Below are 57,671 nucleotides of genomic sequence, written 5' to 3'. Positions count from 1 at the left end.
AAATCGTTCATTAGTTCTTCAATCGTTAGGGATGTAATACGAAATGGCGGAAATTACTCCATTTTAGTTCCCGACACCGTAAAGGTCAAATAATTCGTTATCCCCTGTTATTATTAATGAGGAGATTGCTTTACACAGACGAGTATTTTTTTATTTCTGTAGTCTTTTTCTTTCTTTTTTTATAATTCCAGAAGCACTTGATACTGTCAAAATAGTATATCACAACTAGTATTGCCCTATTCACAACAAAGCTTTAGGTGTAATGAATAATACCTATACATTCGTAAGAAATTACATCATTATGATAAAGGGAACACAGACTAATTGCAATAATTATTTAATAAAACAGCTACCCAATGCAACTGTTTTTTTGAATAATAATTTAGAGGTCGTACATGTTTCCGACAAATTCGTCGATGATTACGACTTGGTATTCGACACTATTATAGGTAAGCCTATAGAACTGATATTCAAAACAATAACCCAAGATTGCATCAAGAGCTTAAAAAGTAATCTTAAGGGAGAAAAAAGTCAAACACATTGCGAATTTTTCGTCACCAAGAACAAGGAGGAAAAAAGATTTAAATGGAAAAACGTTCCTTGGTATGATCAACAAGAAAACATTATCGGGGTAATAATACAAACAGAGGATATTACCAAAAGGGTTCTTAACAAATTGAAATTGGAAAAATTGGAATCTGTTTTAAACGGTAAATCAGAAATCGCCAAAATCGGAACATGGGAATATGATATTGAAAAAAACAGTCTGCATTGGTGCAATACGACCAAAAGCATCCATGAAGTTCCTATGGATTTTGTTCCTGTTATTGAAGATGCCATAGATTTTTACAAGATCGGTTTTAGCAGAAACACTATTTCCATGGCGGTCAACAACACTTTGAAAAATGGGACCCCTTGGAGTGAAAAACTACAGATAGTTACAGCTAAAGGTAAAGAACTCTGGGTTACAGCATCAGGAAAACCCGTATACAACAATGATAAAATCGTAGGTATCATAGGAACTTTCCAAGACATCAATGACAGCGTACTGTCACAAATAAAAATAAAGGAAAGTGAACATCTATTAAAAACATTGATCGATAACCTTCCGATCAATGTTTACATAAAAGACATAGAATCGCGAAAAGTTCTGGTGAACAAGGCCGAATGTGATTTTGCCGGTGTTTCCAATCCTGAAGAAATCCTAGGAAAAAACGATTTTCAACTTTATAATAGAAAAACGGCTCAAGAATTTAGGGATGAAGACCTAGAGGTCATAAAAACAGGAAAACCCATTTTAGGAAAGGAAACCATATGTAAGGCCAAAGATGGATCCACTACATCAATCTTGGTATACAAACTCCCTTTAGTCAATTCCAAAAATGAAATTGAGGGTATTATAGGAATGTCCTTAGACATTACCGAAACGAGAAAAGCACAACAAAAGCTAGAGGAAAAAGAACGTAATTTTAAAAGTATATTCAACTCTTCATACCAATTTACAGGTATTTTGGATTTAGATGGCACTCTTATCGAACTCAATGACACTGCTTTGAAATTTGCCGCCGAGAGGTTCGAGGACGTAATCGGCAAAAAATTCTGGGACCAATCTTGGTGGCCCAAGGAAACTGCCACACAAAAACTACTTAAGCAAACCATTAAAACCGCATTAAAAGGAGAAACCATAAGGGAAGAAATAAAAATTTACGACCCAAACAAAAAATTGATTCCCATAGATTTTTCCTTAAAACCCATTTACAACGATAAAAACAAAGTGGTTTCATTATTGGCAGAAGGCCGTATGATAGCTGAAATGGTAGCCGCTAGGGAAAAAATAAAAGAGAGTGAACTTAAGTTCAGGACATTATACGAATTGTCTCCAGTGAGTTTTGTCCTATACGATTTCAATACAGGCAAAATCATAGATTTCAACACCTCCTTTAAAAACACATTTGGGTACAATGAAGAAAGCCTATCTAAATTAAAATTCTGGGATCTTTTCAAGGAAAGGAACGACAACCACAGAAAACAAGCCCACGAAGAATTAAATTCAAAAGGCACCTTTGGGCCTTTTGGCGAAAAATTGAACCATAGAAAAGGAGCTGAACTTACGGTAATCATCAATAAGTCAATGATCGTCAACAAAAAAGGTGAAAAACTTGTTTGGACAATAATTCAGGACATCACAGAAACCGAAGAAAAAGAGAGGCAAATCAGGGAAGAACGTAAACTCCTTAAAACAGTTGTGGATAACTTACCCTTGAATGTTTATATCAAGGATAGGCAATCAAGGAAAATCCTTGTCAATAAAGCGGAATGTGATTATATGAACGTTGAAAATGCGGATGAGATTCTTGGTAAAAACGACTTTGAACTATATGACGAAGAAACGGCCCAATTGTCCCGTAATGAGGATTTACAGGTTTTCAAAACCCTGAAACCCATCCTAGGAGCTGAGAAAATAAATAAATGTAGGAATGGAGAAAACACGACCTTTCTAACCTCAAAAATACCACTAAAGGGAGAAAACGGTAAGGCTTACGGATTGGTGGGCATTAGCCTAGATATTTCCGAGTTAAAACAGAAAGAAGAAGAACTCAGAAGCCTGATCAACGTTACCTCTTTACAAAACAAAAAACTGATTAACTTTGCCCACATCGTGTCCCATAACCTAAGGTCCCATTCGGCTAATTTTTCGATGCTTTTAGAATTCATGATCAACGAAAACAATGAAGAAGAGAAGAGAACCTTGACAAAAATGCTGGTAGAAGCGTCAGATAATTTACTGGAAACCTTGGATAACCTTAATGAGGTGCTTGCCATTAATTCAAATGTAAATTTGAAAAAGTCCTCATTGAATCTAAATCATAATTTAAACAAGATAAAGCAGAACCTTGCGGTATTCCTCAAGGACAAGAATGTAAAAATCATCAACAATATCCCAGACCACACCAACATACAGGCCATACCGGCTTACGCAGAAAGTATCCTCATGAATTTCATTACTAATGCCGTGAAATACAAATCCCCCGATCGCGACCCCGTAATCAAGTTAGGGGTAACGCAAAAAAGTGGCTATACTATTTTAAGTATCGAGGATAATGGCATGGGCATTGATTTGAAAAAATACGGTGAAAAATTATTCGGATTGTACAAAACATTCCATGATAATCCAGATGCGAAAGGAATTGGGCTATATATGTCCAAAAACCAGATTGAGGCCATGAACGGGAAGATTACCGTAACCAGTAAAGTTGGCATAGGATCCACTTTTAATATTTATTTTAATGAAAAAAATTAATTCGATATACATAGTGGATGATGATCCCATTACCGTTTTCGGAATACGGAAAATGCTGGATACCTCAATCGAGTTCAATTCATCCAGTACATATGTCAATGGTCAATTGGCCATTGATGCCATTAAGCACACTTTAATATCCGATGAAAGAACACCTGAAGTTATTTTCTTGGATATTAACATGCCAATTATGGACGGTTGGCAGTTTTTGGAGGAATTTATAGAACTACCCATAAAAGAAAAGATAATCATCAATATCGTTACCTCTTCAATAGACCCGGCAGATATTGAAAACTGGGAATTTTATAGAAAGAAAACCCATCATATTATCCGGTTTAACAATAAACCGATCACTAAGGCGAAAATCATAGAAATAACGCAGCCAGTCGAATAACGGACTAATAACCTATTCCCCGAACAACATCTTAATATTAGTATAGGAGTTCATAAGTGCCTTTTTTATTTTCTTTGGCCCTTTCCATTTCACTTTATGGATCCCTTCGCTCTCCTGCCCCACTAGTTCACCTTCATAAGAGGTTTTCATGGCAAACCAATGAACTTCCTTTAACTTGTACTTTCCGTTACGCTTAAAGATATGGTAAGTGGTTCTCAGAAAATTTTCGATTTTTAGTTTCTTTACCCCTGTTTCTTCCATTACCTCCCTAATGGCACATTCCTCAATGGTTTCCCCCTTATCCAATTTACCCTTTGGCAAATCCCATTTGTCGTTCCTATAGATAAAGAGCACTTTGCCCTTATCATTGGTCACTACACCACCTGCAGCAACTTCTTTGGGAATGGTCTTACAGAATTTTTTTAGTATCTCTTCATGGTTTGGGTGATAAATATATGCTTGGCTCAATTTTTTCTTGGCTAACGCATCTATCGCTTCCTTGACAGCATCACTATTCAATAAAAAATATTTACTATTTGCAATATCCGACAATTCATTTGTCAAAATCAGGGGTAGTTCTTTAACAAAAACTTTATACATTTGCGAAATGGTTTTAGATAAAAACACGGCAAAAAAAACTGCAGAGCTCCTACTGCAAATTAATGCAATTAAGTTGAAACCCGAAAATCCTTTTACATGGGCTTCGGGATGGAAATCTCCGATTTATTGCGACAACAGGATTATATTGTCATACCCGACCATTAGAAATTATATACGGGAAGAAATGGCCAAACAGGTTGAAACCCTTTACGGCAAGCCCGATGTGATTGCAGGCGTGGCCACAGGAGCTATCGGCATTGGTGCCTTGGTAGCGGATTATTTGGGGCTACCTTTCGTATATGTGCGTCCGGAACCAAAATCCCATGGACGCCAAAACCAAATTGAAGGTTTACTGGAACATGGCCAGAGTGTGGTTATCATTGAAGATTTAATAAGCACGGGCAAAAGCAGCTTAAATGCGGCTAATGCATTGAAAGAGGCCGGTGCCAATATCAAAGGTATGTTGGCCATATTTACCTATGGCTTTGATGTAGCCGCAACAAATTTCAAGGAAAAAGAACTGGAACTTCATACACTTTCGGACTATGCCCATTTAACAGAACAGGCATCAGAGACAGGATATATAAAAGAAGATCAGTTGAACACCCTTATGGAATGGCGTAAAGCACCATCCCAATGGAAAAACCAATAATACAATTGCCATGCATATAGAAACTCCCAAAAATACAATAGATAAAAGTGCAAAAGAAGTTTACGAATTTCTTACCGACCTTAAGAATTTCGAAAAACTTATGCCAGAAAACATTGATAAATTCGAGGTAATCAATGAGGACAGGTTTCTTTTTGCATTAAAAGGAATGCCACAGATAGTTCTTGAACGTCAAGAACAGAACCCACACGACAAGATCGTATTGGGAGCAGCCAGCGACAAACTACCCTTTACATTAACGGCCGATATCAACGAGCTGAACGAAACTACATGTGAAGTAGTCTTGAGTTTTAGCGGCGAATTCAATGCTATGATGGCCATGATGATCAAAAAGCCGATAACGAATTTCATGGGTACGTTGTCAGATAACCTTGTGACCATTTAACCATTTAATACAACAGGCTGATTTCTTTCATGTTAAATTCCTTTAGGACACCATCCTCTAGGGTAACCATTAATTTACCTATATCGGAAACCCCGGTTATAAACCCCATGAACATATTGCCCTCTACATCTTTAAAAGTGGAAGGTTTGTCTTTTCTGAACAGAAGAGTTTCATAATTTTGTTTCATAAATTCGGCACCCTTTACCCCGAACTCTAAAAAAGTATTTTTCAATTCGTCCTGAATCAAGAACAGTAGTTCATCCAGATCATAAATCTTTCCGGTCAACAATGAAAGTGACGAAACATTGGGCAAGTCTTTGAACGTTTTTTGGTTCACGTTCAACCCAATACCGATGACCGAGGAAAGCATTCGACTTCCCGATAAAATATTTTCAATCAAAATTCCACAAATTTTAGAACGCCCTGACAGAATGTCGTTTGGCCATTTCACCTTTAAATTAGGTATCCCCAACTTTGACAGCGCATTATAAATCGCCAAGGAAATACAAATATTCAACTCAAAAGGGTTAGCCATACGCACGGAAGTCAAATCTTTTAAAATACTGAATGTCAAGTTTTTAAAAGGTTCGGATACCCAAACCGTTCCCATTTGTCCCCTACCAAGGGTTTGGGCTTCGGTAACCACAATGGTAAAATCTTCCAAGGAAGTTTTGCTCATTAAATCCTTTAAGTATAAGTTTGTTGAGTGCGTGGCATCAAGTTTGATTATCTTCATATTCTACCTTAGAAAAGCTTATAACATCTATTGTTAAAATTTTTAAGGATAAAAGAACAAAAAAATAATAACTTTGTAGAAATTAAAATTTTTGAATGCAAAAAAGGAAAGCTAGTGCAGATGAGTTAATTGCATTAATTTTACAGGGAATCGAAGAAGTAAAAGGACAGAATATATCTTTACTTGACCTAAGGGAAATTGAAAACACCGTATGCGACTACTTTATTATTTGCGATGGTACTTCGAACACTCACGTGAACGCCATTGTAGGATCAATCCAAAAAACAGTTAGTAAAGCCATTAAGGACAAACCTTGGCACGTTGAAGGTGAAGACAATGGCGAATGGGTTTTAATGGATTATGTTAATGTAGTAGTACACGTCTTCCAAAAACATATTAGAGAATACTACGATATAGAAGGACTTTGGGGCGACGCAAAGTTCACCACAGTAGAAAGTAGTATTAATCAGTAAAAAAAAATAATGGCAAAAGACAATAATACAACACCCAAAAAACCGAAATTCAGTTCATGGTGGATCTATGGACTAATTGCGATATTCCTTATTGGGTTTCAATTTATAGGTAGCGGCAATTTAAACAATACCAAAAAAACGACCACTTCTGAACTTCAGGAGTACCTTAGAAATGGGGATATCAGTAAAATACTGATAATCACCAATACAAACCAGGCCAAGGTTTTCCTAACGGATGAAGCCCTGAAGAAAGAGGTACACAAAGATGTGGCCGAGAAACCTTTATTACCCACTACAGGAGCCGTACCCCAATACATATTGGATTATGGGGACCTACAGATATTCCAGAATGAAATTACCGAAATTAAAAAAGAGGCTAATCTGGACACCATTGTAGAGTTCGATAAAGAATCTAACTTAATTGGTGACCTATTGTTGGGCATACTTCCTTTTGTGTTGATCATAGGAATTTGGATCTACCTTATGCGTCGTATGTCAGGCGGTGGAGGCGGCGGTGCCGGAGGTCAGATATTCAATATCGGAAAATCCAAGGCCAAATTGTTCGATGAAAAAACGGACACCCGTACTTCATTTAAAGATGTCGCAGGTTTGGAAGGCGCCAAAGAAGAAGTAGAGGAAATCGTGGAATTCTTAAGAAACCCGGATAAATATACATCCCTTGGGGGCAAAATTCCGAAAGGAGCCTTATTGGTAGGCCCTCCAGGAACAGGTAAGACCTTATTGGCCAAAGCCGTTGCCGGTGAAGCAAAAGTTCCGTTTTTCTCACTTTCAGGGTCTGACTTTGTAGAGATGTTCGTAGGTGTAGGTGCTTCTAGGGTGCGTGACCTTTTTAAACAGGCCAAAGATAAATCACCAGCAATAATCTTCATCGATGAAATCGATGCCATAGGTAGGGCAAGGGGAAAAAACAATTTCACAGGTTCAAATGACGAACGTGAAAATACCTTGAACCAGCTATTGACCGAAATGGATGGTTTCGGCACCAACACCAATGTTATCGTACTTGCTGCCACAAACCGTGCAGACGTACTTGATAAAGCTTTGATGAGGGCCGGTCGTTTTGACAGGCAGATTTACGTGGACCTACCCGATATTCGCGAAAGAAAAGAAATTTTCGAAGTGCATCTAAGACCAATCAAAACAGCGGAAACTTTGGATTTGGATTTCTTGGCAAGACAAACACCTGGATTCTCAGGTGCCGATATTGCCAATGTCTGTAATGAGGCCGCATTGATTGCAGCTCGTAAAGAGAAAAAAGCCGTTAACAAACAAGATTTCCTTGATGCCGTTGACCGTATTGTCGGAGGTCTTGAGAAAAAGAATAAAATAATAACAGCCGGCGAGAAAAAGACAATCGCTTACCATGAAGCTGGTCATGCCACAGTAAGTTGGATGTTGGAACATGCCGCACCTTTGGTCAAGGTAACTATTGTACCTAGGGGACAGTCCTTGGGTGCTGCTTGGTACCTGCCAGAAGAAAGGCTTATCGTTAGACCCGAACAAATGAAAGATGAAATGTGTGCCACCTTAGGAGGAAGGGCCGCAGAGAAAGTAATCTTCGATAAAATATCAACAGGGGCCTTGAGCGATTTGGAAAAAGTCACAAAACAAGCAAGGGCCATGGTAACCGTATATGGCTTAAACGACAAAATAGGAAACCTTACGTATTATGATTCCTCAGGTCAAAATGAATACGGATTCACCAAACCTTATAGTGAGGAAACCGCTCAAAAAATCGATACTGAAATTTCAGCGATCATCGAGGAACAATACACCAGAGCCATACAAGTCCTGACCGATAATAAGGACAAACTCATTGAACTGGCCGAGCGCCTTTTGGAAAAAGAGGTTATTTTCAAAGAAGATTTAGAAAAGATTTTCGGTAAAAGACCTTTTGATAAGCATTTCGATGGCAAAGGACAAGAAGTGACAAAGGAAGAAGCTGAAACAAAAGAAAAAGAAGCTAGTAGCGAAGAGGAAGAAAAAGAAACAGACAACAAGGAAAATAAATAAACCCGGTTTACAGCATTCTTTAAATATAAAAGAATGCTGTAAAACACTTTAATTACTTTAATGGGGCTATTTGACAAACTATTCGGAGGCGGCAAAAAAAAGGTTACCAAAGAAACCGTGGAAACACGCGGGGTTCATATGCCCGATTTAAACATTCCTGTTGATGAAAAATTTACCATCTATTTTAAAAAGAACGGTGGTAAATTCATTTATTGTGATTCTTTTCAAGAGATATCCGAAGCCCTGAACAATATTGTGCAAGAGAACAACTGGGACAACCATCCTTTCTTTGCCATGAACCCCATGCTTCAGGAAAGATTCGCCAAAGAGAACATTAAGTTCACGAACAACACCAACGAAAGTGAAGTCTTTTTTACCACTTGTGAGCACCTAATTGCGCAAAACGGTTCAATTCTGGTCTGCTCCAATCAATTAATGGAAAAGAAACTTCATGAGTTACCCGGTAATATCATTGTTTTCGCGACAACTAGTCAATTGGTCGAATCTATTGGGGAGGGACTCAAAAAAATAAAGAAAAAACACGGCCATAGTATTCCGGCCAATATAACCACCCTGAAACACTTTCGGGCCACAAACGAAAATTCAGATGACTTTCTAACATACGGTAGTAGTTCCAAAAATCTGTATCTTTTACTTTTGGAAGATCTATAATATGAAAGAAGTATTAAGAAGGGCACTCTCCGGGGCAGTTTATATTATTCTCTTGCTATCAGCGGTATTTCTAAGCTCTGATGCTTTTGATTTTTTATTCATGGCCTTTGGCCTTGTGTGCCTATACGAATACAAAAGACTCGTACATCTTAAAGGATACCATATTTTCATTGCCTATTTGGCACTTTGGTGGGCGTTTATCTACTTGGTACATGATAAATGGTTGATCAATATTTTAATGTTCCTGACCATATCAACGAACATAGCACTGCTCTTTTTCCTGTTCTCAAAGAAGAAAAGACCTTTTAAATTTTATCATAAATTCATCATAGGCCTGTTCTATATCGGTGGCGGTTGCATCTTTCTCACCATGATACCTTACAAGAACAATGATTTTGCCAAATTATTGATAATGGGTATTTTTATATTGATTTGGGTAAATGATTCTTTTGCTTATGTAGTGGGCAGTACAATAGGGCGCACTAAATTGTTCCCCGCAGTATCACCGAAAAAAACCATTGAAGGCACTTTGGGCGGATTGGTGTTCACGTTGATCGCTGCTTATTTCCTTGGCCGCTACGAACCGATAATCGACCCTGTTCAATGGATGATATTAGCGGCAATAATCGTAATTTTCGGAACCTTGGGCGATTTAATAGAATCTAAATTCAAAAGAAATGCTGGGGTAAAAGACAGTGGAGCCATAATACCCGGCCATGGCGGCCTTCTAGATCGCCTTGACAGCATGGTTTTTGCTGCTCCTTTCGCCTATTTAACGTTAAATATTTTCTCTTATGTTTCATAAAGAAGGCCAAACAATAATCCTAACGACCTTTATTATCGTTGTTGGCATTGTTTTACTGTCAGAGTTCTACATCATTAACGATTGGCTACGCTGGGGACTACAGGCCACATCAGTACTGGTATTGATCATAATACTTCAATTCTTCAGAAACCCTAAAAGAAGTGCCAACAATCTATTCGACGAAATATTGGCCCCTGTCGACGGTAAGGTTGTTGTCATTGAAGAAGTTCTTGAAACTGAATATTTTAATGACAAAAGGCTTCAGGTCTCCATTTTCATGTCGCCTTTCAACGTACATGTAACCCGTTACCCGATCAGTGGTACTATTAAATATTCCAAATACCATCCGGGAAAATACTTGGTTGCCTGGCATCCAAAATCGAGCACTGACAACGAACGGACAACCGTAGTAATCAATACCCCTAAATTTGGTAAAATCCTATATCGCCAAATTGCAGGTGCCATGGCCAGAAGAATAGTGAATTACGCAGAAGAAGGGGAAAGCGTACAACAGGGGGATGATTCCGGTTTTATAAAATTTGGTTCTAGGGTAGACTTATTGTTACCTTTGGATTGTGGTATTGCCGTAAAACTTAACCAAAAGGTTGTCGGTGCCAAAACGTGTATCGCTACCTATGTTGATAAGCATGAAGAAAGAGACTTTACGTAAAAAATTTGATGAAGCAGTGGCTGTTGTCAATAATTACACCGAACCATTGCCTGCCGATCTCTTGCTAAAATTATATGCATATTATAAAATAGCCAATAAAAACTTTGATAATCCAGGAAGCAAAACACCTCTAATCAATGCTTTTAAGGCCAATGCCTTGTTTCAAGCACAGAATATTAGCCGGGAGGAAGCCATGAAGTCCTATATTAAATTAGTAAAAAAGGAATTTAAAGAAGGATAGGGTTTATAACCTATTCATAAAGTTCATTTGTATCGGCCCCACTTAGTTCAAAAATAAAATTTCCGACTTTTTGGGTAACATCTTTAAAATAGCGCTCACCTTTTTCTTTGGATGAACTCTTGGGGTTGCCAACACCCGTATCCTCACTGATCTGCGACCATTTGCGTTCTGCCCAAACCCATCCTTCAGAAAACGATTTAATTTTATATTCTTTCGAAGCCCCTGTTCCCCAATGTTCTTTTGGGAGTACCAGTTCCGGTTTCAAATAAAGCATAAGGCTGGTCTCCATTTCATCTGCATGATCACCTTCATGTTCAAAATACTTGGTCTTATCCAAAGATTGGAACCAATTGGAAAAACAAATGAACATTTCAGGGTACCTTAAACCCAATTCCCTTACTAAAGGCTTAAAATTATTACCGCCATGGCTATTGAACAAAAGTAATTTATGTATACCCTGACGGTTCAGTACCTCAACCACATCACTTAAGATCGCTAATTGGGTACTTGGGTTCAGGTTTATATCCAAATAAATATCACTCTGTCCGGTATTGACCCCGAATGGAACGGTAGGCAAAACAATCACCTTTCCTCCTCTGTCCCAAGCAATTTTGGCCGATTCGGCCGCTAAAGCATCACTTTCAAAAACATCTGTGCCATATGGCAAGTGATAATTATGGGCCTCGGTCGCACCCCAAGGCAAGATGGCCAAATCAAACTTGGCGTTCTTCAACGCCTTCCAATTGGTCTCTGCCAATATATAAGGTCTCATAATAAATGTGGATTAAAAATTAAACAACAATTTTGGCCTGGGATCTATCTTTTTCCAAATAACCAAAATATATTCCGGCCAATATGGTAATTAAAAAATAAACAACGACCATTAAACTACCATACCCAAAATAAGAATCGATACCAAACCAATCTCCTGTAACTCAAATTACCGTTATCCCTACAACCCCACGAAACACTTCTATCCATACCGCATAGTCGACACGATCCATCAAAGAGGTGTAACCGTAAATACCTATAAATACGAAGGCCCCGAACCACAATAAACCATCAAACCCTATAGAAGTGTAGTTATAGAACATGAACAACATTAAAAAAGTGGTGCAAAGCACTTGAAATATGGCGTAACCTTTTAAAAAAGGGGAAGCCTCGGTATCGTACTTTTTAAATTGATAAACATCTTCAATTATCGAAATAGGATAGTTTTCCTTAACATCGTCGGGGCGCCAACCAGTAGGCATAAACCAAATGCGAATTTTGTCCCAATAATTTCGGGTACGCCAAGCGTCTTTTATCAAACGCCATAAATGCTGGAAATTTATAACAATGGGGTTCCATGTCGAGGCAGGCTTTAAAACGCCATATTGCGGTGGAACGTCCTCCAATTCCTCTTGAAAGGTACCGAACCAACGATCCCATACACAAAGAATCTGACCAAGGTTCTTATCAATATACTCAGGATTTATTGCATGGTGCACCCGATGTTGGGAAGGGGTAACAATAATATATTCCAACCAACCCATTTTACCAATATGTTGTGTATGGTACCAAAATTGGGCGAATAAATGAATAGGGGCAAGAATAGCGATTACATTGTTAGGCACACCCGCTATGGCCGCAGGAATCAATAATAAGGGAAAATATCCCAATAAATTGGATATGGATTGCCTAAGGGCACACGCAAGGTTAAATTCTTCACTACTATGGTGTATGACATGCTGATTCCAGAAAAAATTTATTTTATGGCTCAATCGGTGATTCCAATACCCAGCAAAATCAATAACCAAAAAGGCCACCAGCCATACCAACCAGGTCGATTCAAGTGAAAACATAGCCAAATGCTCCAACAAAAAGGGGTAAGTGACGATTATAACACCTATTCCCAAAGAATCCTTGACTATATTGGTTAATCCAGAACTTATACTGGAAACCGAATCGAGTACCTTGTGTTTTTGATTTTTTACAAAATAGCCATATACCATTTCTACCCCCAATAACACCATAAAAAAAGGGATGGCATATAAAAGTGCCTTAGCATAAGTTTCCATTATTGACAATTTAGCAACGAAATATACCAATAATTAAGGAAATCATTTATTTTTCACCTAAATTGGTCTTAAGTATAAATCCCCGACCGTGCACATTTTCAATTTTGATTGTAGGATCTTGTGCTAAATACTTTCGTAAATGGGTCACAAACACATTTAAACTCTTTCTATTGAAATAATCATTGTTCCCCCAAAGGGTTTCCAATATCCCTTTATGTTCACAAAGTTCATTCGGATGGGAAGCCAAATATTTAAGTAACTCACTTTCACGTGAAGTCAGATGGACAACCTTCGATTCAAAAAACAATTCCTGGGTTGAACTGTTCAACCGATACATTCCGATATTGAATATTGAATTTTCATCTATGTGTCCCGAGGATCTTTTTAATCTATCTAGAAGTGACAAAATACGCACTACCAATTCCTCCTCGTCTATGGGCTTTTTAAGGTAATCCAAAGCACCGAGTGAAAATCCTTTTAAAACATCGACTTTCAGCGATCTTGCCGTTAGAAAGATAAAAGGAAGTGAAGGATACTCTTTTGAAATATTCGCAGCAAGGGTAAAACCATCCACCCGAACCATCATCACATCCAAAATAGCCAAATCGAACCTATTGTTTTGAATAAGATCAATAACCTTGGCAGGCTCTTTTTCCCATATAATATCGAAATCCTTCATCCTTAGGTATTCGGTAAGCAAATACCCTAAAGAGGCATCATCCTCAACCAATAAAATACTATATTTTTTTCCCATGTTTATACAATGGTATTTTTAGGATTATCGTTGTCCCCTTATTTATTTCACTATTCAAGTCAATCTTTCCGTTGTGTTTTTCGATTACCCTCTTAACATAACTAAGCCCAAGGCCATACCCTTTGACGCCATATTTATTTCCATCGGAAACCCGATAATACTTTTGAAAAACCAACTTTTGGTCCCTTTTATCTATCCCCCTTCCATTGTCTGAAATACGAATGATCAATTTCCCTTTTTGAACAAGGGAAACCATTTCAATTTTCGGTTCTTCACTATATTTTTTAGCATTTTCCAATAGGTTGTTGATCGCATTTTCCAAATGGGCCACCTCTGCCTTAATCCGGTAAGGTCCCGCTGCCAATAGATACTCAAAATGTACTTCCTCAAAGGAGGTTAGCGTCTTGAATTCTTTACAAAAATCCTCTAAAATAGGCTCGAAATCGACAACTTCAAAATTGAATATGCTTTGCCTTTCCTCAAAACTGGCCAATTCCAACACCTTGTCGATATGATTTTTCAATCGTTCTACCTGCTGCCTAATTATATCCAAAACAGGTGCTTTTTCCTCGGGTACATCACCCTCCAACATTTTGGATGCCAGACCAATGGAGAACACCGGTGTCTTTAGTTCGTGCGTAAGATTATTAATGAATTCATTAGTTGTGGTTATGATATTCCGCTGCCAATAATATGTTCTTAGGATCCATAAAATTGCAACTATGATTCCAAGTATAAACAATAGGCTAGGCACGGTCAACCCGTTCAGTTTGGACAGGTAATAACTGTCCAAATTCCTAAACTTCAACTCCAGGATCACATCCGTACCCATTAAAGTTGGCAAGTACCCTTTGATCTCAATAGGGTAGGTTACCAATTCGGCCGTACGCTCATAGACTTCGGGCGATTTAATATAATGGGCAGAATCCCTGGTCACTAATCGATAGGTAAAATCGGCCTCAATACCATTTTCCACCAATTTCTCCGTTATAAAGTCATTTAAAAAATGGCTCGAAGCATCTCTTAAACTATCGACACTGATATTAAAATACAAACTATCTTCCTCAATGGCGTTAGCAAGCAGAAAAGTCAATTTATTCTTCGTTTCCAGGGTATTCCTGATATTCTCACTCGCCAAACCGATTTTACTGCTGAATTGTAACTTGGCCAAATTAATACCGATCCTCAAATATTGGTACTGCACAATCGCAAGACCCAAAATGGATACGATGAAAACTATGGTATAAATATTACGTTTCTTCAAAATTTGCTGAAATAAGTTATAAAAATAGGTTTCTCATCGCGCATTTTAATTTTTTGTTCATCTAATTAACTTTTCATTAATCCTTTTTAATTTTTGATTAATCCCATACTATTCATCTTCACACTATATTGATCCTGATTTAAGTTGAGTTAAATCCTAGAATAAAAAGGGCCAGTCATTTTGGTAATATGATAGGCCCTTTTTATTTGAACTGACACTCCCCCTGCGCAGAAGCTTTTCAACAACTAAAAAAAAATCATATGAAATCTTCAAAATCAAAGACAGTATTCCGTCTTATTGTCATTTTATTATTGTCCACATTTCCTTGTAGGGGACAAGGTTGTGTTGCCGTTAGGCATTTTTCATCCTGTTTGGGGGCTACATTAGAGAACAACCTTTTTCATACCGGGGATTTACAAATTGGAATGAACTACAGGTATTTTGAATCATTTAGACATTTTAGGGAATTGGAAGAAGAGCCCGACCGTTTGGCCAACGAAACCGAAGTTATCAATAATGCACATGCTTGGGATTATTCCCTAACTTATGGCATTAGCCCACGGCTTTACACTAGTATCACGATACCATTTGTAATTAACACTAGGTCTTCGCTGTATGAACATGGACGAGAGGAGCGCCATACTACCTTTTCTCGGGGGTTGGCCGATATGCGTTTTGGTTTAGGATATTGGTTGCTGAACTTGGAGAAAAACCCCAATGGTAACATGGCAGTTGGTTTGGGAATGAAACTCCCTACCGGAAATTATAATGCATCTGACATTTTTTATAATGTAGGACCTGAAAAAAGTTCTCAGGTACGACCTGTTGACCAATCTATCCAACCTGGTGATGGGGGATTTGGAATTACTTTGGATTTTCAATTTTACATGAAAGTCAAAAACAATTTATTTACCTACGGCGGGGGATTTTATTTGGTGAATCCGAAAGAAGTCAATGGTATACGAACCTTTCGGGAAACCTTGAGTCCCCTATTGGAAAACGAAGCTATAATGGCCGTTCCCGATCAATTCTCGATTCGGACCGGATTGAGTTATAACCTGTCGACACCTTTCTCAACTTCTTTAGGTGCTCGATATGAAGGTGTTCCGGTTAAAGATATAATTGGGGGGAATAATGGATTTAGAAGACCTGGAAATGTATTTTCCGTAGATCCTGGCATCGCCTTTTTCAAAAATAGTATGGCTTTGACCTTGAACGTACCTTTCGCCATACGAAGGGAGAGACCTCAAAGCGTTACGGATAAAAAGACAGAAGCACTTACCGGCAATCCTCGAAATGGTGATGCAGCCTTTGCTGATTACCTTATCAACTTTGGTATTTCTTACCGATTTACTCAAAACAAACTAAAATTGGACCCTGCCCTCCTACAGGAATTTAAAAATTAACAACCAAAAAACCACCAAAATGAAAGTAACGTACATATTCATCAAAAAAAATATGATGCCTATCGCTATTGGTATTGTTTACCTATGGTTTGGGGCTTTAAAATTTTTTCCGGATATCAGTCCGGCCGAAGACTTGGCAAAAACCACCATACATGAACTGACTTTCGGACTTATTCCTTCCGATATAACCATCCTCCTATTGGCTTTTTGGGAGATCACCATTGGTATATTACTTATCCTCAACGTCTACAAAAGAATGATTTACTGGGCCGCGATAATCCATATCACCCTAACATTCACCCCTTGGCTCTTTTTTCCATCGGAAGTGTTTAAGAACAACTACTTCCAACTTACGCTCCTTGGACAGTATATCGCTAAAAACATAGTTATTTTGGCTGCTTTGGCTGTATTGCTCAAAGAGGAAAAAACAAAGGAAGCCAGTGTTATTACCCAAAAGGAAATGATGTGACATTACTTATAAGGTATCACATTTAAAACATGATCAATGGCCTTTAGTCTTGCCTCGGTTTTCTTATCGGCTTCAATTCTTATCCAAGGTGCATGTTCTGTATTCGTGTCTTTCAGCATTATCTGCTTGTATCGCGTATACTCATCCCATAAATCCTGGGCCTTCTCATCTACAGCGGACAATTTCCACCTTTTTAAATCACTTTTGCGAATATCCTCAAAACGTTTTTCCTGTTCTTCCTTGGAGATGGAAAAATAAAACTTGATCAAATAAGTGTTCGATTCAATGATCATCTTTTCAAAATCATTAACCTGACTCATGAACCTATTGTATTGTTCTTCCGTACAAAAGCCATTTACAGGTTCCACAACCGCCCTATTGTACCAACTACGATCAAAGAACACGATTTTACCCGGTTTTGGCAACTTATTCACATACCGCTGAAAATACCATTGGCCTTCCTCATCTTCCGTGGGTTTGTTCAAAGCGACTATTCTATAATATCTTGGATTGATATGGGCGGCCATCCTACGAATAGCACCCCCTTTACCAGCAGCATCCCTACCCTCGAAAATAATCACGATCTTTTTTTTGTTCTCTATGGCCCATGCCTGAAGCTTTACAAGTTCGGCCTGTTGCTCCCTTAAGCGTAATTCATATTTTATGTCGATCAAGGCTTTCTCCAAATCGATTTTCTTGTTTGCAAACAAACATCTTAAACCTAGTTTGGAATTAAGTAATTCCAGATCGTCTTTGGTCAGGGTTATATCTTTTACTTCCTTCATGTTAAATATCGATTTGTTTGGCATTTCTATAATAACGCACGATAACGTTCGGGTCTGGCTGAATTAGATTGGAAATATCTTCCTTGTCGGAATAGTCGAAATGCGACAATAAATAACGCATACTCTCCAATCTTGCCGTTTTTTTATCGTTAGTCTTCACGATTATCCAAGGAGAAAAATTAGTATGGGTCTTGGTGAACATTTGTTCTTTATAATAGGTGTATTTGTCCCATAGTTGTTGCCCCATTTTATCCACTGGACTGAACTTCCATTGTTTTAATGGGTTTTTTAACCTAGCATTGAATCTTTTGCTTTGAACTTCTTTAGAGATAGAGAACCAAAACTTAATGATGATAACACCATCCTCGTACAACATATGTTCAAATTCAGGAACCTGCACCATGAACTGGTTGTATTGTTCTTTATTACAAAAGCCCATAACCGGCTCAACAACGGCCCTATTGTACCAACTGCGATCAAAAAAGACTATTTCACCGGGGTTGGGCAATTCTTTTATATACCTTCGGAAATACCATTGTCCCCTTTCATTATCCGTAGGTTTAGAAAGTGCCACGACACGAGAGGACCTAGGGTTCAAATGCTCCCTGAACCGTTTGATGGAACCTCCTTTACCTGCGGCGTCGCGACCTTCAAAAAGGACAGCTACCCTTAATTGATTCTCGGTGATGTACTGTTGAAGGTTCACCAGTTCACTTTGCAGCTTACTCAATTCTATTTCGTACTTCAGATTCCTGACAACATTATCTATATTAACGTTCTTCTTTTTGGCAATGGCCACTAGATCCTTTCTTGTTTTGGCCGAGTGCAAATCTTCTGCTGTGAATTTCATGTATGGTAATATTATTTTCTAAAAATACGAAATTGGGCAAATCAAGGGTTTACCCAAATTCATGTTCGGACAAATGATAAATAGTTTATAAAACGAGGTTGAGACGGGCTAACTAAAAAGGGCCGATCATAATATGAGCCCTATGTGTACCGGGATCCATTAGCCAAGGCATTCCTTTCGCATGTGGCTTTATGGGCAATCCGGTTTCTTCAGGCGTGGCAAAAGGTGTATAGATCACATACCTGAACTGCCCATCTTTGAGCAATCCGGTGATTTTGTCATAATTTTCTTCCTTACCAAAATAAATATATGTCATACTGGGCGCTTTGGGCATCGGTATTTTACCTGAAGCAACCTCCGCTCCGCGAATCTCTCGTTTTTCCTTGGTGTTCTTACCTTCGACCGTTAGTTCCCTGCCACGTGCCATAAAGGGCTCTAGTTTTTTAGAATAACAGGATACACTTATTCCTTCTTTATCGGGGTCATCCCCGATACAAACAAGGTTGTTCGTCCCTTCCCGTAATACGACCATTTCACCCGATTCATTATAACCATATACCATGGCAGCATCCCTATCTTCTTCCGGAGCAGGGAGCACAGCGGTCTGTATTTGTATTTCATTGGGTAGAATTTCTACCTTTTTCTGGGCAAAAATCCCAACAGAAATCAAAGAAAAAATAAAAGGGACAAATTTTATCATAAGAAAATGTTTTTCTTAAAGATAATAATCTGTCCCTAAAATCGGTAATTAAAGATTTAAAAATCCTATATCCCTTATTTTACTTTGGTCGTGAACATTTTTTGCCCTTCCAAATAACCTACCATTTCATCACCGGAATTTACCTGACCAGCACCTTTGGCCGGTGTGCCCGACAATAGTACGTCACCAGGGTTCAAGGTCATTATTCCAGATACATAAGCAATCATTTTTGCCACACTTGTAATCATAAGGCGACTATTACCTTTCTGGGTCTCAAGACCGTTTACGGTCATTGAGAAATTGATGTTCTGTACATCGGGAAATTGGGTAATTGGCAAAAATTTCGAAATTGGTGTTGCCCCATCAAAACCTTTTGCCAGTGCCCATGGCCCTTTATTGGGTTCCCGGCTTTTCTTTAAAACATCCTTGGCAGTTAGATCATTTGATAATGCAACGGCATCTACAAAGGACAGCGCATTTTCAACCGTAGCATTTTTGCAGGTCTTTCCGATTCTAAAGGCCAACTCTACCTCATACCAAACATCATTTGAAAAAACCGGCAACTCCAAATCCTCATCATTTTCCAAAAGTGATGAGTCAGGTTTTGTGAAAATCATTGGAATTACCTCTCCTTCGGGTAATTCACTCAAATCATTTACATAGTTCTTACCTATTGCTACTATTTTCATAATCTTTATATAGTTTACTATTTTAAACTTGCCAAACTCTTTTGCAAGGTTGCTATTTTGGCCTCTGCATCGGCCTGTTTTTTGCGCTCAACGGATATGACCTTTTCGGGAGCATTATTTACGAAACGTTCATTGGATAATTTCTTTTGAACAGATTTTAAAAAGCCCTCGGTATATTTCAATTCCTCTTCGATCTTATTTATTTCCGCTTCTATATCAACGGCTCCACTTATAGGTATAAAATATTCATTACTCTTTACCCTAAAGGTAAGTGCCCCTTCTACAGCGGCATCAACATAGGAAATATCGGAAACATTGGTCAATTTTTTAATAATCGCATCCCACTCCCCTTTGTCATTTTCAGTATTAAGCACCAAAAGTTCCAAACTTTCTTTCATGGGAATGTTCTTTTCTTTCCGAACGGTACGAATACCGGAAATAACCTCAGATGCAAATTCGAATTGCCTGATCATTACTTCATCTACTTTATCCATTTTTGGCCATTGAGCAACTACCAAAGCCTCTTCAGGAGTACGCTCCGCAATGTGTTGCCACACCTCTTCTGTCAAGAAGGGCATAAAGGGATGCAATAATTTAAGGTTATTCTCAAAAATACCTATTACCTCATCAAAGGATGTCTTATCAATAGGTTGTTGATAGGCAGGTTTAATAATTTCCAATAGCCAAGAACTATAATCGTCCCAGATCAACTTGTAAATCGCCATTAAAGCATCGGATATACGATACTTACTAAAATGATCTTCAATTTCTGCAAGGGTCTGGTTGAATTTGGCCTTGTACCACTCTATTCCCAGTTTAGAGGCTTCGGGCTGGGGTAAATCTTTAACCTCCCAACCTTTTACCAACCTAAAGCCATTCCATATCTTATTAGCGAAATTCTTTCCTTGTTGGCATAGATCCTCGTCAAACAACAAATCGTTCCCGGCAGCTGAACTCAGCAAAAGTCCGACACGAACCCCATCCGCGCCATAATTTTCAATCAACTTCAAGGCATCTGGTGAATTACCCAAGGATTTGGACATCTTACGTCTTTGCTTATCACGGACAATACCAGTGAAATAAACATTTTCAAAAGGTTTTTCATCGCGATATTCATATCCTGCGATAATCATACGAGCCACCCAGAAGAAAATAATATCAGGTCCGGTGACGAGATCACTTGTAGGGTAATAGTAATTGATATCCTCATTCTCTGGTTCCAAGATTCCGTTGAATACGGTCATGGGCCACAACCACGAAGAAAACCAGGTATCGACCACATCGGCATCCTGTCTTAAATCTTCTAAAACCAATGAGGTATCACCGGACTTTTTCTTGGCCATTTCCAAAGCTTCTTCTTTAGATTCCGCTACAACAAAATCGTTTTGTCCATCGCCAAAGTAATAAGCAGGAATCTGCTGTCCCCACCATAATTGCCTAGAGATGTTCCAATCCCTGATGTTCTCCATCCAGTGGCGATAGGTATTCTCGAATTTTTTAGGAAAAAAATTGATGTCATCGGTCTCTAACACAGATTTAATGGCCGGTTTTACCAAATCTTCCATTTTCAGGAACCACTGTTCTGACAATCTCGGTTCAATAACAGCCTTGGTCCTTTCCGAAGTACCTACTTTGTTAACGTAGTTTTCGGTTTTGACCAAAAACCCTTTTTCTTCAAGTTCTTTTTTTATTTCCTTACGAACCACAAAACGATCTTTACCCTGGTAATGCATCCCAAAACTGTTCATAGTGGCATCCGCATTGAAAATATCTATGGTCTCTAAATCGTGCTTCTCACCCAAGGCCTTGTCATTGATATCATGGGCCGGAGTTACTTTTAAGCACCCTGTACCAAATTCGATATCAACATACTCATCCTCGATTATCGGGATGGCCCTATTACAGATAGGAACTATGGCATTCTTGCCTTTTAAATGGGCATACCTTTCATCGTTCGGATTGATACAGATGGCCGTATCGCCCAAGATGGTCTCAGGACGGGTGGTGGCTATGGTCACTTTTTCATCAGACCCTTCTATAGGGTAGGACAAATAATATAAAAGCCCTTGTTTTTCCTCATAGATCACTTCCTCATCCGATAAGGTGGTTTGTGCCTCGGGATCCCAATTCACCATACGGTACCCCCTATAAATCAACCCCTTATTGAATAGATCAACAAATACCTTTATGACCGAGGCAGACATGGTATCGTCCATGGTAAAAGCCGTGCGGTCCCAATCACAGGAACACCCCAATTTCTTCAATTGCTCAAGGATAACCCCTCCATATTCGTGCGTCCAATCCCAAGCATGTTTTAAAAATTCTTCCCTAGTAAGATCGGCTTTATTTATTCCTTGCTCTTTAAGTTTGGCCACAACTTTGGCTTCGGTAGCGATAGAGGCATGATCGGTACCCGGCACCCAGCAAGCATTCTTACCTTGCAAACGGGCCCTACGGATCAATACATCCTGTATGGTATTGTTGAGCATATGGCCCATATGCAGTATTCCGGTAACATTTGGTGGCGGAATTACGATACTATAAGGTTCGCGATCATCCGGTGTGGAATGAAAATAGTTATGGTTCATCCAGTAATCATACCAGTGATTCTCTACCTTTTGAGGCTCATATTTAGAAGGAATATCCATTTTTTGGAACAGTTTTTGTATAATGATTAAATCGGTATGCAAAAATAAACCGAAAAGATATGTTAAATTGCATTTTTTAAAGGGTTTTTGGCCCAATTATAAATACGAAACAAAAATAAGTAACGTTATTACATAACAAAAACAATTTTGGACGTTCATTTAAAAAGATTAATTTTGAAATTCACCCTAAATATTTAATGATGAAAAAAATAGTACTTGTATTATTTGTAGGACTATTAGGATTTAGCCTAACCGCCCAAGAAACCAAAGCGAAAATCGAGTTTAAATCCGAAACTGTTGACTACGGTCAAATAACCAAAGGCAGTGATGGGGTACGCGTGTTCGAGTTCACGAACACAGGAGATGCACCTCTTATCATAAGTAAGGTCAGTTCTAGCTGCGGATGTACAATTCCAAAAAAACCGGACGGACCTATTTTACCAGGCAAAACCGGAGAAATCCAAGTGAAGTACGATACGAACCGTGTAGGTCCTATCAGAAAAGCCATTACCGTTATCTCAAATGCGGAAACGCCAACAAAGGTCTTAAAGATCAAAGGAGAGATAAAAGCCACAGGAACTAAATAGTTTAACCTATTTCTTGATATATACCCTGATTACGGATATTTTCGTAATCAGGGTTTTTTATGCTTGAACAAATCCTCTAAGACGAAAGAAAACAAAAGATCCCGATTGTACCTTTCTATCAGCACCTTTATCCTTTTTCCTTTTTTTTCATCGAGCATTTGAATTATTTCCTGGATTTTATATTTATGAACGCTCTTGCCATTTACAGCAAGTATTACATCGCCTTCCCTTAAACCTGCAGTTTCGGCCGGGCTACCGGCCCTAATACCCGAAACTATAATTTCGGGGACCAAACTTAATCGCGTACGGTCCTGAAACAAAATCTGCACATTGCCGAACGAAGAATCATCGCTTTTAACCACCCCATGACCACTTGATAGGCGCTGGGACACCATACGAACCCCATCATGTTGTAAGGTAATACCGCTTAAATTATAATGGAAGGGTGATTTGAACATATTGTTCTTTCTTAAAGTTACTTTCCGGTTGGGGTAATCAAAAACAATATTGAACCGTTTCAACACTTCACCCCCTATACTACCGTTCCTATTTCCAAAATTTTTAATCGATGCGAACGAACGAGTATCAGGGAATGCCGCTTTGGCATCCTTAAGGATAAAACTACCTATTTGAATGCTGTTTACCTTTGTACGCTTTCCGAAAATATTTCCACTTAATCCTTTACCTAAAAAATCATCATAGTGGGCCTCCGGTATTCCGATTTCATCATCCTCAAACAGCCATATGGCATCCGTACTCCCAGTATCAATCAAGAGGTGCACTGGAATATCATCCACATCATCGACCAAAACATTGGCATCTAGATAGGCTTTTCTCCTGTGAATGGTCATAGGCAAGGTCTCAGACCTTTTATCCTTTTTATATGTATAAAACTTTGGGTCATAAAATTTCATGGTCCTTGTTGCATAATTAATGTCGACCACAAAATCCCGAAATAGATCGTACCCGATAATACCATGTACGGGGATTCCCAAACTCGTTGAAAAATTCAGGCTTTTATCAATGACCACATAAAGTAATTGTTTTCGGTTCTCAATATTTTTCAATGTGAAGGTATTGCCCCGCGAACTCAAGGCTTTGATCGATTCACCCTCTCCCAATCCCCTGATCTTTATTTCGGAAACATTATTGATTTGAATGGAGTCTTGATCGGTTATGTTAAAAAGAATAGGCTGGTTCACCCCACTATCCAACATAAAGGAAAGTTCCGTCCCATTCACCTCAATAGGCAGAATAATCAAGTTATTGACCAGTTGGAATTTTATTTTTTGGAATTTTTTGCCTTCGGGCAATTCAAAGGTCTGGCCCATTCCCAAAACTGGAAAAATGAGCAACAAAACCCAAAAAAAAGACCTAAAACCCCTCATAACAACCTCAACCTCTTATGGTTGCCCTTCAATTTACACAAAAAATACCTTAAAACCCTGTTATTTAACATTTTAAAAACAAGTGAAATAAACCGTGGTACGGTTGTATTGTAGACAATGATTTCTCATTTTTGTTTAAAATTAAGAGCATATGCCATCTATTTCGAAAAAAGGGTTTTCAATGCCCGAATCACCTATTCGTAAATTAGTCCCTTATGCCGAAAAGGCTAAAAAGAATGGAGCTAAGGTGATCCATTTAAATATTGGTCAACCCGATATCAAAACCCCTCAAATAGCTCTGGATGCGGTAAAGAACAATACGCTTTCGGTATTGGAGTACAGCAGGACCGAAGGTTCGGAGGTTTATCGTGAAAAACTGGCTTCCTATTACTTGAAAAATGAAATAAACGTATCCGCACAAGATATTATAGTTACAACCGGTGGATCCGAGGCACTATCCTTCACAATGGGCAGTATTGCCGATACGGATGATGAAATAATAATCCCGGAGCCTTTTTATGCGAATTATAACGGATTTGCGACCGCAATGGGAATTAAAGTAGTTCCTGTGGTTTCCCAAATCGAAAATAATTTTGCCCTTCCCCTTATTGATGAATTCGAGAAACTCATTACACCGAAAACAAAAGGCATCCTCATTTGCAATCCCGGAAACCCCACTGGCTATTTATACACACGGGAAGAAATAAAAAAATTATCCGCCATTGCCAAAAAACATGACCTCTACCTAATTGCGGACGAAGTTTACAGGGAATTCACCTATGATGGAAAGGAACATTATTCCATACTTCAAGAACAGGGAATGGAAGATCATGCCATAATCGTCGATTCGGTTTCCAAAAGATATAGTATGTGCGGTGCCCGGATCGGTTGTCTGGTAAGCAAAAACAAGGAAATAATAAAAACGGCCCTTAAATTCGCCCAGGCCCGTTTATCACCTCCTACTTATGCGCAAATCGCAAGTGAAGCAGCCTTGGAAACACCTCAAAGCTATTTTGATGATGTAAAAACAGAATATGTATCCCGAAGAGACCTTCTCATTTCGGAATTACAACAAATAGACGGCATCAAAATCGGTCATCCACATGGGGCCTTTTACTGTATTGCCGAACTTCCCATAAAAGATTCCGATCATTTCGCACAATGGTTGTTGGAAGAATTCAGGGTCAATGGGGAAACGGTCATGGTGGCGCCTGCCGCAGGTTTTTACGCCTCGGAAGGTCTGGGCAAAAACCAAATACGAATAGCCTATGTCCTGGACAAGGAAAGCCTAAAAAGGGCCGTATACATTTTAAAGGAAGCATTAAAAGTTTATAAGGACCAATAATGAACGTCCAAGAGAATATTTCCCTAAAACCATATAACACCTTCGGTATTGACGCCAAGGCCAGGTTTTTTATTGAAATCAGTACAATAGCGAACCTAAAAAAAGCCCTTCAATCAGAAATACACCCAGACCTGTTCATAATCAGTGGAGGAAGCAATATGTTGATTACCAAAGATATAGACGCCCTTGTTTTACATATGAACATCAAAGGCAAGGAAATACTAAAGGAAGACGACGAACATGTCTACCTTAAGGTCATGGGTGGTGAAGAGTGGCACGACACCGTTCTTTGGTGTTTAGAGCAAGATTACGGTGGACTTGAAAATTTATCCTTGATACCGGGACGAATAGGTACCGCTCCCATTCAAAATATCGGGGCCTATGGCATAGAACTCAAAGACACCTTTGTTAGTTGCGAGACCATGGCGATAAATGACCAAAGCACCAAGGTCTTCACCAAGGAAGATTGCCAATTTGGATATAGGGAGTCCTATTTCAAAAACAAAGGAAAGAACAAGTACATCATAACCTCTGTCATTTTAAAACTGACCAAAAAGAACCATGAACTGAACACCTCTTACGGTGCCATAGAATCCCAGTTGGCGGCGTGGGAGATCAACAGCCCTACGATCCAGGACATATCAAAAGCCGTCGTGGCCATTAGGGAAAGTAAATTACCAGACCCCAAAGTATTGGGAAATAGTGGTAGTTTCTTCAAAAACCCCATACTTTCAAAAAAGGAATTCGATATTTTCATTAACGAACACCCCGAAGCCAAATATTATAAAATATCCGATGGAACCTATAAGGTGCCTGCGGGTTGGCTAATAGAACAATGCGGATTTAAAGGAAAACGATTCGGGGATGCCGGGGTACACAAGAACCAAGCTTTGGTATTGGTGAATTATGGCAATGCAACCGGTCAGGAAATTATAGGATTGGCTCATAAGATCATTAATGCCGTTTTCGAAGCCTATGGTATTCGTATAAGTCCGGAAGTCAATATAATAAATAACCCCTGCTAAAGAATAACAGGGGCTATACCAAACCAAACTAACCAAAAATAAAATGTACAAGTACCAATTGTACATCTATATAATTAAAACTTTAAGATAACGCTAACCATAACAATCAATTTTATAAATTAGCGTTTAAAGGATATACGGTAACAATCGTTTGATTGGATGACGAGGGCATAATTTTTTTCGAAGCCAAACGAATACATGAGCGCACTTCTGGAAAAGCATATTGTTGAATTACTGCAAGAACGGGACGAAAAAGCCATTTCGCTCCTGTACGAACATTATGGGGATACTTTGTACGGTGTAGCTAAAAAAGTGGTCCGGGATGAAGAATTGGCTCAAGACGTGTTACAGGAAAGCTTTGTGAAAATCTGGAAAAAATCAGATTCTTATGACGCCTCAAAGGCAAAATTGTTTACTTGGTTGTTCAGGATTACCAGAAATACGGCCATTGACAAATTGCGTAGTGTGAACACAAAAACGGATAAGGAAATCCAAATGGATGTTTCTGACGTATATAATTTAGGTGTTGATAGCATCAAGCCTGAATTTATGGATGTTCGCGAGAACTTGGACAAAATAGAGGAAAAGTACCAAATTGTACTCGAAGCCCTATTTTTCGAAGGAATGACCCAACAGGAAGCCAGTGACGAACTGAATATTCCCTTAGGGACCATAAAATCAAGATTAAAGATCGGCCTTAGGGAATTAAAGAAAATCTACGGCCCTTCGATGATGCTGGCACTCCTTCTAAATCTGATGTAATGAAAGAAAAGATAAAAATATTCCTAGATTCCGATTTACTTGAAAAGTATTTATTGGGAACAACCAATGATCAGGAATCCTTACAAGTAGAACGGTACTTGGCCATGTACCCTGAAGTTAGGGACACGTACAATGAACTCCAGGACAACTTGGAGATTTATGCCAAGTTACACGCCATTAAAACCCCAGATGGTTTAAGAAACAAGATAATGGCCCGTATCAAATCTGAAAATGCAAGTAGAAGAAAATTCTTTAGGTATGCCATAGCAGCCAGTTTTGCCGCTATCATGTTCGCAGGAGCTTCTTATTTCCTTTGGAACCAAAACCAAAGCCTACAAGAAGAGAATATCATTGTGAACAACAAGATCGAAACCCTGAAAGAGGATATGAGACTCGAATTGGAAGATGTTCGTAACCAATTCATTGTATTGAACAACCCACAGACCAAAAGATACAATGTAAAAGGCAACAACAACGCCAAGGATTTAAAAGCCGTTGCCTATATTAATCCGGTAAAAAAGTTATCCTATATCAATGTAAAGAAACTTCCGCATATTTCGGACAATCAAAGTTTTCAAATGTGGGCCGAGGTCAATGGTGAAATGATCAACCTGGGTATCATTGATGAAGCAGCAGGTAAAGAAAAATTACTTGCCCTGCCCTATGCCGACAAGGCCGTAAGTTATATTACTATTGAGCAAAAAGGTGGCAACCAAACCCCGACTGTGGAGAACATCGTTGCGAAAATAGATTATTAGCATCTTAAAAATACACCATATTTTACTGAGCCCTAACTTTAATGTTAGGGCTTTATTTTTATATCTTTGTACAAAATTTCAATATGAAACTGATTCTTTTGACAATTGGTCTTTTAGCAGTAGCCTTTGCAGGTATTGCCATTAAAATATGGTCTAAGAAAAATGGGCGTTTTGCCGGAACATGTGCAAGCCAAAGTCCTTTCCTGAACAAAGATGGGGAAGCATGTGGCATGTGCGGTAAATTACCTGGTGAGCGGGATTGCGAGAAAGAAGCCGCTGCCGAACTACACTAAAACACCCCAACCAAAGGGTATATATTCCTGTTCTGATGTGAATAATACTGAAGACACCTTACTTGTTACGATAAACAAGGCGAAAATGGGCAACCAAATGGCCTTCAGTAAATTATTGGATACTTTTTGGAACGACGTATACGGCTTTCAACTTAAACGTACTGAAAACGAAAATGATGCCGAGGACATTACCATACAGACCTTTTCAAAAGCCTTTGATAAAATTGACACCTATGACGAGTCTTACAAGTTCAAGACTTGGTTGATTACGATTTCCAAGAACATTCATGTTGACTTGGTCCGAAAAAGAAAAAGAAACGTCTTGGAAAGTGGATCCAACAATGATGCGATTTCCAAAGTATTGGACGATGCCCCTACTGCTGAGGACAACCTTATAATTGAACAGAATTTGGCCACCCTATTGCAGAACATCAAAAAATTAAAACCGCATTACCAAGAAGTGATCAACCTTCGCTATTTTCATGAGTTAAGCTATGCTGCCATAGCCACTGAACTGAATGAACCCATTAATAACATAAAGGTGAAGTTGTTGAGGGCCAAAAAATTGCTTGCCGAAATCATTAAAAAAAAGAAATAAACTACCGTACCTCCTATCAAAACGCCTTTATTTATAAGGATTTCATTACTTTTTTGTGGATGGACGGTACATTATTTTGTTCGTATATTTGTAGAAAATTGAATTATGTCCGTAGACAGTGTTATACCTCCAGCAGGCAAGCCAAAATGGCTGCGCGTAAAATTACCAACAGGGAAAAAATACACCCAATTAAGGGGTTTGGTAGATAAATATGAACTGAATACCATTTGCACCTCGGGCAGTTGTCCAAATATGGGGGAATGCTGGGGTGAAGGCACCGCTACCTTCATGATATTGGGTAATATATGTACGCGCTCATGTGGCTTTTGTGGTGTACAGACCGGTCGACCTTCAGCGGTTGATTGGGCCGAGCCCGAAAAAGTTGCGAGATCTATTAAATTAATGGAAATAAAACACGCGGTAATAACCTCAGTTGACCGTGATGACCTTAAGGATATGGGATCCATAATCTGGGCAGAAACGGTAAAAGCCATTAGAAGAACAAGCCCACAAACCACCTTAGAGACACTTATACCCGATTTTCAAGGCATTGAAAGGCACTTGGACCGTATTGTCGAAGTGGCACCAGAGGTGGTATCACACAACATGGAAACCGTAAAAAGACTAACTAGGGAAGTACGTATTCAGGCCAAGTACGAAAGAAGTTTGGCTGTATTGAGATATTTACATGACCAAGGGGTTAACCGAACCAAATCGGGAATCATGTTAGGGCTCGGGGAACTCGAAGAAGAGGTCTTTGAGACCATGGAAGACCTAAGGGATGCCAAGGTAGATGTCCTTACCATTGGACAATATCTACAACCTACAAAAAAACATTTGCCGGTTCAGGAATTCATATTACCTGAACAGTTTAAGAAATATGAAGAAGCCGGACTAAAAATGGGCTTCAGACATGTTGAAAGCGGGGCATTGGTACGCTCATCCTATAAGGCACACAAGCACATACATTAATAGGCGTAGACCTTTTAGGCCCACGTAATAAAATAGGACCATTCCTATGAAAAAAGTCAATATCGGTATAAACGGGTTCGGTAGAATTGGCCGTACCCTATTTAGATTACTGAACGAACACCCGCACCTGAATGTTGTTGCCATTAACGATCTGGCAAATGCAAGAACCCTGTCCCATCTACTTAAATACGACAGTATTCATGGTGTTTGGAGTAACGAAATATCACATGACACGGAAAATATCATTGTTAAGGGCAAAAAAATACATTTATCCAATGCCATGTCTCCCCAAAACATACCATGGTCCGACCACAAAGTGGATATCGTTATAGAATGCAGTGGTAAATTCAAAACAAGGGAAACGCTACAACATCATTTGAACAATGGGGCAAAAAAGGTTATACTTTCGGTTCCCCCACTCGAAGAGACTATAAAAATGATCGTATTTGGGGTCAATGAAGGTTCCATTGGACCAGAGGACGACATTATATCCAATGCCTCTTGTACCACGAATAATGCCGCTCCCATGATCAAGGTAATCAAGGATCTATGTGGAATTGAACAGGCTTATATTACCACCATACACTCCTATACAACTGACCAAAGTTTGCATGACCAGCCCCACAATGACCTAAGAAGGGCTCGGGCAGCTTCACAATCCATTATCCCGACAACTACAGGCGCAGCCAAGGCCTTAACAAGGATTTTCCCCGATTTGGCCAATGTAATCGGGGGGTGTGGCATTCGCGTACCGGTTCCGAACAACTCTTTGACCGACATAACATTCAATGTTAAAAGAGAGACCACAATCCAAGAAATAAATACTACTTTTAAGGAGGTGGCTCTGAATGAATTAAAAAATATACTTTTTTATACAGAAGACCCGATAGTATCGGTTGACATAAACAATACTTCTTACTCTTGTACGTTTGATTCTATGATGACATCCGTAATAGGAAAAATGGTAAAGATTATTGGTTGGTACGACAATGAAACCGGATACAGTAGTAGAATTATTGACGTAATCAACTTATTGATAGAAAAAAGATACGTTTGAATCTAAAGATAACAAATACATTACGTAAGAATATAGCCATGTTTTTGGTTGTTTTCTCTATTTCGGTGAATGGGTTTACGCAAAAGAATGAAATTCTCGATGATGTGGAAGTCCATTTTAACGAGGCAAGGACCTATAGAAACCAAAACAAAATAGACCTTGCACTTGAATCCTTGGATAAGGCAGCCCTTTTGGCTGAAGAGAACAAAGATGTAAAACAACTGATAGACAGTTACAACATGTTTGCCCTGACCTATTTAAAATTAGATAAGGTCAATACCACCAAATACTACTGGGACCGCGCAAAAGTACTATTGGGCGAAGTACAATACCCTTATGGGGATGCTTATTATAAATACATAGAAGCCATTCTCCTTTTTAGGGAGAATCAGAATTTCCAGGCCATTTTCATGCTTAACGAAGCAAGACAACTGAGCAATGACCGAAATTTTTTCAATAACCTATTACTTACAGAAGGTGAGATTTATTTAAATCTGGATAAATACGAAAGTGCTGCCAAGAATTTCAATTCATTGATTGTGAACACCGATATTTATGAAAAGCAATATCTTACTACCAGGGCCTATTTGGGACTTGCAGAAACCAAACTAAGGACCAGGAATTATGAAGAAGCCATTAAAAATGCCCACAGCGCCCTACAATTGGCCAACCAATATGGCTTTGCGGTTGAGATCGTAGACGGTAATAAATTACTAGCTGAAGCCAATGAAGAAGAAGGAAACTATGAAAAGGCCTTAATAGCTACCCGCAATCTTTATACGGCCAAAGATTCTCTTTTTAGTTTGGAGAAATTGAACCTCATCACAAAAACGGCAGACGAGATCCATAGTGAAAACATGGCCAATGAAATAAAACGACAGGACAATCTCATAGAAGAACTGGGTAAATCAGCGAACAGATCCGAGATAACGGCCATATTAACCTCCGGATTTTTAATAATCATATCCCTGCTTGCAGTTTCCCTTTACAGAAATAATCAGATAAAACTAAAGACCAACGATCTTTTACATACTAAAAACAGCGAATTACAAGCTGCTAGGGACGAGGCCGTAAGCGCCATGGAAGCTAAGACCAATTTTCTATCCACTGTTAGCCACGAATTAAGGACACCACTATATGCGGTTACAGGTCTTACACACTTATTATTGGAGGAAAACCCAAATGAAAACCAAATAGAACATCTAAAAGCTTTGAAATTTTCGGGGGATTACCTACTCAATTTCATCAATGACATTCTTCATATCAACAAAATAGATGCCGATAAGTTAGAGCCTTTGATCATGGAGTTCAATCTTAAAAGACTTTTAAAAGAAGTTATAGATTCCCTTCAACAAAGCGCAAAAGGAAATAACACCAAGCTTATCTTGGATTATGATGAAAGTATTCCTTCCCATTTAATGAGCGATCCTTTAAAGCTTTCCCAAGTTTTTATGAACCTGATCGGAAATGCCCTGAAATTCACTAAAAACGGTGAAGTCTCGGTACAAGCCCAATTGGTACACAAAGAAGAGGAAGATGTTACCTTATATTTTGAAGTCAGGGACAATGGTATCGGTATATCCCATGAACAACAAGAAAAAATCTTTGAAGGATTTGAACAAGGATCTATACAAATCAACAGGGAATATGGTGGCACCGGCCTTGGTCTTACTATTGTAAAAAGTCTCTTGGGACTATTTGACAGTAAAATCAAATTGACGAGTGAATTGGGAGAAGGTAGTGCTTTCTTCTTCGAATTAAAATTAAAAAGCAAGGACAATATCATTGATGATATACCTTTTGAAATAGCTCAACAAGAATATGACTTCAAAGGGCTACATATAATGATCGTTGAGGACAACAAGATAAACCAGGTCATCACCAAAAAAATGCTGTCCAAAAAAGAGATTACTGCCGATATTGCCAACAATGGGACAGAAGCCATAGAACTAGCCCAAAAAAATACGTATGATGCCATCTTAATGGATATCCATATGCCTGGCATAAGTGGCGATGAAGCAACTATAGAGATTCGTAAATTCGATAAGACCACGCCGATTATTGCCCTTACAGCCATTTCATTAGACGATAGTTTGGAAAGCTTTTTCGCAGCTGGTTGTAATGATGTGGTTACCAAACCTTTTAAACCAGAGATTTTCTATCAAAAAATCGGGGAAAATATTTTTGGCAAACAAGAAAACCCCAAGCCTATTGCATAACGCCTTCTATGGCAGTATTCAATAAGGTAGCACCTTCATCCAGAAATACGTGTTTCACCCGTATGTAATATAAATTCTTGACCTTGCCCTTTAACCTGGCAAAATCCTTCTCCGTGGTCAAGACCAATGCTTTGGAGTTGAACAGTTCAATTTCTGAATTGCTGAAAAAATGATGGTCCCTATATTCCATATGCTCAAGATCCAACCCTTTATTTTTCAAATACACCATTAAAGGTTTCGGGTTGGCAATACCTGTAACCAAGGTAACCTCCCTTCCCTTCAAATCTCCCAAATTCTTATGGCCGGTTGTACTTTTGAGTTCTTCGTCATATTGCAGGGTACTGAACAGTACTTTTTGATCGGTCTTTGGATGAAGTAGCTTTTTAATTTTGTGCTGGTCATCCCCTGTCAGGTTTCCGGGGCATTTGGTCACAACAATCATATGCGCACGGCGAGACTCTTTTTTTGCATCCCTCAAATTCCCTGTTGGCAAATACCAATCCTTGGCATACAAATTATCATACGCAGTTAGCAATATTGAAAAAGTCGGTTTTACCTTTCGGTGTTGAAAGGCATCATCCAAAAGGATTACATCGGGACCAACCGACTGTTCCAGATTTAAAATCCCATTGCATCTATCCCCATCAACGGCAACCGTAATTTCTGAAAACTTATTCAAGATTTGAAAAGGCTCATCCCCGATTTCCTCGACGGCACTCTGTACAGTAGCCTGCACGAACCCATTTGATTTTCGTCCGTATCCCCTACTCAATACGGCAACCTTATAGGAATCTTTCAGGTTTTTGACCAAATATTCGATCATGGGTGTTTTTCCCGTACCACCAACACTGAGGTTACCAACGCAAATTGTAGGGGTCTTAAAAGACCTACTTTTAAAAAAACCTATGTCGTACAGTACATTACGTACATATACCACAAGGGCATAAACCAAAGAAACGGGAAAAGCTATTTTTCTGAGCAGTTGCATTAGAACGAAATTATAATATTTTATCTTTGATAACCTTATAAAAACAGAAAATGATCGTAAAAGAAGTAACAGGAATATTGGAAGAATTGGCTCCTTTGGCCCATGCCGAGGATTTTGACAATGTGGGACTATTGGTCGGCGATGGCAATCAGGAAGTTTCGGGAATCCTTGTTACTTTGGATACGCTTGAAAATGTGGTTGACGAGGCTATTGCCCATAATTGTAATTTGATCGTTAGTTTTCATCCCATTATTTTCAGTGGACTCAAAAAACTTACCGGCGACACATACGTGCAAAGGGTCGTTATCAAAGCCATACAGCACAAAATAGCAATCTACAGCATGCATACCGCTCTCGATAATAGTGTAGATGGCGTAAATGCGAAAATATGTGAGGTACTCGGAATAATGGAACCGAAAATCCTCATACCCCAAAAAAATACGATTAAAAAACTAACGACATATGCTCCTTTAGAGGCAGTGGAAGATTTAAAAAATGCTTTGTACAACGCCGGTGCAGGTACTATAGGCAACTATAGCAATTGCAGCTTCACCACAAAAGGAATCGGGTCTTACAAAGCCAATGAAAATGCCAACCCAACTAAAGGGGATATCGGCAAGACCCACTTTGAGGAAGAAATGCAAATCAATATTACCTTTACCTCATCCGTAGAGAAAAAAGTAATGAACGCTTTGTTCAAAAACCATCCCTATGAAGAAGTCGCATATGAAGTTTTGACCTTGGAGAATACCAATCAAGACATTGGTATGGGTATGATCGGCTCACTTAACAAACCCATGAAAGAAATCGATTTTCTTAACTTGGTTAAAGAAAGAATGCATGCCAAGGGTATACGCCACTCTGCATTACTGGACAAGAATATTGAAAAAGTGGCAGTCTTGGGAGGCAGTGGTGCTTTTGCCATAAAAGCCGCCAAAGCTGCAGGAGCAGACCTTTTTATTACTGCGGATGTAAAATACCATCAATTTTTCGAGGCTGAGGACAGCATGGTCATCGCGGATATTGGACACTTTGAAACCGAACAGTTTACAAAAAATCTTTTAGTTGATTATCTTACGAAAAAAATTCCTAATTTTGCAGTCCGTTTATCGGAAAGTAAAACGAATCCAATCAAGTATTTATAAGTATGGCAAAAAAAGGTGAAGTAACCGTAGAAGAGAAGCTAAGGGCATTATATGATTTGCAATTAATCGATTCTAGAGTTGACGAAATACGCAATGTAAGGGGTGAGCTACCCTTAGAGGTTGAGGATTTGGAAGATGATGTTCTTGGTTTAAAAACCAGACTGGACAAGCTAAAGACCGATGTTGAGACGATAAACTTCGAAATTACCGCAAAGAAGAATTTGATTGATGAATCCAAAGCATTGATCAAGAAATATACTGAGCAACAAAAAAATGTTCGTAACAGCAGGGAATTCAATTCCATCAGTAAAGAACTTGAGTTCCAGGAATTGGAAATACAACTTGCCGAAAAGAATATTAAAGAGTTCAAGGCCCAGATAGAGCAGAAAAAAGAAGTTATCTCCGGTACTAAAGAAAAATTGAGTGAGCGTGAAGCTCATTTAAAACACAAGAAAAGTGAGTTGGACGCTATTTTAGCAGAAACCGAAAAAGAAGAAAAAGCACTTTTGAACAAATCTTTGGAATACCAAGAGCAAATCGAGGAAAGATTGGTGAAAGCCTATGCAAGAATCAGAAACAATGTTAAAAACGGACTTGCCGTTGTTCCTATCGAAAGAGGGGCTTCAGGAGGTTCTTTCTTTACCATTCCGCCTCAGGTTCAGGTAGAAATCGCTTCCCGTAAAAAAATCATTACCGACGAACATAGTGGAAGAATCCTAGTTGATCCCGTATTGGCTGAGGAAGAGATGGAAAAAATGGAAAAATTGTTCGCCAAGATCTAACAATACCTTTTACAGTTAAAAAAAGGCCATCTGATCAGATGGTCTTTTTTTATATTATAACATTCCTAAAATCTTAGACTCTACTTCCGCACTGTCCCATTTTTCTTCAATATCGGGAAGCCCCATAATGTGTTCCATAATTTTTTCCTGTTCGTCACCAATGGCCAAAGCCTCAGCATAAGGTCTATCCGAGAATGTTACCCTCGAATATAAAGGAACCCACTTTTCAGGATGTTTTTCGGCGAACCTCTTCTCAATCTTTTTTTGCAGCAAAAATCGGGGATCTGCCGTTTTACTGCTCATTTCTATAAAATTGCGATAACTCAGTTCGGCGATGGCATCTGCATTCGGTTTACGTTCTTTTTGATAAGCTTGGAAAATAGCCTCCCAATCATCACCATATTTTTCTATAATCCCATTAAGGGCATATATATCCTCAAATCCTGCGTTCATTCCTTGTCCGTAAAAAGGAACCACGGCATGGGCCGAATCGCCGACCAAGGCAACTTTGTCCCAGTAGGTCCAAGGATAACACTTCATGGTTACCATGGCGCTGGTCGGATTTTTAAAAAAATCGGTCGTTAAATCCTCTATTTCATGATTCACGCTAGGAAAATTGGTCTCAAAGAAATTCTTGGCCTCTTCCTTGGTCTTTAGACTATCAAATGAAACCTCCCCTTCGAAGGGCATGAACAAGGTACAGGTAAAACTACCATCTAAATTGGGCATGGCAATGAACATATACTTACCACGTGGCCAAATATGAAAAGAATGGGCATCCAATTTGTGGGTACCATCTGCATTTGCAGGAATGGTCAATTCCTTATAGCCTACATCTATAAAATCCTGGGAATAATCGAATCGGCTTCGACGTTGCATTTTATGGCGAACCCTGGAAAACGCCCCATCACAACCAAAGATCAGATCAAACTTATATTCTTGCCACTCCCCTTTCTCGGTTTCCCCTGTATATAATTTAGCTTCGGGCAAATCTACATCCCAGACCTTTTCCTCGAACTTAAAGGTAACTCCCGACTCTTCAGCCAAATCGATCATACGACGGTTCAGCACACCCCTGGAAATAGACCAGATAGCCTCCCCTTCCTTTCCATATTTTTGAAAATACATAGGTTTCCCTACTACATGCATTGCCCTTTTATCCAAAGGAATCGCAATTTTCTTGATCTCATCCTCTATACCAATCTCCGATAAGGCTTTCCATCCCCTATTGCTCATCGCCAAGTTAATGGAACGACCTGAAAACACTATGGTCCTAATATCGGGACGGCGATCGAATACGGTAACCGTATGTCCATATTTTCTTAAATATATGGCCAATAGGGAACCTACCAGTCCAGATCCTACTATGGCAATGTTCTTTGGAGTTTGCTTCATTATATTTATAGAAAAAACTAAGGGTTAGCTTGTAAATTTAATAAAAATAACTTCAATCAGATAATCATCAAAGCCACTGATAAACATGGGAATGATTACGTAAATGACAATAAAACCTTTTAAAAACATCCAAAACACCCATTTTCTACGTATATATGGTACTATCCGCTTCGGCGTCTATATATATCACAAAAAAAAGTCCTTCACAATTCGATTGTGAAGGACTTTTTCCTTTATGCGGAAATGATGAAATTTAAATTTCTATTCCAGAATTCCGTCAACGATACCGTAAGCTATTGACTCTTCGGCATTCATCCAATAATCACGATCAAAATCCTTTAATACCTTATCGTAATCCTGATCACAATTATCGGCCAAGATTTTTGCACTCAATTCTTTGGTCTTAATGATCTCTTTTGCCTGGATCTCTATATTCGAGGCTTGCCCACGGGCACCACCACTAGGCTGATGGATCATTACCTGGGCATGGGGCTGTATAAAACGTCTTCCCTTTTTACCGACAGAGAGTAAAATAGAGCCCATTGAAGCTGCAAGACCCGTGCAAATCGTGGACACAGGGCTTTTTAATGATTTTATGGTATCGTACATCGCAAAACCGGAAGTAACATATCCTCCTGGGCTGTTGATGAACAACTGGATTTCTTTATTATTCTGCATATCCAAATACAACAAACGATCGATTACGTGCTTGGCGGAATCATCATCGACCATGCCCCAAAGAAAAACCTTGCGTTCTTCCAATAACTTTTCATCTATTGCTTCCTGTACTTTTCCCTTTTTAGAACTCATCTTGTATAATTTAAGAACCCAAAACTAAGCAATTTATTAAAAATAAACAGATATCACGGTTATCGAATTGTATTAAAAAAAAGCCAATACACACCTTTTCCTTTTACCCCCTTCCTACCCTCGTCCTGGTTTGGCCATCGACCAGAATAAAAACGAACCGATACCAATGCTTTCGACAACCGCTTTTATAGCTCCCATTTTGTCCAATCCACTTATTCCTTTATTAAAACGATTCCATTATATTTGAACAAACCCGCAAACCATGAAAATTATCAAGCTCGTTCTATTAGGCCTCCTTTTTATTGGATGTAAAACAGAAAAAAAGGAAACCCCACCCAAAGAGGAAAAAACATATGACATTATTGAAAAAATCGCCAATGCCCATGGTTTCCAAAATTGGAAAAACATCGGGGAGCTGCATTTTACTTTCAATGTGGATCGTGACAGCTCGCATTTTGAACGGAGCTGGATATGGAATATCAAGGACAACAAAGTAACCGCTATCTCCCAAAATGATACCACTATCTACCAAAGGTCAAAGTTGGATAGCATTACGAACAAGATAAACGGCGGGTTCATCAATGATAAGTATTGGTTATTGGCCCCTTTCAACCTGGTTTGGGACAAAGGGAATTACACCTTTGAACATCAGGAAAAAGAAATGGCCCCGATCAGTAAAAAACCCATGCACAGATTAACGATCGTTTATGGCACTGAAGGCGGATACACGCCAGGCGATGCCTATGACTTTTACTTTGGTGATGACTATCGCTTACAGGAATGGGTATTTAGAAAAGAAAACCAACCGGAAGCTTCCTTGGTAACCACATGGGAGGATTATATTGAAAAAGACGGACTGCAAATTGCCCAAACCCATACCAATGACGAAGGGTTCTCCCTGTATTTCACCAAGCTGGAAGTGAAACAAAAATAAGAACCGTACTTAGGCATTCGGCCGTTTTCGGTTCAACAGTAAGGTAGCCATCAAAATTAGCACCACACAACCCAGCAAGCCCGTAAAACAGGTTAGCAATGACCATTTCTTGGCTACAAACCCTAGTACTGGCGGAGCAAGTAGAAACCCGGTATAACCTAATCCCGCAATAAAGGAAACCCCTTGGGAAGAATCTATTCCCTGGACATTACCTCCTATACGGAACAATTCCGGAGCCATGACCGAAAAACCCAGACCGATCAATGCAAATCCGGCAATAACCAAGTACGTCAAGGTTGAAAGCACCATAAGAAATCCGCCGATGGCTATGATCGCACCCAAGGCAACGATTTTTACCGACCCGATTCGTGTACTAATGGCATCGGCTACAAAACGACCCAAGGTCATTGTTATTTGAAAACCTAAAAAACCTGCTCCCCAAAGGGCTTCGGGAGCCATACTTATTTCTTTCAAATACAGACCGCTCCAATCTACAATGGCCCCTTCGGTCCCCATGGCCACAAAGGCAACGATACCTATGACCAACAAAGGCTTGAAAAGTTTAAAATTAAAAGGCTCCTTATTCACGGGGGCCGCTTTAATATGGTAATATCGCCTAAAGAAAATCGCATTTATCCCGAGAACAAGGATAACGGCAATTAGCATATGAAGTGGCGGGCTCCCGATCGTAAGGATCAAAAAGCTGCCCAAACCGGCCAATACACCACCCAAACTGAAAAAACCATGGGCCGCGGACATGAACATCTGTTTGTCTTTTTTCTCTATCTCGGTAACCAAGGTGTTCATGGCTATATCGGTAAAGCCGTTTGCAGCCCCGAAAAAGAACAATGCCGCCATTAACGTATAATGATTTGGGGCCACTAATGGTAAAAGAGCCATAAAACTACTCCCCATTATACCAAAGAAGGTGGCTTTACCCACCCCGATCCTATTAATGATTTTGGCTGCGATGGGAAAAATGGTAAATATCCCCAAGGATAGAAAAAAAATGGCAATACCCAGATCGGCCTTGTCTATTCCCAAATTCTCCTTGACGGAGGGAATATTAATAACCCAGGTCCCAAAAAGGATATTTAAACTGGCGAATACCCAAGCAGGCCCAAAATAGCGTGGATTACTTAAAATCAATCGTAGTGATTTCATCAGGCTTGATTTTTAAAGGGCAAAACTACTTAAAATAGCCTTTGGCGGCTAATCGTTTTGAGTCAAAATACCATCCTTTAATATCTGTCCGAATCGGTACATATCTTCATAAGAACAATAAAAAGGGGCCGGTGCCAATCGTATGACATTAGGCTCTCGCCAATCGGCAATTACCCCGTGTTTCATCAGGTAGTCAAAGAGTGGCCTCCCCTGCCCGTGCAAAAGTACACTAAGTTGGCAGCCCCGGTCCTTGGGAGTAATGATCTCAAAACTCCCCTCCACTGCCTGTGCGATTTCATTCAGAATAAATTCCAAATAAGCAACGATCCGTTTCCTTTTGGCAATCAGGGCATCCATACCTACTTCCTCAAAAAGTTGAAGGGAAGCCAAATAAGGTGCCAATGCCAATACGGGTGGATTACTGATCTGCCAAGCATCTGCGGTTTCCATAGGTTCAAAAACAGGTTTCATTAAAAAACGGGTTTCCTTTTTTGTTCCCCACCAGCCTTCGAACCGCTGTATATCGGTATTACCCAAATGATTTTTATGAATGAACACACCAGAGGCATTCCCAGGTCCACTGTTCATATATTTATAGCTGCACCAGGCCGCAAAATCAACATCCCAATCGTGCAATTTCAAGGTGATATTCCCGGCTGCATGGGCCAAATCCCAGCCAACACGTGCCCCTACGGCCTTACCGGCCTTGGTTATGCCCTCCATATCAAAGACCTGTCCGTTATAATAATTAACACCGCCGATCAAAACCAGGGCAAGTTCATCGCCCAATTCCTCAATTTTAGCGCGTACATCCTCGGTTCGCCAAAAATGTTCCCCTTCCCTTTTCTTAACTTCGACTATGGTCTCTTCGGGATCCAAACCATGGCAACGGACTTGGCTGTTCAATAAATATTGATCACTGGGAAAAGCTTTTTCCTCACATAAGATCTTAAACCGGGTCTTGGTTGGGTTATAAAAAGAGACCATTAACAAATGTAGGTTTACACTCAAGGTATTCATTACGGAAACCTCTTCGCGCTCGGCACCGACTATTTTTGCCAATGGGCCGGCCAAACGCTCATGATAATCCCACCAAGGCTTATCGGCATGAAAATGACCTTCGACCCCGAGCATCCTCCAATCCCCCATAATCTCATCAACATAGGATTGGGCCAATTTAGGTTGTAATCCGAGCGAATTACCTGTAAAGTAAATGACCTGCCTACCTTCTATTTGGGGAAAATAAAACTCCTTTCTATATTTTCTTAATATATCCTCAGCATCCAACTGCTGTGCAAAAGTGAGTGTATTCTGAAATTGCATAGTCTTCTTTTTATTCAAAAGTACAATTTCAGTTTAAAAGCAAGTTGCTTTCATTCGCTGTTATTCAATCCGCATCTCAATGATGTGCTTTTTGAACCCCACCTTTTCGTAGGCCCTTATGGCATTTTGGTTATCATCGTAGACCGTTAAACGAATCTCTTTCAATCCCCTTGAAAATGACCATTCTTTAAGATATTCCAATATTTTTCCGTTCACTCCCTTTCCGCGATACTCGGGCAAAGTGTACATAAACCCCAAATACGAATAATATTGATGGGCCAAATACGGTTTAGCAGGTTTGATCAAGGCGTAACCCGAGGCGATTACCTTACCTTGAATTTCGGCTACCGCGATATGTGCATCGTTGTCTTGGAGCATTGCCCCAAGATCATAATAGGAAATGGGATCCACATCCAGCGTGGGGTCAAAAGGTCTTTCTGCCTTGATCACCCCTTGCTCAAAACTGCGCAAAAGTTCCAGATCACCATGATTTGCCTCCCTTATTTCAATTACATCCATATAATAATGCTTTAAAAAGTCAATGTATTGAAATTTCAAGGTAGCACATATTTACATATTTTTACCGAAAATTTACCTATGCATTTTTTGTCATCGATAATCGAGGATTATATTCAGGACCATTCGGAAAACGAACCGGAATTGCTAAAGGCCCTTTCCCGCGAGACACACCTTAAGGTTATTCAACCACGAATGATCACCGGGCATTTTCAGGGAAGGGTATTGAGTTTACTCTCTAAGATCATCGGCCCTTTGAATATTCTTGAAATAGGCACCTACACCGGATATTCGGCTTTGTGCCTGGCAGAAGGTCTCCGAAAAGATGGGCAATTGCATACCATCGACGTGAATGAAGAACTCACCGGCTTTCAGCGCAAATACTTTGACCAAAGTAATTTTGGGCCACAGATAATACAACATACGGGAGATGCATTAAAGATCATCCCGACCTTGGACATGACCTTTGACCTGGTATTCATTGATGCCGAGAAAAAGGAATATCCCAAATATTTTGAGGCCGCGATCAAAAAAACCAGATCGGGCGGTATTATCCTATCCGATAATGTGCTGTGGTCGGGCAAGGTGGTAGAACCTGTAAAGGACAAGGACAAGACCACTAAAATTCTTTTGGAATACAATCGAATGCTGAAAGAAGACCCCCGAATCGAAACCGTTCTTTTACCTATCAGGGATGGGTTAACCCTAAGTAGGGTACTATGATCCTTTTGTAAAGATTGTAAAAAGCGAATGCCGATAAGATGCCCACAAGGGCACCCACGATGATGTCGACCGGGTAATGTACCCCCAGATACATTCTGCTCATGGCAAAAAGCAGGGGCCAAACATAAAAGACCCAGCACCACTTTACCCTTTTCCTAAGAAATAGGACTATGATCGTGGTAATGGAAAAAGAACTGGCCGCATGTCCCGAGAAAAAACTAAAACTGGATGGATTGTGCAAAACACGGATCAACGAATTTACATCCAGATCATTATTGGGTCGCAACCGGGCAAAGTAGCCTTTGGTCACATCGGTGGCCAATAATATGAAACCTACCAAGGCCAAAACGGTAAGCGTTACGAAAATGGCTTCCTTTCGTTTGTATTTCCAGAAGATAAGCACGAAAAAAAATAGGAACAAAGGCGTCCAAGTATAGATATTGGTCACCGTTGACCAAAAATGATCGTACTCTTCAATCCCTAGACTATTTAAATAAATGAGTGTTTCCCTATCCCATTGCAGAATTCTTTCTAGCATAGGTGTTCGTATTTATTGCCGCTTTATGGTACCGGTAACGTCATCGACATTCTTCTTAACGTCCTGATATCCTTTTTTCAGATCTTCCCCAAGTCCAGATTCCAGGTTTCCCTTTACATCATTGATGTTCTTTTTAATATCATCGACGAAACTGGTATCTATACCTTGTTTTTCGGCACTTTTCTGGATCTCTTGTTTTATGTCTTCGGTGGCATCCTTGAGTTGGCGCATTCCTTTTCCCAATCCCCTGGCGATATCGGGAATCTTATCCGCACCGAATACCATCACCACAATGAACATGATGAAAAATATCTCAGCCCCGCTGATAAATAAAAATAACATCGAATACATACGCCAAATATAGTGAAGATAAATTGCTAATTAAAAAAGAGGGGCTCTAAATAACGTGTTCGCCTATCAAATTAAAGCGGCGCAGGGAACAACATTTTACCGAAGTTCATTTTATTCCCATTACACCCAGTGCTCCAGATAGTTATGAATCACACTTTTAGAGCCCCTCTTGGGTCCCATAAAGGCCTTCTTAGCCTTTTACGTTTTGTTTAAACCTTTCAAAGTCGTTTTGCTGCTCTTGTCTAGGCCATGAATTGTTGGTGGTATCGATATCGGCAGTTTCCGCTTTGGGATCCACTTGTATATTCACCAATTCACTCTGTGAAGAAAGCACCAGTTTTACTTCGGCATCGTTCTTTCTCCAAATTTCAGGAGGATAGGTTATATTTTCCTTGGAGCCATCGGCATAAGTATATTCCACGATCAATGGCATGGGTATACCTCCTGGTTTATCATAGGTGATTTCGTAAAAATACTTTGGTTCCTTAACCTTGGCCCTTTGTTCCGCGGTCATATGATCCATCATGAATTCCTTGAGGTTCTGCGAACTTTCAGATGGGGCTTTGCCTTTTAACCTGGCATCAAAATCCTCACTATCCTCATCTACTAGATAAACCAATGGCATTAAATCCCTTTCGGTTAGGTTACGCGCGGCCATATATTCCCGCATTTTCTTACCGGGTTTATCCGATACATAATACTTTTTGATTCCTTTTACCCCAATATCAACATAATCGGTGGTATAGAACCAACCTCTCCAGTACCAATCCAAGTCAACGGCCGAAGCATCTTCCATGGTCCTAAAGAAATCCTCGGGAGTAGGGTGTTTAAACATCCAACGTTGCGCATAGGTCTTAAATGCATGATCGAACAATTCGCGACCCATTACCGTTTCCCTCAAAATATTCAGGGCTGTTGCCGGTTTACTGTAGGCGTTTGAACCTAATTGGTATACGTTCTCTGGGTTGGACATGATCGGGGCAATGGTACTTTGGTCCCCACTCATATACGGTACGATCTTACTTGGGTCTCCCCTTCGTGAAGGATAGGACCTTTCCGGAGCGATCACATCTGGATGCGCTTCACCGAAAGCCTGTTCGGTCAAATACTGCATAAAGGTATCCAATCCTTCATCCATCCATCCCCATTGGCGCTCATCGGAATTCACGATCATCGGGAAGAAATTATGTCCTACTTCATGAATGATCACACTGAGCATTCCGAATTTAGTACGATCGGAATAACTACCATCCTCGTTGGGCCTTCCGTAATTCCAACAGATCATGGGATATTCCATTCCTTGGTTCTTCGCATGTACCGAAATAGCCTTTGGGTAAGGATAATCAAAAGTATGTTTGGAATAGGTTTTCAAGGTTTGTACCACGGCCATGGTAGAATAATCGCCCCATAACGGATTACCTTCTTTCGGATATAAGGAAACGGCCATTACATCTTTACTGCCCAATTTTACGGCCTGCATGTCCCAAATGAATTTTCGGGAGGTGGCAAAAGCATAATCCCTGACGTTCTTCGCCTTGAACTTCCATGTTTTCTTCTGTTCCGAAAAACCTACCTCAGCGGCTTTGGCCTCTGCTTGGGTAACGATGACCACAGGCTTGTCGTATGACTTCTTCGCCCTCTCGTAACGGCTCATCATTTCCTTTGTGAAAACGTCTTTCCTATTTTGAAGTTCTCCCGTAGCATCGAGAATGTGATCGGCAGGTACCGTAATGTTCACTTCATAATCCCCGAAAGGAAGGGCGAATTCCCCACTACCCCAGAATTGATGGTTTTGCCATCCTTCCACATCGTTATAAACGGCCATTCTTGGAAAGAACTGCGCTATGACATAAGCCCTATTGCCATCCTCTGGAAAATACTCATATCCTGAACGTGCCCTGTTCACCGTATGATCGGGAATATTGTACCACCACTTTATCGAGAAGGACAATTGCTCCTTGCTCTTAAGTGGTTCGGGAATGTTCACCCGCATCATGGTCTGGTTGATCGTATATGATAAGGGCTTACCCGAGGCATCCTTAATGTATTCAATATTGAATCCTCCATCAAAAGGCTCATCCAAATATTTACCCACAAAACCTCCCGGTTGCTCTGCCAAAGGCACTCCCCCACCGTTACGAAGAGGCGACTTACTGTCCTTGGCCCGTACATTTTGATCCAACTGCACCCACAAAAACTCTAGGTCGTCGGGGGAATTATTGGTATAAGTAATGGTCTCGGTACCGTAGATTTTGGCATTTTTATCATCCAACTCAACATCTATCTTATAATCGGCCTGCTGCTGGTAATAATCCGGCCCAGGCGCCCCTGAAGCGGAGCGATAGGTATTTGGAGTTGCGAACTCCTCATACATCTGTTTGAACTTACTTAGGTTGGTGTGCCCCTGTTCCTTGGTATTTTGCCCATCTTCCTGTGCGGTCATAACTGCCGCGAACAAGAAGAAAATAGAAGCAAAACCATACTTGATTCTATTCATATGATCTCTAATTAGATTAAGACGGAAATTTAAAATTTTTTTAACGATTAATTAATTGATGTTATAAGTTTAACATTCCTTTATTATTCTCCTTAATGAGAACAAAACTTTTCTTTTTCCCTTTCACCTTTACATGTACCAGATTCTGTTGTTCATCATAAAGATCGGTAAGTACTTCGTTCTGCACGGTTATCGATGTAATGTCGTTACCGGGTATATCGGGAATCTCGAGATAACAGACCATGATATCGTTATCGTATTTTTTGCCCAAGAAACGGTATTGCTTCTGTTCCCCATTAATATGTATTAAGAATTTGGCCTTTAGGTATTTCCCGATATAAGCATCGGTCATCTTGGACTCCTTATCAGTAGCCAATTTCGCTTCAAGGCCGTACCGCTCTTTGAGCAATGCCTCAATATCATCGATGAATATACGTGTTGTGATCTGAAAGGCCTGATCTTTCTCCGAGTAATTGATATTCGTTACGCTTACGTAATACTTATGGGCCGCCGTAAATGCCAACAAGGGCAAAAGCAATAGGACCAAACTCTTTTTTAAAACCTTCATGTACTAAAATATTTCTATAAAACCGGTGCAATAGTTGTGCCGATCCCAGTATTAATCCATCGCATTGTTTTCCCTATAGACCTTACTTTTTTTACGCATGTATTCCCATATTTTAAATTGGTCATGGGAATCTACCAAATACTGAAAGGTTGGGTCTACCTCACAGAAATACATAAAATCGGCTATCTTTTCTTTCGGGATATTCAATTCGGTGACAAAAAGCGTATCCGCATAAAATGCCCTTACGCGTTGGGTACGTTCATACTTTTCATTCCTGGCCACCCGTTGTTTCAACATTTTTGTACGTCCTGAAATGGCATTGATCAAAGGGTCGAAACTCATAAAAGGATTTGCCGTTGCCGCGAACAATTCCCTTTCGGCCTGGGTAGGTAATTTTACATAAGCGTTCGGCAGGCCCAATGTAGATGCGGTAACCACGGGTTCGATTTGGGTGCGTTTTAAATCTGTCGCCATGTCCCCCGTAAGGTTATAGGGCATTACCACGACCTCGTCCAACTCGGTCACCAATTCTTCCATGGGTACATAGAGTAATTTGCTTTCGAAAACCGCTGGGGTCACGACCATCGTCTTACGTTTGTACTGCACGGCGGAAAAGACCAAAGTATCGTTCAATTTGGCGGCGATGGAAAAGAATCCCTCATTATCCGTTATCGAAGCTTTATGGGCAGACGTATTGATAACATGTGTAGCGGCCACATCGCCGCTCTCACTATAGACCCTTCCCTCTATTTCTTTACTTGGAAATGTCTGGGCGCTGATTCGGGCACCCATAATAAACAATAAGATAAGCAGTAGCCTACTTTTCCTCATCTATTTGGCTCAGGAACGTTTTACTCTGGTTCACCAAAAATTCTATCAACTCAAATTCGTTTTCCTTTTTCAAAAGGGTACGTGCCGGCATCTGGTGATCGCAATAGATCAAAAACGCATCGATCTTATCTTGGGGCACGTTCAAGTCGTTCACAAAAAAGCTATCATCATACACCTGCCGCATCACCTGGCTCAATTTTAACTGGGGCCGTTTTTCCTCTGGTGTCGTTTTATCCGAATTTACCAAGGCCTTAAAGATGTTCACGAAATTGATACCGTCTTTCATTCCCCTTTGGTATTGGGGCATGGCAATATTCTCTACCTCACTTGATCGATCGTTCTCGTACTCGTACTCCTTAAATTCCTCGTTCTTTACCTGTAGGAACTTCTCTTGCTGTTCGGGGGTCACCACGACTTCATCAAGTTCGGTCACCTTTTCTTCCACCTCGACCACCAAGCGTCCTTTTCGAATGATATCCTCGGTAACAAGAACAACCCGCAATTGATAATTAAGGGCCGTAAAAACCAATTCATCGCCCTCTTTTACACGGATCAAAAACTCCCCTTTGGCATTGGTAATGGTAGCTACCTGTGCCGTGGTATTAATGACGTTCTCATTGGGCACATAACTGTTCATATAGAGCACCTGCCCCCTAAGGTAGCCACGATCGTCTTCTTGGGAAAACCCGGTATAAACGAACAAAAAACAAAAAACGGATAGTAAAAGTGATTTCATCAAGTATAATTTACAAAATATAAAGGAAACATAACTAAACGGTATTTAAAAACAGTCGGCTCTAAACTTTTGTTAATTTGTTTTAACACCGTTTCTAATGACTATTTAACGAACTACTAAACCACTAATAACCAAACCTTAAAACATTCAACCCAGAAGATGACCCTTTAACCGGGTTAGCGGTTATTTCAACACCAAAAGTTAGGTATGTATTTATATAATTCTATTTTTGTTGGTCACCGTAAAGGTGCATTCCTTTCAAAATTCAGGTAAAAAAAGGATTGAACAACGCTATTGAAAATTTGTGATGCACTACCGTACCGATAATCAACAATGAAGGTCGTATAGGGTAGGGTATCAAGAAAAACAATTGTTTTATCAAAGCAGTTTGTGAATAGAAGAAAGAAATAAGAACAAATGAAAAGAACACTATTTTTTCTGGTTTTAGGCCTTTTATTGGGCACGGGTGTAAAAGGGCAGATCAAGATCGGGGACAATCCCCAGACCATTGACCCATCATCGGTCTTAGAGCTCGAAAGTGGCTCCCGTGTATTGGTGGTCACCCGAGTAAGTACGGCCGAGATGAATGCCATTACCCCCTTACCCGGGGCGGTGGTCTATAATACCGACCTACAGTGCGTACATTATTATAATGGTACCGAATGGATCAATATTTGTGAGGAAGTGGGCGGCATACCCAATTTAACCACCGAACCTTTCGTAAATACCCGAAGTACCATCGTAATTACCACCGATGGCGAAAACAACCATATTGAGGTAGCACAAAACAGTATACGTACCGAACAGATCGTTGATGGCGGTATCAATGGTGTGGACATACAGAACAACAGTATAGGAAACGATAAATTGGGGAACGATGCCGTTGGCCGGGAAGAGATCATCGATAATGCCGTGGGGATCGATGCCCTGGATACCAGCCAAGTTACTTTGGAGAGTTTTACCAACACCCCGGGCTTTATCACCGATGCGGATATCATTAGTGGCGATACGGGAAATGACCTTATGATCGGTGTTGACGGAGGGGCATTTTATGATGAACAGCCCGTTTTGGATGCCATTACTACGAATACAGGGGATATTAGCACCAACGGTTCAGATATTGATACCAATACGGCAAGTATTTTAAGCAACGCCCTTAATATCGGATTGAATGCGGACAACATACAGATCAATACCGACAATATACTTTTAAAGGAAGACGCAGCCAATAAATCGGACGATGTGGCCTTAGGGAATTCTGCAGACCTTTTCCCTACCCAAAATGCGGTAAAAACGTATGTGGACAATGCCACGGGGGCCGTAAGTACATTGAACAATGGTGAGATCTATGTGGGCAACGCATCCAATGTAGCAACAAGTGTTGCCATGAGTGGGGATGCTACCATTGACAATACCGGTGCGGTAACCATAGAAGATGATGCGATAACGACGGCTAAAATTTTAAATAATGCGATTACTACGGGTAAAATTAGAAATAGTGCAGTGACCGAAATTAAAATTGCAGATGCAGCGGTCACCCCTATTAAAATTGAACCTTCACCAACGATTGGAAGATATTTAAGTACTAACGCTTCAGGAGTTGTTGAATGGGTTGATTTGCCCGCTGCTGCGGCTGAAGTTGATGGTATTATCGGCAATGAAGTAACTGGTCCAACAGATGGAACTCTTACAGTTACAGGATTGGGAACAAATGCAAATCCCCTTACGCTTGATGTAGCAAATGGAGGAATCGATACCAATGAGCTTGCTAATGGAGCTGTCACAACGGGTAAAATCAGTAATGAAGCAGTGACTCCCGCAAAAATAGAACCTTCTACAACCAACGGACAATACCTAACTACCGATGGAACAGGAAACGTTGCTTGGGTCGATTTACCTGCTGCAACGGCAGAAGTAGATGGCATTGTTGGCAATGAAGTAACCGGTCCCACGGACGGCACTTTAACACTTTCAGGTGGAGCGACAAATGCCGACCCACTTACCTTAGGAGTTAGTTTAGGTGGAATTGATACCGATGAACTTGCTGATAATGCAGTGACCACTGCAAAAATTTTACCTGGGGCAGCCGACCAAATACTAAGAACGAACGCCGCTGGGAATGCTGTTTCATGGGTTGATTTACCGCCTAGTGGGACATCCGACATTTTCGATGCTACTACGATTTCCGGAACCGGGGTGACAGGTGACGCTTATACCGTAGCAGACGATGCAATTACGACCATAAAAATATTGAATGCGAATGTAACCGATGAAAAAATCGCACCCGGAGCAGCTGACCAAATTTTAAGAACCAATGCTGCTGGAACTGCAGTTGAATGGGTTGATTTTCCACCCAGTGGGGCATCTGCCATTTTCGATGCTACAACCATTTCCGGAACTGGGGTGACAGGTGACGCTTATACCGTAGCAGATGATGCAATTACGACCATAAAAATATTGGATGCGAATGTAACCGATGAAAAAATCGCACCCGGAGCAGCTGACCAAATTTTAAGAACCAATGCTGCTGGAACTGCAGTTGAATGGGTTGATTTTCCACCCAGTGGGGCATCCGCCATTTTCGATGCTACAACCATTTCCGGAACTGGGGTTACAGGTGACGCTTATACCGTAGCAGATGATGCAATTACATCAACCAAAATCGCATTGAATACAATTATCGCGGACGACATCAACACAGGGGCGGTAACAACGGACGAGATATTGAACGGAACTATACTAGCTGAGGACATCAACGATGATGCCGTAACTTCAACTAAAATACTCGATGACAACGTTACAATCGAAAAAATAGCCGCAAGTGCTAACGATGGGCAAGTCCTCACCACCAGTGGAACTGATGTTGTTTGGGCGAATCCGACAGTAATGCCCGTATCTGCCGATGGTTCCACAATTACAGGTGATGGGTCTACAACGGACCTTTCAGTTCCTACCGATGGAATCACAACGACCCAGATTGCCGATCTCACAATTGCAACGATAGACATCGCGGATAACAACGTGACACCGGCGAAGATAGCCGAAGGTGCCAACGGCGAAGTCCTTACGACCAACGCAGCAGGTGATGTTGTCTGGGCGGCACCAACAGTTCTTCCCGTATCATCGGACGGAACGACAATAACTGGTGATGGGTCCACAACCGACCTTTCAGTTCCTACCGATGGAATCACAACGACCCAGATTGCCGATCTCACAATTGCAACGATAGACATCGCGGATAACAACGTGACACCGGCGAAGATAGCCGAAGGTGCCAACGGCGAAGTCCTTACGACCAACGCAGCAGGTGATGTTGTCTGGGCGGCACCAACAGTTCTTCCCGTATCATCGGACGGAACGACAATAACTGGTGATGGGTCCACAACCGACCTTTCAGTACCCACCAATGGTATTACAACGACCCAGATTGCCGATCTCACAATTGCAACGATAGACATCGCGGATAACAACGTGACACCGACAAAGATAGCCGAAGGTGCCAACGGCGAAGTACTTACGACCGACGCAGCAGGTGATGTTGTCTGGGCGGCACCAACAGTTCTTCCCGTATCATCGGATGGATCAACTATAACTGGTGATGGGTCCACAACCGACCTCTCCGTTCCGACAGATGGCATCTCAACGACCCAGATTGCCGATCTCACAATTGCAACCATCGATATCGCGGATAACAACGTGACACCGGCGAAGATAGCAGAAGGTGCCAACGGCGAGGTACTTACGACCGACGCAGCAGGTGATGTTGTCTGGGCGGCACCAACAGTTCTTCCCGTATCATCGGATGGATCAACTATAACTGGTGATGGGTCCACAACCGACCTCTCCGTTCCGACAGATGGCATCACAACGACCCAGATTGCCGATCTCACAATTGCAACCATCGATATCGCGGATAACAACGTGACACCGGCGAAGATAGCAGAAGGTGCCAACGGAGAAGTACTTACGACCGACGCAGCAGGTGATGTTGTCTGGGCGGCACCAACAGTTCTTCCCGTATCATCGGATGGATCAACTATAACTGGTAATGGATCCACAACCGACCTCTCCGTGCCTACTGGTGGCATCACTACTGCTCAGATTCTGGACGGGACAATACTAACTGAGGATATTGCAGACGATGCGGTTACAACATTAAAGATTCTCGATGATAATGTAACCCCAGACAAAATCCAACAAGGTACAGATGGGCAAGTTCTTACCACTAATGGAACGGATGTCGTTTGGGCAACACCTAACTCAACCAACCTTTCCACTACTGATCTTACCCAAACTTCTGGTGAAGACAGAACTTACGATTTAAATGGCCAAAATTTACAATTTTTAGGAAGTGGAAATATAGGCATAGGGAACTTTGGAAGTCCAGGGTCACCTACTAATATCAATGACAAATTACATGTTGATGGCCAAATAAGGGCCGAAGATGGCTTTGCCACCAGATCAGGAAGTGCCGCCTTGCCAACTTATGGTTTTTATACTAATAGCGATAATGACATAGGAATGTATAGAGCGGGAATTGATGAATTGGGTTTTTCCACAAATGGAATAGAAGCCTTAAAAATCGATGAATTTCGCAATGTTGGCATTGGACCTAATTTTGATGTAAATACAATTGACGCTAGACTACACGTTGACGGAAATTTAATTGTAGAGGGACAAATCTATACCGATAATGCGTATTTACCAATACCAGATTATGTCTTCGAAAAATATTTTAAAGGTAAATCTACTATAAATGATAATTACCAATTCAAATCACTAAAAGAAGTTGAATCATTTATAAAGAAATTTAACCATTTACCTGGTGTTGTCTCTGCCAAACAAGCCAAAGCCGATGGAAAGTGGAATTTATCAAAATCGTCTTTGAACAACCTAGAAAAAATCGAGGAGCTCTTCTTGCATACCATAGAACAGGAAAAGAAGATCGATCAATTGCAAAACGAGAACAGGGCCTTGACCAAGGAGTTGGAAACGCTTAAAAGTGACATTGACCTTATTAAACAATTGTTGTTGACCAAAGAAGCAAATGACTAACATGAAAAACCTTTGCTATATATCGCTTTTGCTGTTCGGCATGTTGGGCCATGCCCAGACCGCCCTGTACAACAGTGGTAACATACGGATCCACAACCAAGGGCAGCTCGGTTTTCATACCGATCTGATCAACGATGCCGCTTTTGACGAGAATGTGGGGCTGGCCGGTTTTTACGGCAATGACCAGATCTATGTTTCCGGCGCCTTTGTACCTACCTTTTACGATATGGAGATTGCCAACCCTACGGGCGTATTGCTGCAAACGGGGATCAACAACCTGAACAACACCAATTTTATCGTTGGGGATTTCCTCACCTTTAAAAACCAAACAGACGTTTCCTATACCTTTTTACAGGATGCCTTTTATACGGGCGACAGCGATCTTTCGCAAGTAGATGGCTATGCCGCCGTTACGGGCCAAAGCTCTTTTACCTTTCCCGTGGGAGACGGGGTGCAATTGCGCCCGTTGATCCTAAGGTCTGAAAGTGAGAACCCCGTGGCCAAATGCGCTTACTTTTTTGAGAATGCCGGGAGTCCTACCTCGATCAGTGAAAGTTTTGACCCGGCCATAAAATCCAAGGTTTTGGGGGGCGTCAGTGGCACCGAATTTTGGAGACTGCAGGGTAGCGTGCCTTCGACCATAGAGATCAGTTGGAACGAACGTAGCGATATCGCAGCCCTTACCGATGATGTGACCACGATTATGGTCGCCGGTTGGAGCAAGGCCGAAAACCAATGGGTAGCCTTGAGTCCGGCTGGGGGTACGGGTGACCTTACCGTAGGATTTGTGGCTTCGGACAGCTTTATACCCGATGATTATGAGGCCATTACCTTTGCGACCTTGGATGTACCCGAAGACTTCCTCGATTTGGAGAATTATATCGTTTCCGCCAATGGTGATGGGATCAACGATATCTTGATGATTCCCGAACTGTTGGAGCTTTCCCCCAACAACCACCTAAGGATCTATAACCGATATGGGTCTTTGGTCTTTGATCAAGTGAATTACACCGACCAATTCAAGGGGTATTCCAATGTGGATAATTTCGTGATCGACCGAGAACAGGGGCTTCCATCAGATGTTTATTTTTATATTGTTTCTATGGATGACCTTGGATTGAGTTTTCAAGGATTCCTGTATTTAACCCGCTAAAAAGCGGAATCATTTCAAACAGGATAAGCGATATTTCCGTAGTATCAGAATACCTTTTTTTAGCGTCATTCGGTGAGCTGAAAACGACCTTCTTCCTAAAGTTGTTTTTGTATTACATATTCTGTAGGTTATTTCCTAAAGTACCTGCTGTACAGCGCATTTCCATGGCTACAGCCATATATCCGACAAACCAGACCTATAAACCAGTATATCAACTACTTACAAATAGTATATAGTTTAGACGAAAGGAGCCTTTTATCGATTATCAGTAACTATACTTGCCTTTCACAACATATTGACCGCTACTCACAACATATTTTATATATCGGGAGTGCATAGGGTTATTTTTGATCGATTAATAAAGTACCCCAAAATCCCCAATCGGAATGGACATTAAGAAAATTGCTATATTTCTAATCCTTCTTGGCACACAGTTAGCGCTGGGCCAGGTAAAAATAGGTGAAAACCCCAGTGTTATAAATCCGTCCTCCATCGTGGAGCTCGAAAGCACGAATAAAGCCTTTGTTTTAACAAGGCTCTCCACCACCCAAATGCAAGGTATTACCCCATTGAACGGTGCCATGGTCTACAACACCGACACCCAATGCATCCATTATTATGACGGAAGCCAATGGAACAACTTGTGCGATGGTAATTCAGGTATTAGTGGAAAAAGCTTAATCAATACAATCGATAATAATAACGGTACATTCACTTTCAATTATTCCGATAACACAAGTTTTACAACATCAAATCTTACAGGTCCGGCAGGAATCAATGGCGATTCCGCTTACGATATAGCGGTGGCCAGTGGATTCATCGGCACCGAGGCTGAATGGGTAACTTCACTCAAAGGTCTAGTCGGCGACAAAGGAGAAACTGGAGATAAAGGTCTTGTTGGTGACAAAGGTGAAGTTGGTGATAAAGGTGAAACCGGTAACAAAGGAGAAGTCGGTGACAAAGGTGAAACCGGAGATAAAGGAGAAGTCGGAGATAAAGGAGAAACCGGTGACAAAGGTGAAACTGGAGATAAAGGAGACAAAGGAGAAACTGGAGATAAAGGCGAAAACGGAGATAAAGGTCTAGTCGGAGACAAAGGAGACAAAGGAGATGTTGGTGACAAAGGTGAAACTGGAGATAAAGGAGAAGTCGGAGATAAGGGAGAAGTCGGTGACAAAGGTGAAACCGGAGATAAAGGTCTAGTCGGTGACAAAGGTGAAACTGGCGACAAAGGAGACAAAGGTGAAGTTGGCGATAAAGGTGAAGTCGGAGATAAGGGAGAAACCGGCGACAAAGGCGAAATCGGTGACAAAGGAGAAACCGGCGACAAAGGTGAAACTGGAGATAAAGGTTTAGTTGGTGACAAAGGAGACAAAGGCGAAGTCGGTGACAAAGGTGAAACTGGAGACAAAGGAGACAAAGGTGAAGTTGGCGATAAAGGTGAAGTCGGAGATAAGGGAGAAACCGGCGACAAAGGTGAAACTGGAGATAAAGGTTTAGTTGGTGACAAAGGAGACAAAGGCGAAGTCGGAGATAAGGGAGAAACCGGAGATAAAGGTTTAGTTGGTGACAAAGGAGACAAAGGAGATGTTGGTGATAAAGGAGAAACCGGTGACAAAGGACTCGCTGGAGATAAGGGAGAAACCGGTGACAAAGGAGAAACCGGTGACAAAGGAGAAGTCGGTGACAAAGGTGAAACCGGAGATAAAGGTTTAGTTGGCGACAAAGGTGAAACTGGAGATAAAGGAGACAAAGGTGAAGTTGGTGATAAAGGAGAAACCGGCGACAAAGGTGAAACCGGAGATAAAGGTTTAGTTGGTGACAAAGGAGACAAAGGAGATGTTGGTGATAAAGGCGAAACCGGTGACAAAGGAGAAGTCGGAGATAAGGGAGAAACCGGTGACAAAGGTGAAACCGGAGATAAAGGTCTAGTCGGTGACAAAGGAGACAAAGGAGATGTTGGTGACAAAGGAGAAACTGGAGATAAAGGAGAAGTCGGTGATAAAGGAGAAACTGGAGATAAAGGTCTTGTTGGTGACAAAGGTGAAGTTGGCGATAAAGGTGAAACCGGAGATAAAGGTCTAGTCGGTGACAAAGGAGACAAAGGAGATGTTGGCGACAAAGGAGAAACCGGAGATAAAGGTCTCGTTGGTGACAAAGGTGAAGTTGGCGATAAAGGTGAAGTCGGAGATAAAGGTCTAGTCGGAGATAAAGGAGACAAAGGAGAAGTTGGTGACAAAGGTGAAACTGGAGATAAAGGTTTAGTCGGAGACAAAGGTGAAACTGGAGATAAAGGAGACAAAGGCGAAATCGGTGACAAAGGCGAAATCGGCGACAAAGGTGAAACCGGAGATAAAGGTCTCGTTGGTGACAAAGGTGAAGTTGGCGATAAAGGTGAAGTTGGCGATAAAGGTGAAACTGGAGATAAAGGCGAAGTTGGTGATAAAGGAGAAACCGGAGATAAAGGTTTAGTTGGCGACAAAGGTGAAACTGGAGATAAAGGAGACAAAGGCGAAGTCGGTGACAAAGGAGACAAAGGAGAAGTTGGCGAT

53 protein-coding genes and 1 pseudogene (1 of these 54 cut by a window edge) are annotated in these 57,671 nt (G+C 40.5%); 30 read left to right on the top strand and 24 right to left on the bottom strand.

The window, feature by feature from the left end:
• The 3 genes from coaD to GJ691_RS13800 form a co-directional block, all read left to right on the top strand.
• Positions 1-93 carry the 3' portion of a pantetheine-phosphate adenylyltransferase gene (gene coaD, locus GJ691_RS13810; protein WP_154367885.1) on the top strand. It extends 363 nt beyond the left edge of the window, so 93 of the gene's 456 nt are visible here — the last part of the coding sequence; its start codon lies beyond the left edge, outside the window; the stop codon is at positions 91-93.
• Between the two features lie 169 nt (positions 94-262).
• Positions 263-3,301 (top strand): PAS domain S-box protein, encoded by a 3,039-nt coding sequence (locus GJ691_RS13805; RefSeq protein WP_246200188.1) that lies wholly within the window; start codon positions 263-265, stop codon positions 3,299-3,301.
• Positions 3,288-3,695, top strand: coding sequence for a response regulator (locus GJ691_RS13800; protein ID WP_154367883.1), 408 nt, complete (start codon positions 3,288-3,290; stop codon positions 3,693-3,695). Before GJ691_RS13805 ends, GJ691_RS13800 begins: the two co-directional genes overlap by 14 nt.
• 12 nt (positions 3,696-3,707) lie before the next feature.
• Here GJ691_RS13800 and GJ691_RS13795 read toward each other — a convergent pair whose 3' ends face one another.
• Positions 3,708-4,295 carry an NUDIX hydrolase gene (locus tag GJ691_RS13795; protein ID WP_154367881.1) on the bottom strand — a complete coding sequence of 196 codons (588 nt, stop codon included), beginning with the start codon at positions 4,293-4,295 and terminating at the stop codon, positions 3,708-3,710.
• Between the two features lie 7 nt (positions 4,296-4,302).
• On the opposite strand from GJ691_RS13795, the gene pyrE reads away from it, so the two are divergent.
• Both pyrE and GJ691_RS13785 read left to right on the top strand, forming a co-directional pair.
• On the top strand, positions 4,303-4,947 hold the full coding sequence (gene pyrE, locus GJ691_RS13790; protein WP_154367879.1) for an orotate phosphoribosyltransferase: 645 nt from the start codon (positions 4,303-4,305) through the stop codon (positions 4,945-4,947).
• A 10-nt stretch (positions 4,948-4,957) separates the two neighbouring features.
• Positions 4,958-5,350 carry an SRPBCC family protein gene (locus tag GJ691_RS13785; RefSeq protein WP_154367877.1) on the top strand — a complete coding sequence of 131 codons (393 nt, stop codon included), beginning with the start codon at positions 4,958-4,960 and terminating at the stop codon, positions 5,348-5,350.
• Between the two features lie 4 nt (positions 5,351-5,354).
• On the opposite strand, the gene GJ691_RS13780 is transcribed toward GJ691_RS13785, so the two are convergent.
• Positions 5,355-6,086 carry a biotin--[acetyl-CoA-carboxylase] ligase gene (locus GJ691_RS13780; RefSeq protein WP_154367875.1) on the bottom strand — a complete coding sequence of 244 codons (732 nt, stop codon included), beginning with the start codon at positions 6,084-6,086 and terminating at the stop codon, positions 5,355-5,357.
• Positions 6,087-6,181: 95 nt separating this feature from the next.
• Here GJ691_RS13780 and rsfS point away from each other — a divergent pair, with 95 nt between their 5' ends.
• From rsfS to GJ691_RS13750, 6 genes are read left to right on the top strand one after another with little or no spacing between them, the layout of a single operon-like run.
• Positions 6,182-6,559 carry a ribosome silencing factor gene (gene rsfS / locus GJ691_RS13775; protein WP_154367873.1) on the top strand — a complete coding sequence of 126 codons (378 nt, stop codon included), beginning with the start codon at positions 6,182-6,184 and terminating at the stop codon, positions 6,557-6,559.
• Positions 6,560-6,568: 9 nt separating this feature from the next.
• Positions 6,569-8,593 (top strand): ATP-dependent zinc metalloprotease FtsH, encoded by a 2,025-nt coding sequence (gene ftsH, locus GJ691_RS13770; protein WP_154367871.1) that lies wholly within the window; start codon positions 6,569-6,571, stop codon positions 8,591-8,593.
• A 60-nt stretch (positions 8,594-8,653) separates the two neighbouring features.
• Positions 8,654-9,265 (top strand): LUD domain-containing protein, encoded by a 612-nt coding sequence (locus GJ691_RS13765; RefSeq protein WP_154367869.1) that lies wholly within the window; start codon positions 8,654-8,656, stop codon positions 9,263-9,265.
• 1 nt (position 9,266) lies between these two features.
• Positions 9,267-10,070 carry a phosphatidate cytidylyltransferase gene (locus GJ691_RS13760; protein WP_154367868.1) on the top strand — a complete coding sequence of 268 codons (804 nt, stop codon included), beginning with the start codon at positions 9,267-9,269 and terminating at the stop codon, positions 10,068-10,070.
• Positions 10,060-10,740 (top strand): phosphatidylserine decarboxylase family protein, encoded by a 681-nt coding sequence (locus tag GJ691_RS13755; protein WP_154367866.1) that lies wholly within the window; start codon positions 10,060-10,062, stop codon positions 10,738-10,740. The genes GJ691_RS13760 and GJ691_RS13755 overlap by 11 nt, the downstream gene beginning before the upstream one ends.
• Entirely contained in the window at positions 10,718-10,981 is a 264-nt protein-coding gene (locus GJ691_RS13750; RefSeq protein WP_154367864.1) for an acyl-CoA-binding protein, read from the top strand. Before GJ691_RS13755 ends, GJ691_RS13750 begins: the two co-directional genes overlap by 23 nt.
• A gap of 10 nt (positions 10,982-10,991) precedes the next feature.
• Here GJ691_RS13750 and GJ691_RS13745 read toward each other — a convergent pair whose 3' ends face one another.
• From GJ691_RS13745 to GJ691_RS13730, 4 genes and pseudogenes are all read right to left on the bottom strand, one after another.
• Positions 10,992-11,753, bottom strand: coding sequence for a creatininase family protein (locus GJ691_RS13745; RefSeq protein ID WP_154367862.1), 762 nt, complete (start codon positions 11,751-11,753; stop codon positions 10,992-10,994).
• Positions 11,754-11,772: 19 nt separating this feature from the next.
• Positions 11,773-13,041: pseudogene (locus tag GJ691_RS13740) on the bottom strand (sterol desaturase family protein).
• 46 nt (positions 13,042-13,087) lie between these two features.
• The gene (locus GJ691_RS13735) at positions 13,088-13,795 is read right to left on the bottom strand and encodes a response regulator transcription factor (RefSeq protein WP_154367859.1); all 708 of its coding nucleotides are present in this window, start codon (positions 13,793-13,795) and stop codon (positions 13,088-13,090) included.
• The gene (locus GJ691_RS13730; protein WP_154367858.1) at positions 13,779-15,059 is read right to left on the bottom strand and encodes a sensor histidine kinase; all 1,281 of its coding nucleotides are present in this window, start codon (positions 15,057-15,059) and stop codon (positions 13,779-13,781) included. Before GJ691_RS13730 ends, GJ691_RS13735 begins: the two co-directional genes overlap by 17 nt.
• A gap of 260 nt (positions 15,060-15,319) precedes the next feature.
• On the opposite strand from GJ691_RS13730, the gene GJ691_RS13725 reads away from it, so the two are divergent.
• The gene (locus tag GJ691_RS13725; RefSeq protein ID WP_154367855.1) at positions 15,320-16,465 is read left to right on the top strand and encodes a transporter; all 1,146 of its coding nucleotides are present in this window, start codon (positions 15,320-15,322) and stop codon (positions 16,463-16,465) included.
• A gap of 19 nt (positions 16,466-16,484) precedes the next feature.
• Positions 16,485-16,934 carry a doxx family protein gene (locus tag GJ691_RS13720; protein WP_246200187.1) on the top strand — a complete coding sequence of 150 codons (450 nt, stop codon included), beginning with the start codon at positions 16,485-16,487 and terminating at the stop codon, positions 16,932-16,934.
• Positions 16,935-16,936: 2 nt separating this feature from the next.
• Here the strand turns inward: GJ691_RS13720 and ppk2 (GJ691_RS13715) are convergent, their stop codons facing one another.
• The 5 genes from ppk2 (GJ691_RS13715) to GJ691_RS13695 form a co-directional block, all read right to left on the bottom strand.
• A complete protein-coding gene (ppk2, locus tag GJ691_RS13715; RefSeq protein ID WP_246200186.1) occupies positions 16,937-17,719 on the bottom strand; it encodes a polyphosphate kinase 2 in 783 nt (260 codons plus the stop codon).
• Between the two features lies 1 nt (position 17,720).
• The gene (ppk2, locus tag GJ691_RS13710) at positions 17,721-18,569 is read right to left on the bottom strand and encodes a polyphosphate kinase 2 (RefSeq protein ID WP_154367852.1); all 849 of its coding nucleotides are present in this window, start codon (positions 18,567-18,569) and stop codon (positions 17,721-17,723) included.
• Between the two features lie 112 nt (positions 18,570-18,681).
• Positions 18,682-19,269, bottom strand: coding sequence for a hypothetical protein (locus GJ691_RS13705; protein WP_154367850.1), 588 nt, complete (start codon positions 19,267-19,269; stop codon positions 18,682-18,684).
• A gap of 74 nt (positions 19,270-19,343) precedes the next feature.
• Positions 19,344-19,958 (bottom strand): fumarylacetoacetate hydrolase family protein, encoded by a 615-nt coding sequence (locus GJ691_RS13700; RefSeq protein ID WP_154367848.1) that lies wholly within the window; start codon positions 19,956-19,958, stop codon positions 19,344-19,346.
• A 17-nt stretch (positions 19,959-19,975) separates the two neighbouring features.
• Positions 19,976-22,606 (bottom strand): valine--tRNA ligase, encoded by a 2,631-nt coding sequence (locus tag GJ691_RS13695; RefSeq protein ID WP_154367846.1) that lies wholly within the window; start codon positions 22,604-22,606, stop codon positions 19,976-19,978.
• A gap of 197 nt (positions 22,607-22,803) precedes the next feature.
• Here GJ691_RS13695 and GJ691_RS13690 point away from each other — a divergent pair, with 197 nt between their 5' ends.
• On the top strand, positions 22,804-23,193 hold the full coding sequence (locus tag GJ691_RS13690) for a DUF1573 domain-containing protein (RefSeq protein ID WP_154367844.1): 390 nt from the start codon (positions 22,804-22,806) through the stop codon (positions 23,191-23,193).
• A 47-nt stretch (positions 23,194-23,240) separates the two neighbouring features.
• Here the strand turns inward: GJ691_RS13690 and GJ691_RS13685 are convergent, their stop codons facing one another.
• Positions 23,241-24,524, bottom strand: a complete 1,284-nt coding sequence (locus tag GJ691_RS13685; RefSeq protein WP_246200185.1) for a PDZ domain-containing protein — start codon at positions 24,522-24,524, stop codon at positions 23,241-23,243.
• A gap of 208 nt (positions 24,525-24,732) precedes the next feature.
• Between GJ691_RS13685 and GJ691_RS13680 the strand changes: the two genes are divergently transcribed.
• The 9 genes from GJ691_RS13680 to GJ691_RS13640 all read left to right on the top strand — a co-directional run bounded on the left by GJ691_RS13680 (position 24,733) and on the right by GJ691_RS13640 (position 33,610).
• Positions 24,733-25,926 (top strand): pyridoxal phosphate-dependent aminotransferase, encoded by a 1,194-nt coding sequence (locus tag GJ691_RS13680; RefSeq protein ID WP_154367840.1) that lies wholly within the window; start codon positions 24,733-24,735, stop codon positions 25,924-25,926.
• Positions 25,926-26,951, top strand: a complete 1,026-nt coding sequence (gene murB, locus GJ691_RS13675; protein ID WP_154367838.1) for a UDP-N-acetylmuramate dehydrogenase — start codon at positions 25,926-25,928, stop codon at positions 26,949-26,951. The genes GJ691_RS13680 and murB overlap by 1 nt, the downstream gene beginning before the upstream one ends.
• 198 nt (positions 26,952-27,149) lie before the next feature.
• Positions 27,150-27,713 carry an RNA polymerase sigma factor gene (locus GJ691_RS13670; RefSeq protein ID WP_154367836.1) on the top strand — a complete coding sequence of 188 codons (564 nt, stop codon included), beginning with the start codon at positions 27,150-27,152 and terminating at the stop codon, positions 27,711-27,713.
• On the top strand, positions 27,713-28,471 hold the full coding sequence (locus GJ691_RS13665; protein WP_154367834.1) for an anti-sigma factor: 759 nt from the start codon (positions 27,713-27,715) through the stop codon (positions 28,469-28,471). Before GJ691_RS13670 ends, GJ691_RS13665 begins: the two co-directional genes overlap by 1 nt.
• Positions 28,472-28,554: 83 nt before the next feature.
• The gene (locus tag GJ691_RS13660; protein ID WP_154367832.1) at positions 28,555-28,764 is read left to right on the top strand and encodes a membrane or secreted protein; all 210 of its coding nucleotides are present in this window, start codon (positions 28,555-28,557) and stop codon (positions 28,762-28,764) included.
• A 37-nt stretch (positions 28,765-28,801) separates the two neighbouring features.
• Complete coding sequence (locus GJ691_RS13655; RefSeq protein ID WP_282057016.1) at positions 28,802-29,362, top strand: RNA polymerase sigma factor; 561 nt, start codon at positions 28,802-28,804, stop codon at positions 29,360-29,362.
• A gap of 105 nt (positions 29,363-29,467) precedes the next feature.
• Positions 29,468-30,334 carry a lipoyl synthase gene (gene lipA / locus GJ691_RS13650; protein ID WP_154367830.1) on the top strand — a complete coding sequence of 289 codons (867 nt, stop codon included), beginning with the start codon at positions 29,468-29,470 and terminating at the stop codon, positions 30,332-30,334.
• A 46-nt stretch (positions 30,335-30,380) separates the two neighbouring features.
• Entirely contained in the window at positions 30,381-31,391 is a 1,011-nt protein-coding gene (gene gap / locus GJ691_RS13645; protein ID WP_154367828.1) for a type I glyceraldehyde-3-phosphate dehydrogenase, read from the top strand.
• Between the two features lie 38 nt (positions 31,392-31,429).
• Positions 31,430-33,610 (top strand): tetratricopeptide repeat-containing hybrid sensor histidine kinase/response regulator, encoded by a 2,181-nt coding sequence (locus tag GJ691_RS13640; protein ID WP_154367966.1) that lies wholly within the window; start codon positions 31,430-31,432, stop codon positions 33,608-33,610.
• Here the strand turns inward: GJ691_RS13640 and lpxK are convergent.
• Positions 33,600-34,598, bottom strand: coding sequence for a tetraacyldisaccharide 4'-kinase (gene lpxK, locus GJ691_RS13635; protein WP_154367826.1), 999 nt, complete (start codon positions 34,596-34,598; stop codon positions 33,600-33,602). The genes GJ691_RS13640 and lpxK overlap by 11 nt on opposite strands.
• A 50-nt stretch (positions 34,599-34,648) precedes the next feature.
• Between lpxK and GJ691_RS13630 the strand changes: the two genes are divergently transcribed.
• Both GJ691_RS13630 and GJ691_RS13625 read left to right on the top strand, forming a co-directional pair.
• A complete protein-coding gene (locus tag GJ691_RS13630) occupies positions 34,649-35,743 on the top strand; it encodes a Nif3-like dinuclear metal center hexameric protein (RefSeq protein ID WP_154367824.1) in 1,095 nt (364 codons plus the stop codon).
• A 2-nt stretch (positions 35,744-35,745) separates the two neighbouring features.
• Positions 35,746-36,525, top strand: a complete 780-nt coding sequence (locus tag GJ691_RS13625; protein WP_154367817.1) for a zinc ribbon domain-containing protein — start codon at positions 35,746-35,748, stop codon at positions 36,523-36,525.
• A 54-nt stretch (positions 36,526-36,579) separates the two neighbouring features.
• Here the strand turns inward: GJ691_RS13625 and GJ691_RS13620 are convergent, their stop codons facing one another.
• Positions 36,580-37,920: an FAD-dependent oxidoreductase gene (locus GJ691_RS13620; RefSeq protein WP_154367815.1), complete on the bottom strand. Its 1,341-nt coding sequence runs from the start codon at positions 37,918-37,920 to the stop codon at positions 36,580-36,582.
• Between the two features lie 261 nt (positions 37,921-38,181).
• Entirely contained in the window at positions 38,182-38,730 is a 549-nt protein-coding gene (locus GJ691_RS13615) for a ClpP family protease (protein WP_154367812.1), read from the bottom strand.
• A gap of 262 nt (positions 38,731-38,992) precedes the next feature.
• Between GJ691_RS13615 and GJ691_RS13610 the strand changes: the two genes are divergently transcribed.
• Complete coding sequence (locus GJ691_RS13610) at positions 38,993-39,664, top strand: hypothetical protein (protein WP_154367810.1); 672 nt, start codon at positions 38,993-38,995, stop codon at positions 39,662-39,664.
• Between the two features lie 9 nt (positions 39,665-39,673).
• Here the strand turns inward: GJ691_RS13610 and GJ691_RS13605 are convergent, their stop codons facing one another.
• Genes GJ691_RS13605 through GJ691_RS13595 form a run of 3 tightly spaced genes read right to left on the bottom strand, consistent with a single transcriptional unit; the run spans position 39,674 to position 42,670 of the window.
• The gene (locus GJ691_RS13605; RefSeq protein ID WP_154367808.1) at positions 39,674-40,828 is read right to left on the bottom strand and encodes an MFS transporter; all 1,155 of its coding nucleotides are present in this window, start codon (positions 40,826-40,828) and stop codon (positions 39,674-39,676) included.
• Positions 40,829-40,876: 48 nt separating this feature from the next.
• Complete coding sequence (gene kynU, locus GJ691_RS13600) at positions 40,877-42,151, bottom strand: kynureninase (protein WP_154367806.1); 1,275 nt, start codon at positions 42,149-42,151, stop codon at positions 40,877-40,879.
• A gap of 60 nt (positions 42,152-42,211) precedes the next feature.
• Positions 42,212-42,670, bottom strand: a complete 459-nt coding sequence (locus GJ691_RS13595; RefSeq protein WP_154367804.1) for a GNAT family N-acetyltransferase — start codon at positions 42,668-42,670, stop codon at positions 42,212-42,214.
• A 78-nt stretch (positions 42,671-42,748) separates the two neighbouring features.
• Between GJ691_RS13595 and GJ691_RS13590 the strand changes: the two genes are divergently transcribed.
• Positions 42,749-43,390, top strand: coding sequence for an O-methyltransferase (locus GJ691_RS13590; protein WP_154367802.1), 642 nt, complete (start codon positions 42,749-42,751; stop codon positions 43,388-43,390).
• On the opposite strand, the gene GJ691_RS13585 is transcribed toward GJ691_RS13590, so the two are convergent.
• The 6 genes from GJ691_RS13585 to GJ691_RS13560 all read right to left on the bottom strand — a co-directional run bounded on the left by GJ691_RS13585 (position 43,356) and on the right by GJ691_RS13560 (position 48,911).
• Entirely contained in the window at positions 43,356-43,928 is a 573-nt protein-coding gene (locus GJ691_RS13585; protein ID WP_154367800.1) for a phosphatase PAP2 family protein, read from the bottom strand. The genes GJ691_RS13590 and GJ691_RS13585 overlap by 35 nt on opposite strands.
• Before the next feature lie 12 nt (positions 43,929-43,940).
• Positions 43,941-44,279 carry a Sec-independent protein translocase subunit TatA/TatB gene (locus GJ691_RS13580; RefSeq protein ID WP_154367798.1) on the bottom strand — a complete coding sequence of 113 codons (339 nt, stop codon included), beginning with the start codon at positions 44,277-44,279 and terminating at the stop codon, positions 43,941-43,943.
• Between the two features lie 190 nt (positions 44,280-44,469).
• Positions 44,470-46,776 (bottom strand): M1 family metallopeptidase, encoded by a 2,307-nt coding sequence (locus GJ691_RS13575; protein WP_154367796.1) that lies wholly within the window; start codon positions 46,774-46,776, stop codon positions 44,470-44,472.
• A gap of 61 nt (positions 46,777-46,837) precedes the next feature.
• Positions 46,838-47,344: a DUF6702 family protein gene (locus GJ691_RS13570; protein WP_154367794.1), complete on the bottom strand. Its 507-nt coding sequence runs from the start codon at positions 47,342-47,344 to the stop codon at positions 46,838-46,840.
• Positions 47,345-47,395: 51 nt separating this feature from the next.
• Entirely contained in the window at positions 47,396-48,175 is a 780-nt protein-coding gene (locus tag GJ691_RS13565) for a hypothetical protein (protein ID WP_246200184.1), read from the bottom strand.
• Positions 48,162-48,911, bottom strand: a complete 750-nt coding sequence (locus tag GJ691_RS13560) for a hypothetical protein (RefSeq protein ID WP_154367792.1) — start codon at positions 48,909-48,911, stop codon at positions 48,162-48,164. Before GJ691_RS13560 ends, GJ691_RS13565 begins: the two co-directional genes overlap by 14 nt.
• A gap of 417 nt (positions 48,912-49,328) precedes the next feature.
• Here GJ691_RS13560 and GJ691_RS13555 point away from each other — a divergent pair, with 417 nt between their 5' ends.
• The 3 genes from GJ691_RS13555 to GJ691_RS19735 all read left to right on the top strand — a co-directional run.
• Positions 49,329-53,966 (top strand): bZIP transcription factor, encoded by a 4,638-nt coding sequence (locus tag GJ691_RS13555; protein WP_154367790.1) that lies wholly within the window; start codon positions 49,329-49,331, stop codon positions 53,964-53,966.
• A gap of 1 nt (position 53,967) precedes the next feature.
• Entirely contained in the window at positions 53,968-55,119 is a 1,152-nt protein-coding gene (locus tag GJ691_RS13550; RefSeq protein WP_154367788.1) for a T9SS type B sorting domain-containing protein, read from the top strand.
• A gap of 386 nt (positions 55,120-55,505) precedes the next feature.
• Positions 55,506-57,671, top strand: a 2,166-nt coding sequence (locus GJ691_RS19735) for a putative sodium/potassium/calcium exchanger (RefSeq protein WP_425481745.1), incomplete at its 3' end; no start/stop codon positions are given.

Origin of the sequence: Maribacter luteus, assembly GCF_009674825.1 — a bacterium.
Taxonomy (GTDB): Bacteria; Bacteroidota; Bacteroidia; order Flavobacteriales; family Flavobacteriaceae; genus Maribacter_A; species Maribacter_A luteus.
This window is presented reverse-complemented; position numbering and strand designations above follow the sequence as displayed.

What these genes read in the sequence shown, in the direction of transcription:
- GJ691_RS13640 (WP_154367966.1), top strand. Translation starts at nt 31,430, where the DNA reads ATGTTTTTGGTTGTTTTCTCTATTTCGGTGAATGGGTTTACGCAAAAG.
- GJ691_RS13605 (WP_154367808.1), bottom strand. Translation starts at nt 40,828, where the DNA reads ATGAAATCACTACGATTGATTTTAAGTAATCCACGCTATTTTGGGCCT.
- GJ691_RS13595 (WP_154367804.1), bottom strand. Translation starts at nt 42,670, where the DNA reads ATGGATGTAATTGAAATAAGGGAGGCAAATCATGGTGATCTGGAACTT.
- ppk2 (WP_246200186.1), bottom strand. Translation starts at nt 17,719, where the DNA reads ATGAAGGAAGTAAAAGATATAACCCTGACCAAAGACGATCTGGAATTA.
- GJ691_RS13765 (WP_154367869.1), top strand. Translation starts at nt 8,654, where the DNA reads ATGGGGCTATTTGACAAACTATTCGGAGGCGGCAAAAAAAAGGTTACC.
- GJ691_RS13805 (WP_246200188.1), top strand. Translation starts at nt 263, where the DNA reads ATGAATAATACCTATACATTCGTAAGAAATTACATCATTATGATAAAG.
- lipA (WP_154367830.1), top strand. Translation starts at nt 29,468, where the DNA reads ATGTCCGTAGACAGTGTTATACCTCCAGCAGGCAAGCCAAAATGGCTG.
- GJ691_RS13700 (WP_154367848.1), bottom strand. Translation starts at nt 19,958, where the DNA reads ATGAAAATAGTAGCAATAGGTAAGAACTATGTAAATGATTTGAGTGAA.
- gap (WP_154367828.1), top strand. Translation starts at nt 30,381, where the DNA reads ATGAAAAAAGTCAATATCGGTATAAACGGGTTCGGTAGAATTGGCCGT.
- GJ691_RS13620 (WP_154367815.1), bottom strand. Translation starts at nt 37,920, where the DNA reads ATGAAGCAAACTCCAAAGAACATTGCCATAGTAGGATCTGGACTGGTA.
- GJ691_RS13625 (WP_154367817.1), top strand. Translation starts at nt 35,746, where the DNA reads ATGGCAAAAAAAGGTGAAGTAACCGTAGAAGAGAAGCTAAGGGCATTA.
- GJ691_RS13580 (WP_154367798.1), bottom strand. Translation starts at nt 44,279, where the DNA reads ATGTATTCGATGTTATTTTTATTTATCAGCGGGGCTGAGATATTTTTC.
- murB (WP_154367838.1), top strand. Translation starts at nt 25,926, where the DNA reads ATGAACGTCCAAGAGAATATTTCCCTAAAACCATATAACACCTTCGGT.
- GJ691_RS13575 (WP_154367796.1), bottom strand. Translation starts at nt 46,776, where the DNA reads ATGAATAGAATCAAGTATGGTTTTGCTTCTATTTTCTTCTTGTTCGCG.
- GJ691_RS13695 (WP_154367846.1), bottom strand. Translation starts at nt 22,606, where the DNA reads ATGGATATTCCTTCTAAATATGAGCCTCAAAAGGTAGAGAATCACTGG.
- GJ691_RS13795 (WP_154367881.1), bottom strand. Translation starts at nt 4,295, where the DNA reads ATGTATAAAGTTTTTGTTAAAGAACTACCCCTGATTTTGACAAATGAA.
- GJ691_RS13760 (WP_154367868.1), top strand. Translation starts at nt 9,267, where the DNA reads ATGAAAGAAGTATTAAGAAGGGCACTCTCCGGGGCAGTTTATATTATT.
- GJ691_RS13550 (WP_154367788.1), top strand. Translation starts at nt 53,968, where the DNA reads ATGAAAAACCTTTGCTATATATCGCTTTTGCTGTTCGGCATGTTGGGC.
- GJ691_RS13755 (WP_154367866.1), top strand. Translation starts at nt 10,060, where the DNA reads ATGTTTCATAAAGAAGGCCAAACAATAATCCTAACGACCTTTATTATC.
- GJ691_RS13665 (WP_154367834.1), top strand. Translation starts at nt 27,713, where the DNA reads ATGAAAGAAAAGATAAAAATATTCCTAGATTCCGATTTACTTGAAAAG.
- GJ691_RS13690 (WP_154367844.1), top strand. Translation starts at nt 22,804, where the DNA reads ATGATGAAAAAAATAGTACTTGTATTATTTGTAGGACTATTAGGATTT.
- GJ691_RS13660 (WP_154367832.1), top strand. Translation starts at nt 28,555, where the DNA reads ATGAAACTGATTCTTTTGACAATTGGTCTTTTAGCAGTAGCCTTTGCA.
- ppk2 (WP_154367852.1), bottom strand. Translation starts at nt 18,569, where the DNA reads ATGAAATTCACAGCAGAAGATTTGCACTCGGCCAAAACAAGAAAGGAT.
- pyrE (WP_154367879.1), top strand. Translation starts at nt 4,303, where the DNA reads ATGGTTTTAGATAAAAACACGGCAAAAAAAACTGCAGAGCTCCTACTG.
- GJ691_RS13610 (WP_154367810.1), top strand. Translation starts at nt 38,993, where the DNA reads ATGAAAATTATCAAGCTCGTTCTATTAGGCCTCCTTTTTATTGGATGT.
- GJ691_RS13670 (WP_154367836.1), top strand. Translation starts at nt 27,150, where the DNA reads ATGAGCGCACTTCTGGAAAAGCATATTGTTGAATTACTGCAAGAACGG.
- GJ691_RS13570 (WP_154367794.1), bottom strand. Translation starts at nt 47,344, where the DNA reads ATGAAGGTTTTAAAAAAGAGTTTGGTCCTATTGCTTTTGCCCTTGTTG.
- GJ691_RS13630 (WP_154367824.1), top strand. Translation starts at nt 34,649, where the DNA reads ATGATCGTAAAAGAAGTAACAGGAATATTGGAAGAATTGGCTCCTTTG.
- GJ691_RS13555 (WP_154367790.1), top strand. Translation starts at nt 49,329, where the DNA reads ATGAAAAGAACACTATTTTTTCTGGTTTTAGGCCTTTTATTGGGCACG.
- GJ691_RS13615 (WP_154367812.1), bottom strand. Translation starts at nt 38,730, where the DNA reads ATGAGTTCTAAAAAGGGAAAAGTACAGGAAGCAATAGATGAAAAGTTA.
- GJ691_RS13585 (WP_154367800.1), bottom strand. Translation starts at nt 43,928, where the DNA reads ATGCTAGAAAGAATTCTGCAATGGGATAGGGAAACACTCATTTATTTA.
- rsfS (WP_154367873.1), top strand. Translation starts at nt 6,182, where the DNA reads ATGCAAAAAAGGAAAGCTAGTGCAGATGAGTTAATTGCATTAATTTTA.
- GJ691_RS13680 (WP_154367840.1), top strand. Translation starts at nt 24,733, where the DNA reads ATGCCATCTATTTCGAAAAAAGGGTTTTCAATGCCCGAATCACCTATT.
- GJ691_RS13565 (WP_246200184.1), bottom strand. Translation starts at nt 48,175, where the DNA reads ATGAGGAAAAGTAGGCTACTGCTTATCTTATTGTTTATTATGGGTGCC.
- GJ691_RS13750 (WP_154367864.1), top strand. Translation starts at nt 10,718, where the DNA reads ATGAAGAAAGAGACTTTACGTAAAAAATTTGATGAAGCAGTGGCTGTT.
- GJ691_RS13745 (WP_154367862.1), bottom strand. Translation starts at nt 11,753, where the DNA reads ATGAGACCTTATATATTGGCAGAGACCAATTGGAAGGCGTTGAAGAAC.
- kynU (WP_154367806.1), bottom strand. Translation starts at nt 42,151, where the DNA reads ATGCAATTTCAGAATACACTCACTTTTGCACAGCAGTTGGATGCTGAG.
- lpxK (WP_154367826.1), bottom strand. Translation starts at nt 34,598, where the DNA reads ATGCAACTGCTCAGAAAAATAGCTTTTCCCGTTTCTTTGGTTTATGCC.
- ftsH (WP_154367871.1), top strand. Translation starts at nt 6,569, where the DNA reads ATGGCAAAAGACAATAATACAACACCCAAAAAACCGAAATTCAGTTCA.
- GJ691_RS13780 (WP_154367875.1), bottom strand. Translation starts at nt 6,086, where the DNA reads ATGAAGATAATCAAACTTGATGCCACGCACTCAACAAACTTATACTTA.
- GJ691_RS13685 (WP_246200185.1), bottom strand. Translation starts at nt 24,524, where the DNA reads ATGGGCCAGACCTTTGAATTGCCCGAAGGCAAAAAATTCCAAAAAATA.
- GJ691_RS13560 (WP_154367792.1), bottom strand. Translation starts at nt 48,911, where the DNA reads ATGAAATCACTTTTACTATCCGTTTTTTGTTTTTTGTTCGTTTATACC.
- GJ691_RS13720 (WP_246200187.1), top strand. Translation starts at nt 16,485, where the DNA reads ATGAAAGTAACGTACATATTCATCAAAAAAAATATGATGCCTATCGCT.
- GJ691_RS13590 (WP_154367802.1), top strand. Translation starts at nt 42,749, where the DNA reads ATGCATTTTTTGTCATCGATAATCGAGGATTATATTCAGGACCATTCG.
- GJ691_RS13705 (WP_154367850.1), bottom strand. Translation starts at nt 19,269, where the DNA reads ATGATAAAATTTGTCCCTTTTATTTTTTCTTTGATTTCTGTTGGGATT.
- GJ691_RS13785 (WP_154367877.1), top strand. Translation starts at nt 4,958, where the DNA reads ATGCATATAGAAACTCCCAAAAATACAATAGATAAAAGTGCAAAAGAA.
- GJ691_RS13800 (WP_154367883.1), top strand. Translation starts at nt 3,288, where the DNA reads ATGAAAAAAATTAATTCGATATACATAGTGGATGATGATCCCATTACC.
- GJ691_RS13725 (WP_154367855.1), top strand. Translation starts at nt 15,320, where the DNA reads ATGAAATCTTCAAAATCAAAGACAGTATTCCGTCTTATTGTCATTTTA.
- GJ691_RS13735 (WP_154367859.1), bottom strand. Translation starts at nt 13,795, where the DNA reads ATGGGAAAAAAATATAGTATTTTATTGGTTGAGGATGATGCCTCTTTA.